Genomic DNA, 56682 nt, shown 5'->3' on the forward strand with positions numbered 1-56682 from the left:
GGGTGGCATTCGTACCCGCGACATGGTCGAGAGCTGGATCGAGAAAGGAGCCGGACGCGTCGTTCTGGGGACCATTGCGGCGCGTGATCCTGACATGGTGAAAGAGCTCGCCAATCGACATCCCGACCAGATCGTGTTGGCAGCAGATGTCTGGCAGGGCCAGTTGATGACCGATGGGTGGCGCAATCCCGTGGCCATCACGCCCGAGGATTTCCTGGCATCCTACGCGGATGTTCCGCTGGCCAGTGTCCTGATCACCGATATTGACAGCGACATTGAGCAGCCTGACGCTCAGCTTGGACTTTTGAGCAGGTTGGCTGGCGAAACCCGCCATCAGGTCATTGCGGCGGGCACCGTGCATGAACTGGATGACGTTGCCCGGCTGAAATACGTCCCCAATATCGCGGGCACTTTGATTGGGCGGGCTTTGTTCTCGAAAAACGTGGATCTGGGCGAGGCACTTGAGGTGGCGCAACCTGTGCCCGAGGTCAAAGCAGAGTTTATCTGACTTGAGTAACTTCAAGACGTTGGCCGGTGACACGCTGCGTTCGCATGAGTGTCGCCGGTCGGCATGTGAGTTTACCTGCCAAACACTTGCCATCGGCAGCTTTCGCCTGACAGGCCGAACGCCTCTTGCCCCTAATCCCTTCGTCGCGCTATCAAGCGTGGGATGAAAGACTTCCTGGGAAAGGGCAGCATAATGCGTCGAGTGGTCGTTACAGGTTTGGGCATGGTTTCTCCTCTGGCGAGCGGGGTTGAGGAAACTTGGAAGCGTATTCTGGACGGGCAATCGGGCGCAGGCCCGATCACCAAGTTCGATGCGTCGCGTGTTACGACGAAATACGCGTGTGAGGTGCCGCTGGGCGACGGGACCGACGGCACGTTCAACCCCGACGACTGGATGGAGCCGAAAGAGCGCCGTAAGGTTGATGACTTCATCCTTTACGGACTGGCGGCATCCGAAATGGCCGTGAAAGACGCGGGATGGATGCCCGAGGACGAAGAAAGCCTGTTGCGGACCGGTGTGATGATCGGGTCTGGCATTGGCGGCTTGGCGACCATCGCCGAAACCTCGATCATTCTGAACGAACGTGGCCCGCGTCGCGTGTCGCCGTTCTTTATTCCCGGTTCGCTGATCAACCTGATTTCCGGTCAGGTGTCGATCAAGTTTGGTTTTAAAGGTCCGAACCATTCTGTTGTCACGGCCTGTTCTACGGGCGCGCATGCGATTGGCGATGCGTCGCGGCTGATCCAAACCGGCGATGCAGATGTGATGATCGCAGGCGGGGCTGAAGCCGCGATTTGCGAGCTGGGCATCGCCGGGTTCAACGCCTGCAAAGCATTGTCGACCAAAGCGGAAGACAACCCTCAAGCGGCCAGCCGCCCCTATGATGTAGATCGCGATGGCTTCGTGATGGGGGAGGGCGCGGGTATCGTCGTTCTGGAAGAATATGAGCACGCCAAAGCGCGCGGCGCAAAGATTTACGCCGAGGTGCTGGGGTATGGTTTGTCTGGTGACGCCTACCACATCACCGCCCCATCCGAGGATGGTGACGGCGGGTTCCGCGCCATGAAAGCAGCCCTTGCCAAGGCGGGTTTGGAACCATCCGACATTGATTACATCAATGCGCATGGCACGTCGACAATGGCGGATACGATCGAATTGGGGGCGGTTGAGCGCCTGTTGGGCGATGCGGCTGACAAGGCCACGATGAGTTCGACGAAAAGTTCGATTGGGCACCTGCTGGGGGCCGCTGGCGCGGTCGAGGCGATCTTCTGCATTCTTGCGCTGCGTGACCAGATCGCGCCGCCGACCATCAATCTGGACAATCCCGCGATTGAGCCACGTCTGAGCCTTGCCGCGAACAAGGCCGAGAAGCGCGAAATCAATACGGTTTTGTCCAACAGCTTCGGCTTTGGCGGTACCAATGCCAGCTTGATTATGGGCAAGGTCACCGACTGATGTGGCGCAACATAGCCTCGAATGCGCTGAGCCTGTTCATTGTCATCATGATCGTCGCGGTCGGGATGATAGCGTGGGGCAAGAGCCAATACACCAGCCCTGGCCCGTTGGCCGAGGCGATTTGTTTGCGTGTTGAAAAGGGCTCGAATTTCTCTCGGGTGGCCAGCAAGCTGACCGAGCAAGGTGCGATCTCGAACGCGACCATCTTTCGGTTGGGCGTCGAGTATTCCGACAAGAAGTCTGCACTGAAGGCCGGATCGTTTCTGGTCGATGAAGGCGCGTCGATGGAAGAAATCGTTGATATAGTAACCCGGGGCGGCGCGTCGACCTGCGGCACCGAAGTTGTCTATCGCATTGGTGTGTTGGCAGCCGAAGTTCAGGTGCGAGAGCTGGACCCCGCGACGCAGGAATATGAAATCACGGCCGAGTTCAAACCGGCCGAGTTGGAAGGTGCTGCGCCTGAATCCTATACCAAGGTTCGCAATGAAAGCGACACCCGCTATCGTATCGCATTGGCCGAGGGGGTTACCAGCTGGCAGATCGTGGATAGCCTGAACCGTGCCGATTTCCTTGAGGGAGAGGTCGCCGAGGTGCCGGCTGAAGGCACGTTGGCCCCGGACAGCTATGAGGTGAAGGTGGGCGCAGACCGCGCCACGTTGCTTGCAGATATGCAGACGGCGCAGACCGCCATTCTGACCGAGGCGTGGGAGGCGCGCGCATCGGATCTGCCCTATGACAGTCCAGAAGAGGCGCTGATCATGGCGTCGATTGTCGAAAAAGAAACCGGCTTGGCCGAGGAGCGGCGTCAGGTGGCCAGCGTCTTCGTGAACCGGCTGAATCAAGGGATGCGGCTGCAAACGGACCCAACAGTGATTTATGGTGTCACCAAGGGGCAGGGCGCATTGGGTCGGGGCTTGCGGCAAAGCGAATTGCGGTCCGAGACTCCATACAACACCTATATCATTGACGGGTTGCCGCCCACGCCAATTGCCAACCCGGGCAAAGCCGCGATTGAGGCTGCGTTAAACCCCGACAGCACGGATTTCATCTTCTTCGTGGCCGATGGCACCGGCGGACATGCCTTTGCTGAGACGTTGGACGAACACAATCGCAATGTTGCGAAGTGGCGCGAGATTGAAGCGCAGCGCGCAAACGAGTGATTTCGTAAATAAATCATTATCTTGTCGCGCGCTGTTGCGGTGGGTTGGTTTGACAGAACGCACGGGCTCTCGTAGGTTCTGATATACGCTAGAAGACGTGAATGTAACGGTCTTGGGTTTTACCCGAGGCCGTTTTTTCATGTCGCTCGTTCGGAGACGAGCATGAGAGGCAACGACAATAATGACAATGATCACGCCCTTGGGGAAGGACGCGGCTTCGGACGACTACCTGAAGATCGCGGACACGTTTTTTCTGCGTGTTTTGAAAGAGCTGGACCGCCAGTTGAGCGCGGCGGAACTGGCCGATTGCGAGACCACACCGGGATTGGCGAAAGCCGTGACCGAGGTGCGCCGGGCCATGCAAACAGTATTCGAGGAAAGGAAACGTCTTGAACAAAGTGGTCACAACGCCTTTGGCGGGGCCGGAGCGGTCGCACTCGACCTTGCTCAGGCCCGAGATGAAATCGGGCGCAGACTGGCTTGCCTGCGCGACGCAAGAGGAGCGGGAGACGTTCCTGAACAGTCTGAGTGACGGCGCATTGGCGGCCTTGCCGTTCCTGTTTGAGTTCTGGGCATTGGATCACCAATTGCCGCCGGACGGGGATTGGCGCACCTGGGTAATCATGGGCGGGCGTGGCGCGGGGAAAACCCGCGCCGGGGCCGAATGGGTGCGTGCCGAGGTTGAGGGGGCGGGGCCTTATGATCCCGGTCGCTCGCAACGGGTCGCCTTGGTGGGCGAGACCATAGATCAGGTGCGCGAGGTCATGATTTTCGGGGACAGCGGTATTTTGGCCTGCTCGCCGGCGGATCGACGACCGGAATGGCAGGCGGGGCGTCGGCGTCTGGTCTGGCCGAACGGAGCGGTGGCACAGGTGTTTTCCGCCCATGAGCCGGAAAGTCTGCGCGGCCCGCAGTTTGATGCGGCTTGGGTAGACGAATTGGCCAAGTGGAAGAAGGCCGAGGACACGTGGGATATGTTGCAGTTCGGGCTGCGGTTGGGCAGCCATCCGAGGCAGTGCGTCACCACCACGCCGCGCAATGTTGGGGTGCTGAAGGCGATTTTGAAGAACCCCTCGACCGTGGTGACACAAGCGCCGACCGAGGCCAATCGCGCCTATCTGGCGAAGAGTTTTCTTGACGAGGTGCGATCGCGCTATGCCGATACGCGTCTGGGGCGGCAAGAACTGGACGGCATGTTGTTAGAGGACACTGAAGGGGCTTTGTGGACCATGGAGGCGCTGGACAAGGCGCGCAGCACCGATGATCTGCCCGAGTTTGACCGGGTTGTTGTGGCGGTTGACCCTCCGGTCACGGGGCACAAAGGGTCGGATGATTGCGGGATCGTTGTGGCGGGCGTCGTGGTGCAGGGTGCGCCGGGGAACTGGCGTGCGGTTGTGCTGGAAGATGCCAGCGTGTCAGCTGCCACGCCGTCCCAATGGGCAGGAGCCGCGATCGCGGCCCTGCAACGTCACGGTGCCGATCGTTTGGTGGCCGAGGTCAACCAGGGGGGTGACTTGGTGGAAAGCGTGATCCGGCAGATCGACCCAACCGTGCCGTTTCGCGCGGTGCGGGCCACGCGAGGGAAAAGTGCCCGTGCCGAACCCGTTGCTGCGCTTTATGAACAGGGGCGCGTGGCACATGCAGGCGGCATGCCGATGCTTGAGGATCAAATGTGCCGCATGACGGTACAGGGATTTGAGGGCAAGGGCAGCCCCGACCGCGTTGATGCGCTGGTCTGGGCCTTGCACGAATTGATCATCGAACCGGTTGCGAAATGGCGACGGCCACAGGTGCGTTCGCTGGGTTAAACAGTTTTTTAACCTTGGATGGCAGAGTGCAAAACATCGAAAGGCAGGGCATAGGCCACACGGTTCTTTGACCCTGACCTGATCAACACTGAGACGAAGGTTTCAACGACCGGTACTGCGATCTGCAGTTTGCCGGGCGGGAGAGATTTGCCGGGGACACCTCCCCAACAGGACAGAACGCGAGGAGCACCAGCATATGGTATTCGACTTTCTCAAGCGGGGCGACGCTGCGCATATGGCGGCACAACCGACCGAGACCAAAGCGTCCGCGACGGGTCCGGTCATCGCTTATGGTGGCGCGGGGCGTGTGGCCTGGAGCCCGCGTGACGTGGTCAGCCTGACCAAAACAGGCTTCGCGGCCAACCCGGTGGGTTTTCGCTCGGTCAAGCTGATTGCCGAAGCCGCTGCCGCGCTGCCCTTGGTGCTTCAGGACGACGCGCAACGGTTCGAGGCGCATCCAATTCTTGACCTGTTGGCGCGCCCCAATGCAGCGCAAGGGCGGGCGGAATTGTTCGAAGCCTTCTTTGGCCAGCTTCTGTTGACCGGCAACGGGTATTTCGAAGCGGTGCCGGGCGAAGGCGGGTCTGTGGAAGAACTGCATGTTCTGCGTTCGGACCGGATGAACCTTGTGCCGGGCGTCGATGGCTGGCCGGTGGCGTATGACTATACGGTCGGCGCGCGCAAGCACCGCTTTCATGTGGGTGAGGGCGTGTCCCCGATCTGCCACGTAAAAGCATTTCACCCACAGGATGACCATTATGGCCTGTCGCCCCTTCAGGCTGCGGCCACGGCAATTGACGTTCATAACGCCGCCAGTCGCTGGTCGAAAGCTTTGCTGGACAATGCTGCACGTCCCTCGGGCGCCATTGTTTACAACGGAGCTGACGGGCAGGCGCAACTGAGTGCGGACCAGTATGACCGTCTGTTGTCCGAGATGGAAAGCCATCACGTGGGGGCACGCAATGCCGGACGACCGATGCTGCTGGAGGGCGGGTTGGATTGGAAACCGATGGGGTTCAGCCCCTCGGACATGGAGTTCCAGAAAACCAAGGAAGCCGCCGCGCGCGAGATCGCGCAGGCCTTTGGGGTGCCGCCGATGCTGATCGGCATTCCGGGTGATGCGACTTATGCAAACTATCAGGAAGCCAGCCGGGCGTTCTATCGCCTGACCGTGGTGCCTTTGGTGTCGCGTGTCGCGGCCAGTGTCGGCCATTGGCTGGCCGGGTTCACAGGCGAAAGCGTCGTGCTGAAACCCGATCTTGATCAAGTGCCGGCGCTGTCTGCCGAGCGCGACCAACAATGGCGTCGCGTGGCCGAGGCAAGTTTTCTGTCGGATGCCGAGAAACGCAGCCTTCTGGGTCTGCCGCCGCTGGCATCTGACGACGTGTAACCAACGAGGAAAAGCACATGAGCGATTTCCGGCCCGATCTTGGGCTTGAGCATAAATTCGTCAAGCTGGGCGATACGTCCGAGGTCGATGAGGGCATCCTGATTGAGGGTTACGCCAGCTTCTTCGATCAGTGCGACACAGGGGGCGACATCGTGGCCCCAGGCGCCTATGGCAAATCTCTGCGGGCGCTGAAAAAGGCGGATCGCGGCGTGAAGATGCTGTGGCAACACGACCCGGCCCAGCCCATCGGTGTCTGGGACGAGGTGCGCGAGGATGCGCGCGGGCTTTACGTCAAGGGTCGCATTCTGACGGATGTTGCCAAGGGGCGGGAGGCCGCCGCGCTGATCGAGGCGGGCGCGATTGACGGTTTGTCGATCGGCTATCGCACCAAGCGGGCCACCAAGAACGACAAGGGCCAACGGCTTTTGACCGAGTTGGAGCTGTGGGAGGTGTCGCTTGTCACCTTCCCGATGCTTCCGACGGCGCGGGTGGGGGCGAAGGGCGATGCGCCCGGTGCCGATGAGACCACGTTGCGTGAACTGGCAGCTTCGATCACGGAAGCCCGCCATATGCTGGCCCGTCACCGCTGAGCCAGCGATCTGAACCCCTGAAAAGGACCCATAGATGAGCAAGAACGAGACCAAAGCTCAGGGCCAGTCGGCCGCGACTGGCGTGACACCGGCTGCCGAGGTGAAGACCGCATTGGCTGGCTTCATGAGTGATATCAATGCCTTTCACAACGATATTTCGACCAAACTTCAACAACAGGAAGAGCGACTGACCATGCTGGATCGCAAATCACACATCACATCCAAGTCCACAGCGGCGCGTCCGCACCTTGCTGCCGCTGCCGATCTGGAAGCACCGCATCAGAAAGCGTTTGAAGCGTATCTGCGCTCCGGCGACGACGATGGTTTGCGCGGTCTGGAGCTGGAAAGCAAGGCCATGTCGACCGCGGTTGCCGGGGACGGTGGTTATCTGGTTGATCCGCAAACTGCAGATACCATCCAGAGCGTTCTGAAATCCACCGCGTCGTTGCGTGCTGTTGCGAATGTGGTGAATGTCGAAGCGACGTCCTATGATGTTCTGATCGACCATTCCGATGTTGGTTCGGGTTGGGCGACGGAAACTGACCCGTCGGTTGAAACCGGCACGCCATCGATTGAGCGTATCACCATCCCCCTTCACGAGTTGTCCGCGCTGCCAAAGGCATCGCAACGCCTGCTGGATGACAGCGCGTTCGAGATCGAGACCTGGTTGGCCGGTCGCATTGCCGACAAGTTTGCCCGCGCCGAAGCCGGTGCCTTCATTTCAGGCGATGGTATCGACAAACCCAAGGGCATTCTGGCGCACCCCTCGGTGGACAATGATATCTGGACCTGGGGCAATCTGGGCTATGTCGTGACTGGCACCTCGGGTGATTTCGATGCGTCGAACCCGGCAGATGCGATCATCGATCTGGTCTATGCGTTGGATGCCGAATACCGCGCGGGCGCGAAATTCGTCATGAACTCGAAAACCGCGGGGGCGGTGCGTAAGATGAAGGATATGGATGGCCGCTTCCTGTGGTCGGACGGCTTGGCCGCTGGTGAACCGGCGCGCCTGCTGGGCTATCCCGTGCTGATCGCCGAGGATATGCCGGATATCGGCGCAGACACGACCCCGATTGCCTTTGGCGATTTCGGATCGGGCTATACGATTGCCGAACGTCCCGATACCCGCATCCTGCGCGACCCGTTTTCGGCCAAGCCGCATGTGCTGTTCTATGCGACCAAGCGCGTGGGCGGCGATGTCAGCGACTTCGCAGCAATCAAGCTTTTGAAGTTCTCGGTCTCGTAAGAGCCTGAACCCGAGCCCCGTACCCTGCCTTAACCCGGCAGGTGCGGGACCGGGCGCGCGCCGGCCTCACCCCGTGTTGTCTAGCTGCTCCCCCTCCGTCCGAGCAACGCGGACGGTGCGCGCCCACCTTGTTTCAAGTGACGTGAGGGACCCGAATTTCGGAGATAATCCATGATGTTAGTCGAGCAGACCACAGTGCCGGGCGCGGTCCTTCCGGTCGCCCAATTCAAGGACCACTTGCGGCTGGGCACCGGGTTTGCCGATGACGGGGTGCAGGATGCCGTGCTGGAAACATATCTGAGGGCTGCAGTTGCCGCCATCGAAGCGCGCACCGGCAAGATCCTTCTGTCCCGCAGCTTTACCTGGACGCTGACCGCATGGCGCGACCTGGCCACACAGGCGTTGCCGGTGGCCCCTGTCAGCCAAATCACCAGTCTGAAGATCATTGACCGCCTTGGGGGCGAAGAAGTGATCAACTCAGCGCGCTATGTGTTGGAACCCGATATGCACCGACCGCGGTTGGTGTCGACCGGCCTGTGTTTGCCAGCCATCCCGGTGGGCGGGCAGGTGGTGATCGGGTTCGAAGCCGGGTTTAGCGCCGATTGGGCGGGTATGCCCGCCGATCTGGCGCAAGCCGTGATGCTTCTGGCCGCGTCCTATTATGAAAACCGGGCAGATGCAGGCGATGCGGCGATGGGACAAAGTCGGTGGCCATCAGCAGTTGCCGCGTTGATCCAACGCTATCGCACCGTGCGCCTGTTTGGCGGTGGGGGTGCCCGATGAAGCCGCCTGTCCTGAACCGCAAGCTGACGCTGGAAGCGCCAGTGCGCATGCCGGACGGCGCGGGGGGGTTCACCCAAAGCTGGCAGGCGTTGGGCGAGATGTGGGCCGAGATCAAGCCGCGCACCGGGCGTGAACGCGCCGCTGGGTTCGCCACCGTTTCGACCATTGCGTTTCGCATCACGGTGCGCGCGGCACCGGATGGCGCCCCGTCGCGCCCGGAGCCGGACCAGAGGTTTCGCGCCGGTTCACGCCTGTTTCGCATCCTTGCCGTGACCGAGGCCGATGCAGGCGCGCATTACCTGACCTGTTTTGCACAAGAGGAGGTGTCGGCATGAGCTATGGTGTTTCGGCGGCCTTACAACAGGCGGTGTACCAACAACTTGCGACGGACACGACCCTGTCGGCGTTGGTGGCCGGTGCGATCTATGACGCGGTGCCCGCCGGGATCATCACCGGCACCTATGTCAGCCTTGGGCCTGAAGATGTGCGCGAACGGTCGGACATGACCGGGCATGGCGCCCTGCACGAAATCACCGTCAGCGTGGTGACGGACGAGGCGGGCTTTCAAACCGCCAAAGAGGTGGCTGCCGCCGTCAGCGATGCGTTGGTGGATGCTGCGCTGACCTTGGCCCGAGGCCAGCTTGTTTACCTGAATTTCCATCGCGCGCGGGCGCGGCGGGTCGAAGATGCCGATGTGCGTCGGATCGACCTGTTTTTCCGCGCGCGTGTTCAAGACGACTAACCCTAACTACGGAGTGATCCCATGGCTGCCCAAAACGGCAAGGACCTTTTGATCAAGCTCGACATGACCGGAAGTGGCGTGTTCGAGACCATTGCGGGCCTTCGGGCCACGCGCCTGAGCTTCAATGCGGAAAGCGTTGATGTGACCAGTCTGGAAAGCACAGGTGGCTGGCGCGAGTTGCTGGGTGGGGCAGGTGTGAAATCCGCCTCGATCTCGGGCTCGGGTGTGTTCAAGGATGCGACCACGGATGAACGGGCGCGGCAGGTCTTTTTTGACAATGAAGTGCCGGATTTCCAGGTGATCGTGCCTGACTTCGGCGTCGTTGAAGGGCCGTTCATGATCACCTCGGTTGAATATGCAGGATCGCATAACGGCGAGGCGACATATGAGCTGTCGATGGCTTCGGCGGGCGAACTTAGCTTCACGGCGCTGTGACCATGGCAAACCCCTGGACAGGCGAGGTCACGTTGGAGATCGACGGCACCCCCCATGTCATGAAGCTGACACTTGGGGTGCTGGCCGAATTGGAAACCCAGTTGGGTGAGGACACGATCATCGGGTTGGTCGAACGGTTCGAAAGCGGTGCGTTTTCAAGCCGGGATGTTCTGGCCCTGATCGTCGCTGGCTTGCGGGGCGGTGGCTGGCAAGGGCGGGCGCAGGACTTGCTTGCGGCCGAGATTGCCGGTGGCCCGGTCCGCGCTGCGCAAGCGGCTGGGCAGTTGCTAAGCCGTGCCTTCGCCACGCCCGCCCCGGAAGAGGCGCAAACATGAGTTCTGGTCTTGCCTTCGATTGGCCCGGTCTGATGCGGCTGGGTCTGGGTCGGCTTGGATTGCACCCAGATCAATTCTGGGCGCTGACACCTGTCGAGCTGATCGTGATGGCCGGGCTGGATAACCAACCTGCTCCGTGCCTTCGGGCGCGGTTGGAAGAACTGGCTCTGGCGTTTCCTGATGCGCGGGTCAGCCCAATGGAAGGACATGACGAATGAATGGATTGGATAGCTTTGACGAACAGATCGACGCGCTGGAAACGGCCCTGGGGGGCGCACAGGCGATGACCGCCGGGTTTGTGTTCGAACTCAGGGGTATGCATTCGACGGTCTCGGACCTGAGCGCGGATGTGAACACGTTGTCGTCTGGCATTTCGTCGGGATTGCGCAAGGCGTTTGATGGTCTGGTCTTTGATGGCATGAAGCTGTCGGACGCTTTGAAAGTCGTGGCGCAATCCATGTCGCAGGCGGCCTATAATGCTGCAATCAAGCCCGTTACCGGACATTTCGGCGACATTCTGGGGCAGGCGGTGGGGGCTGTGACCAACGCCTTCCTTCCGTTTGAAAAGGGCGGCGCTTTTGCGCAAGGGCGCGTGGTGCCGTTTGCCAAGGGCGGGGTTGTGTCAAGCGCCACGGCTTTCCCGATGCGCGGGGCAACGGGTTTGATGGGCGAGGCTGGACCAGAGGCGATTATGCCGCTGGCCCGTGGCGCGGATGGCCGATTGGGCGTGCAAGCTGGGGGCGGGGGCCGCCCTGTCAATATCACAATGAATATCTCGACCCCCGACGTTGAGGGGTTCAGGCGGTCGCAAAGCCAGATCGCTGCGCAGATGTCGCGCGCGCTGTCACGTGGTCAGCGCCACCGCTAGTTCGCAGTCATTTCGAAGCTAGGAGGGTTTCCCCATGTCTTTTCACGAGGTCCGGTTTCCGGCAAATCTGAGCTTTGGGTCCGTTGGCGGCCCGGAACGGCGCACCGAGGTTGTGACGCTGGCCAACGGGTTCGAAGAACGTAACACCCCTTGGCAGCATTCCCGCCGTCGCTATGACGCGGGCATCGGCATGCGTTCGCTTGATGATGTGGAAACGCTGATTGCGTTTTTCGAGGCGCGGCGCGGGCAGCTTGTCGGGTTTCGCTGGAAGGATTGGTCCGACTATAAAAGCAGCCTGCCGTCGAAGCCCCCCGAATACACGGATCAGATTATCGCCTGGGGTGATGGTGGAACGACCGAGTTTCCGTTGATCAAGATCTATCGCTCGGGCGAAGAAACCTATGCCCGCCCCATTCAGAAGCCGGTTGAGGGCACGGTCAAACTGGGCCTGAAGGGCGATCCGCTAAGCGAAGGCACACATTTCACGGTGGATTACACCACGGGGAAAGTGACATTCATGACCGCGCCGGAGACCGGGGCAGAAGTCACGGCAGGCTATGAGTTTGACGTGCCCGTTCGGTTTGACACGGATCGTATTCACACATCGGTCGCTTCGTTCCAAGCGGGTGATGCGCCAAATGTTCCAGTGGTGGAGGTGCGGGTCTGATGGCGCTGTCTGCAGAGCTGGAGGCCCATCTGGGGCAAGGTGTCACCACAATTGCGCGGTGTTGGAAAGTCATACGGCGGGACGGTGTTGTGCACGGCTTTACCGATCACGATCTGGATTTGACGATTGACGGCGTTACCTTTCGTGCGGACACGGGGATGACGGCCCATGCACTGAGCCAAACCACCGGTCTGTCCGTTGACAACACCGAGGCATTGGGCGTTCTGAACGATGCCTCGATCACAGAAGAAGATATTCGTGCCGGTCGGTATGACGGGGCCGAGGTGGAAGCCTGGCTGGTCAACTGGAAAGACACAAACCAACGGTATCTGCGCTTTCGTGGATCAGTGGGTGAGCTTGCGCGTGAAGCGGGTGGGTTTCGAGCAGAATTGAACGGATTGTCCGAGAAACTGAACCAGCCCCAGGGTCGCGTCTATCAGATGCCCTGTTCCGCTGTGTTGGGCGACGGCGCGTGTCGGTTCAACCTGAACCAGTCCGGGTACCGGCTGGAGATTGCCGTGGGTGAAAACACCGACGAAACCCTGTTTCAGTTCACTGGCATGGCGCTTTATCCAAACCGCTGGTTTGAACGCGGCAGGTTCACTGTGCTGACCGGCGATGCCAAGGATCTGACCGGTCTGATCAAGAACGACCGCAAGGGCGTGGATGGCGAACGGACAATCGAGTTGTGGGAATCCATACGCGCGCAAATGAAGCCGGGCGACATGGTTCGTCTGGAAGCAGGCTGTGACAAGTTGCCAACAACGTGTCGGGTCAAGTTCAACAACTTCCGCAACTTTCGTGGTTTTCCAGATATCCCTGGCGAAGATTGGTTGATGTCCTATCCGGTTGGGCATGGAAAGAACGATGGGGGCGACGCGCGCGAAACAAACGAACTGCCGGACTGGTCGGTTCTGGGCGAGGACGCCACAAATCCATTCCTTCCCGACGCGGGTGATTGATATGACCGGCTTTCGACAAGAGTTCGTGTCCGAGGCTCGGCGCTGGCTGGGTACGCCTTATGTGCATCAAGCCTCGTGCAGGGGGGCTGGGTGCGACTGCCTGGGGCTGATCCGTGGTGTCTGGCGTGCGGTTCTGGGGGGCGAGCCTGCTTTGGTGCCCGCCTATACCGCCGACTGGTCAGAAGCTGCGCGGGCCGAAGTTCTGTGGGACGCCGCCCGCGAACATCTTGTGGAGCGCCCGATCACGGCAGCCCGCCCGGGTGACGTTCTTCTGTTTCGGATGCAAGGCGGCGCAGTTGCCAAGCACCTGGGCATTCTGACACGCGCTGACCCTTCGCCGACCTTCATCCACGCCTATTCGGGCCATGGCGTGATTGAGAACTCATTATCTGACCCGTGGGCCCGTCGCATCGTGGCGTGTTTTGCATTTCCTGAAAGGATCAACTGATGGCAACGATCTTACTATCCGCAGTCGGTGCAGCCGCCGGGGCCTCGATCGGTGGCGGCGTTTTGGGTCTTTCGTCGGTGGTGATCGGCAAAGCAATCGGGGCCACCGTCGGGCAGGTCATCGACAATCGTATTCTGGGCGAAGGGTCCGAGCCGGTCGAAACCGGCAAGGTGGATCGGATGCGTCTGACCGGGGCTTCCGAAGGTGCTGCGATCCCCATGGTCTTTGGCCGCGCCCGACTGGGTGGGCAGGTGATCTGGGCCACGCGTTTCAAGGAATCGGTTACGACGACCGGGGGCGGGGGTGGCAAGGGGACGCCATCACCACCCGAACCCGAGGTGACGACCTATAGCTATTCGATCAGCCTTGCGATTGCCCTGTGCGAGGGTGAGATCACGCGTGTCGGCCGGATTTGGGCGGATGGAAACGAAGTGTCGCGCAACGATTTGAAGATGCGCATCTATCGTGGCACGGAAACCCAGTTGCCGGATCCAAAAATCGAGGCCGTTCAGGGTACGGGTAAGGCGCCGGCCTATCGCGGTGTCGCCTATGTTGTGATCGAGGATCTGCCCTTGGGCCAGTTTGGCAATCGGGTGCCGCAGTTCAGTTTCGAAGTTTTCCGACCAGAGCAACGTGACCAACCCAAGGAAGTGGCACGCGGCACCCGTGCCGTGGCGCTGATCCCCGGCACCGGCGAATACTCTCTGGCCTCGACGCCGGTCTTTTACAAAAGCGCGCCCGGTGCGGTTGAAGGGTCTAACATGAACACGCCATCCGGCTGGACAGACTTCAAGACCTCTTATCGCATGTTGCAGCAGGAAATGCCGAACTGCCGCAACACGGCGCTTGTTGTCTCGTGGTTCGGTGATGATCTTCGCTGCGGCAGTTGCCGTATCCGCCCCCGTGTTGAACAACACGAGGTCGATGGCGACAGTATGCCCTGGAGTGTATCTGGCCTGACCCGAGGGCAGGCAGGTCTTGTGCCGAAAGACGACAAGGGGCGTCCCATCTATGGCGGCACGCCGTCCGACAAAGCGGTGATGGAGGCGATTGCGCTGGCGTCTGATGGCCGACGCAAGGCGACATTCTATCCGTTCATCCTGATGGAACAGATGAAGGGGAATATGCTGCCCGATCCGTGGAGCGGCAATCTGGGGCAAGCCGTGCTGCCCTGGCGTGGTCGGATCACCACCTCTTATGCGCCGGGGCATGCTGCGTCGCCGGACGGCACCGCGGGCGCGGTGGCACAGGTGAACGCGTTCTTCGGCAACGCCCAGCCGGGGGACTTCACGGTTACAGAAAGCGGTATCAGTTATTCTGGCCCTGCCGGATTTTCTTATCGCCGGTTCATCCTGCATTATGCCCATCTATGTGCGGCCGCGGGGGGTGTTGATGCTTTCCTGATCGGGTCCGAGCTGCGGGCGTTGACGCAAATTCGCGGCCCCGGCAACAGCTTTCCGGTGGTCGATCAACTGATAACGCTGGCGCAGGATGTGCGCTCGATCCTTGGGGCTGGCACCAAGATCTCGTATGCTGCCGATTGGTCCGAGTATTTCGGTTATCACCCGCAGGATGGGTCGGGCGATGTGTTTTACCACCTTGACCCGCTTTGGAGCCACCCTCAGATCGACTTCATCGGTATCGACAACTATATGCCGCTGTCCGATTGGCGCGACGGATTTGACCATGCCGACGCGCATCATGGGTCGATCTATGACCTCGCCTATCTTCAGTCCAACATCCAAGGCGGCGAGGGGTATGATTGGTATTACAAGACGCCCGACGCCCGATCCTTGCAAATACGGACACCGATCACCGATGGCGCATATGGTGAACCTTGGGTCTATCGCTACAAGGATTTGCGCAACTGGTGGGAGCGGTCGCATCACAACCGCGTCGCCGGAGTGCGCGATAGCGACCCGACCGCCTGGTTGCCGGGATCAAAACCGTTCTGGTTCACCGAGTTTGGCTGTGCGGCAATTGACAAGGGCACAAACCAGCCCAACAAATTCCTGGATCCCAAAAGCTCGGAAAGTTCAAAGCCGCGCTACTCGAACGGACGGCGGGACGACCTGATACAGGCGCAGTACCTGCGGGCGATCTATGATTACTGGGCGAAACCCGAGAATAACCCGACCCACAATGCGACAGGCGTTCAAATGCTGGACATGTCACGCGCGCATGTCTGGGCATGGGATGCGCGCCCCTTTCCACAATTCCCCAACCGCAAAGGGTTGTGGAGTGACGGGGCGAACTATGATCGCGGCCATTGGTTGAACGGGCGGGTGTCGGCGCGGTCGCTGGCGTCTGTCGTGGCCGAGATATGCGAAAGATCAGGCGTGACGCAGTATGATGTCTCGAAGCTCTATGGTCTTGTGCGCGGCTACGTCCTTGATCAGATCGGCGGGGCGCGGGCCGCGTTGCAACCCCTGATGCTGGCCTATGGGTTCGAGGTGACAGAACGCGAAGGGGTGTTGATTTTCAAAACACGCACAGGGCGATCCGATCACATCCTTGATCCGGATAAGATGGCACTGTCGCCGGATCGTGATACATCGCTAGAGCGTGTGCGAGACCCGGAAGCCGAGATCGCAGGTCGGGTCCGTCTGACCTATGTCGAAGGGGCAGGCGACTATGACGTTCGGTCGGTCGAGGCAACCTTCCCGGATGAAACAAGCCGTTCGGTCGCTGTTTCCGAAATCCCGCTGATCCTGACACGCGTCGAGGCACGGGCAATCGTCGAACGCTGGCTGTCCGAGGCCCGCGTGGCACGCGACAAGGCAACATTTTCGCTGCCGCCCTCTGAGTTGTCGAAGGGTGCGGGGGATGTGATTGAGCTGACGACCGATGCAGGTACCGAGCAATATCGGATCGATCACATAGATCACACCGGGGTGCAAACCCTGCGGGCTGTGCGGGTCGAACCGGGATTGTTCCAACCTTCGGACAGCGTTGAGCCTGCGCCTGCGGTAAAGCCTTATATTCCCCCAGCCCCCGTGTTCCCTCTGTTCATGGATTTGCCGCTTCTGACCGGGGATGAGGTGCTGCATCAACCGCGTATCGCGGTGGCGGCCCGCCCTTGGCCGGGGCGCGTGGCGCTTTACAGTTCAGTCACCGATAACGGCTATGCTGTGAACCGAATGATCACCGACCCGTCTATTGTCGGCGTGACGCAATCGGTGCTGGAACAGGCGCAATCTGGCGTGATCGACCGTGGCCCGGCCTTGCGCGTCGCGCTGACCGATGGAGCGTTGTCAGCTTGTTCGGTGGACGACATGCTGAACGGCGCCAATGTCGCGGTTATCGGCGATGGCAGCCCGGACAATTGGGAAGTGTTCCAATTTGCCGGGGCAGAGCTGGTAGGCGAACGCACCTATGACCTGAGTTTGCGCCTGCGCGGGCAGGCGGGCACCGATGCGACTGTTCCGCAGACATGGCCGGTGGGCAGTTACGTCGTGTTGTTGGGCGGGCATCAGGCACAGGTCCGATTGGCATCCTCGGCACGTGGATTAAACCGTCACTATCGGATTGGGCCTGCGCGTAAGCCGCTGTCCGACCCGTCATTCCTTCATCAGGTTCATGCGTTCAAAGGAATTGGTTTGCGGCCATATGCGCCCGTCCACCTTGTAGCGCGTGACGCCGCCGGCGCCCATATGATCCGCTGGATCAGGCGCAGCCGGATTGATGGCGACACATGGGGCGAGGGCGATGTTCCCTTGGGGGAATCGTCCGAACGCTATCGTCTGCGGATCATCGACGGCGGGTCCGTCAAGCGCGAGGTTGAGGTGACGACACCGGAATGGAGCTATGACGCCATGATGCGCAGCGCGGACCTTGTCAGCGGACCATACGTTGTCGAAGTGGCGCAAATCTCGGATCGGTTTGGCCCCGGACCCTATGCGCGACTGGATGTGGCGCTGTAACCCATGCGTCCCGTTTTGCCCGGAGATGTGATGGCCGCCGGATGCGCGCTCCTTGTGCTTCCGGCCCATAAACGGCCAGGTGCCATGCTGGAAATGTTGCACCGCGCCGAAGCGGCAGACAGATACCGGCTGGCGCTGGGCCGGGCGCACCCTGACTGGGGCAATGGAAGTCTTGCTTCGGTCGCGATGTCTTTGCCACGCGCGGCTGAGCCGTTTCTGAACGACCCAGACTATGTTGACTGTATGTTGACCGTGTTTGCAGCCCTGAAGGCACGCAACGATCGGCGCGCGGCCGTTATGCGCTTGCGCAGCTGACGCATTTGGTGACGCAGGGATCAAGATCCAGCCGTCCGGTGGGGATTTCCTCGCCGCAATCTTCGCAGTAGCCGAACTCTTCCGCGTCCATTCGGTCGAACGCGGCGTGGATGCGCGCGCGCTGGGCGGCTCGGCGCGCGCCCGTTGCCTTGGCCATCGCCTGGTTTTGCAATGCATCCATCCGGCTCAGCCGCCCTACGGCTTGCTGGTCCAGTTCCACTGTCCTTTGTCCCGACGCCCCCCGTGCATCGCCGCGATCAAGCGCCTCCAGAGCCTGAGTCAATTTAGCGCGATAGGCGGCAATTTGGGTTTCATTCATGTCAGTTATCCGTGATACCACGGGTTAGAATTTTGAACTCTGACCCTATCTGGTGTAGGGAATGGCTTCAACACAAGGAAAGACCATGGCCGAGAAGCGCGCATTTGTTACCGAAATCGACCCTGTTTGGGACCGGATCACCCAAGAAGCCCGGCAGGCTGTCACGGACGAACCGTTGATGGGCGGGCTGATCCATGCGTGCGTGCTGCATCACCGTACTTTGGAAAAGGCGTTGTCTTACCGGTTCGCTGCAAAACTCAGCTCGAACGAGATGAGCATGGTGCTCTTGCGCGAGATCGCGGATGAGGCCTATGGGGAGTGCCCCGAATTGGCCGACGCGGCACGGGCCGACATCACCGCCGTTCTGGACCGTGATCCGGCCACCCACCGTATGCTGCAACCTGTGCTATATTTCAAAGGGTTCCAGGCCATGCAGGCCTATCGTCTTGGCCATTACCTGTGGTCGCAGGGGCGCAAGGAGCTGTCTTATTTCATCCAGATGCGTTGCTCTGAGGTTTACGGCATCGACATCCATCCCGGTGCGCGGATCGGGCGGGGCATTATGATTGACCATGCTCATTCTATCGTGATCGGCGAAACCGCCGTCGTGGGTGACAATGTGTCGATGCTGCATTCCGTGACGCTGGGCGGCACGGGAAAAGAAGACGAAGACCGCCATCCAAAGATCGCCGATGGCGTGCTGATCGGTGCAGGGGCCAAGGTGCTGGGCAATATCAAGGTTGGCACGTGCTCGCGGATCGCAGCAGGGTCTGTTGTGTTGGAAGATGTGCCTTGCAACAAGACGGTCGCCGGCGTTCCGGCGCGGATCGTTGGCGAGGCAGGGTGCGATTGTCCGTCGATCAACATGGATCAGCGCCTGATCCAGTAGCAATCGGCGGAAATCCGCAAATTTGCGATAAATCAATGTTTTGATCTATCGACTTCATCTATACGAAGCCGTGGACAATGATCGGAGCTCCGAGATGAAGAAGATTTGGTTTGCGACGGTGGTTGGGTTTTCGACCCTCTTTCTTGTCGCCGTTGCCGGGTAATCGACACGCGAATACTGGGTGTACACCCGAAAATGACGAAGGGCGACGCGTTTGCGCCGCCCTTTTGCTTTTCTCAACTGTCCGTTACTGTGACAGCTGGTCAAACGCCTCCAACGCCCGCGCGCCATACATATAGCCCGGACCACCGCCCATCATGATCGCGACAGACACGGTTTCAACCACTTCCTCACGTGAAGCGCCCGCCTTGATGGCCGCGCGAACGTGAAAACCGATACAGTCGTTACACTGCTTGGCAATGCCGATGGCGATGCACTGTAACTCTTTATCTTTGGTGGACAGTGCCCCGTTTCCCATCGCTGCACGATGCATCCCGGTAAACCCCTTGGCTGCCTCTGGATGGGCTGCACGAAAGCTGTCCGTGTTGGCCGATGTGTTGTTGAGTAAGGATTGGAAATCCATCTGCGTCTCCTCGTTTTTCCAAATCGTTGGATACGCAAATGGCTCAAGGCGGTTGCATCCGCCTTGAGCCATGTCAATAGATTGCAGGTTTCGAATGTGATGCTACGCCAGCATCGTCATCGGGTTTTCAAGGTTCTCGACAATCGCTTTCAGCAGGTTGGCCCCCACAGCCCCGTCAATGACGCGGTGATCAACGGACATCGTCACGCTCATCACCGTGGCGACGGTCAGTTCGCCATCATCGCCAACCACAGGCTTCTTGACGCCACTGCCGACGGCCAGAATGCCCGCGTGGGGCGGGTTCACGATGGCGTCGAAATTGTCGATGCCAAACATGCCCAGGTTCGAGATGGCAAAACTACCGCCCTGATATTCATGCGGGGCGAGCTTGCGGTCACGTGCGCGGGCGGCAAGGTCTTTCATCTGGGTCGACAAACTTGACAGCGACTTCTGCTCGGCGTCCTGCAGCACAGGCGTGAACAACCCACCTTCGATGGCGACGGCCACGGCGACATCCGATGCCTCCATTTGCAACACGCGGTCGCCCGCCCAGACGGCGTTGGCTTCTGGCACTTGCTGCAGTGCAATCGCGACGGCCTTGATGATGAAGTCATTCACCGACAGCTTCACACCCCGTGCTTCCAGTTGCTTGTTCAACTGGCTGCGGAAAGCCAACAAAGCATCCAGCTTGATGTCGCGACGCAGATAGAAATGCGGGATGGTCTGTTTGGCCTCGGACAAGCGGGCTGCGATGGTTTTGCGCATCCCGTCCAGCTTGACCTCTTCGAACTCGCGACCTTCATACATCGCCGCAACGGCGTCTGCCGACACAGATGGGGCCGGGGCTGCCGCAGCGGGAGCACTGGCAGCGGCGGGGGCCGCTTTCGGTGCAGCCGTTGCGCCCTCCACATCCGCCTTGATGATCCGACCCTTGGGGCCCGAGCCTTTGATCTGGGTTAAGTCCAGCCCTTTGTCGGCTGCGATGCGGCGCGCCAAGGGCGAGGCGAAAATACGTGTTCCGTCAGCGGTTTGTGGGGCAGGGGCGGCAGGTTTTTCAGCGGCGGGTGTCGATGCCTCTTTGGCCTCTGGGGCAGCATCCGCCTCGGCTGCGGCGGGGGTTGAAGGGGCGCTTTCAGCGACATCTCCAACGTCTTCACCCTCTTCGACAAGGATCGCGATGGCGGTGTTCACTTTCACGCCCTCGGTCCCCTCAGCCACAAGGATCTTGCCGATGATGCCTTCGTCAACGGCTTCAAACTCCATCGTCGCCTTGTCGGTTTCGATCTCGGCCAGAAGGTCGCCCGATGCGACCTCGTCGCCCTCCTTGACCAGCCATTTGGCCAGCGTGCCTTCCTCCATCGTGGGGGACAGGGCGGGCATCAGAATTTCGGTTGCCATATCGGTGTCTCCTTAGCGATAGGTTACGGCTTTGGCGGCGTCTATGACCTCTTTCGTGGTCACAAGCGCCAGTTTCTCAAGGTTGGCGGCATAGGGCATGGGCACGTCCTTGCCGGTCAGGTTGATCACCGGCGCATCGAGGTAATCGAAGGCGCGTTCCATGATGGTCGCCGATAGATGGTTGCCGATGGAGGCGACCGGCCAGCCTTCTTCCACGGTAATGCAGCGGTTGGTTTTCATGACCGAGTTGATCACCGTGTTATAATCCAACGGGCGCAGCGTGCGCAGGTCGATCACCTCGGCGGAAATACCGTCTTCGGCCAGCGCGTCGGCGGCTTCCAGCGCGTATTTCATGCCGATGCCGAAGCTGACGATGGTCACGTCATTGCCTTCGCGCCAGATGCGGGCCTTGCCGAAGGGCACGGTGTAGTTATCCAGCACGGGGACTTCGAAGCTCTGGCCATAAAGCAGTTCGTTTTCCAGGAACACGACGGGATTTTCGTCGCGAATGGCCGATTTCAAAAGCCCTTTGGCGTCCGCCGCCGAATAGGGCATCGCCACATGCAGGCCGGGAATTTGCGCATACCACGCGGCGTAATCCTGGCTGTGCTGCGCGGCCACGCGGGCCGCTGCCCCGTTGGCACCGCGGAACACGATGGGGCAGGACATTTGACCGCCCGACATGTACCGCGTTTTCGCCGCCGTGTTGATGATATGGTCAATCGCCTGCATGGCGAAGTTAAAGGTCATGAACTCGACAATCGGTTTCAGACCGCCCATGGCGGCACCGGTGGCAAGGCCTGTAAAACCATGCTCGGTGATCGGGGTGTCAATCACGCGCTTGGCGCCGAACTCGTCCAGCAGGCCCTGGCTGATCTTATAGGCGCCCTGATACTCGGCAACTTCCTCGCCCATCAGGAACACGGCATCGTCCGCGCGCATTTCTTCGGCCATCGCGTCACGCAAGGCTTCGCGCACGGTGGTCGAGCGCATTTCGGTGCCTTCGGGAATGTCGGCCTCGGCGGGGATCACCGGGGTGATCGGTTGTGCGGCGGCTTTTGCTTCGACCGGCGCGTCGGTGGTATCGGGAGCTGCCGCGTCAGCTTGCGCTGCGGCAGGGGCGGCGATGTCATCGGCGCTTTCGCCCTCTTCGATCAGGACGGCGATTGGCGTGTTCACTTTCACGCCCTCGGTGCCTTCTTCGACAAGGATCTTGCCGATGATGCCCTCGTCCACGGCCTCGAATTCCATCGTGGCCTTGTCGGTTTCAATCTCGGCGATGATGTCGCCCGATGCGACCTCGTCCCCTTCTTTCACAAGCCATTTTGCTAGCGTTCCCTCTTCCATCGTGGGGGACAGGGCGGGCATCAGTACTTCGGTTGCCATGGATTAATGCTCCGTATTCAAGGATTTGATAAGGCCGACGACATTTCCCTGTCCGTCCTCGACATAGGCACAGCGTCCGACGCCGGGATAATCCTGCGGCGGCAGCGCCTCGGCACCGCCATGCGCAAGTGCCCAGGCATAGCGGTCGTCACAATCGTCGACGTCAAAGGTCACGGTGCAGCCCCGGATCGGTGCGCCGTTCTCGGGGCTGTCGCCCATGCGGCGCATCAGCCCGCCGGTCACGGCTTTGCCCATGCCGATATCCTGCCCTTCGATCAGGTGATAGGCGATCTCTTCGCCGCCCTCCATCGGGTGAAACGTCCAGCCAAACAGCCCGCCATAGAACGCCTTGGCGGTGTCGACATCATGTGCGTGTATCTCGATATGGGGCATCAGGCATGGACCCCCAACCGCGTGTCATCTGCATAGATGTCGGTCCACAGCTCTTCCAGAGCGGGTTCCGGGCTGTTTTTCGAGAATTCGGCGGCATCGTTCACGATGCCCTTGATCTCTTTGTCGATGGCTTTCAATTCGTCCTCGGACGCGTGTTTACCCTGCAGGATCAATTCGCGCACATGTTCGATTGCATCGCGTTCCTCGCGGATTTTCTGCACCTCTTCGCGGGTGCGATACTTGGCCGGGTCCGACATCGAATGGCCGCGATAGCGATAGGTTTTCATCTCAAGGATATAAGGACCGTTGCCCGACCGGCAGTGTTCCGTGGCGCGCAGCCCGGCCTCTTTCACCGCCAGCACGTCCATCCCGTCCACCGCCTCACCGGGGATGCCGAAGGCCTCGCCACGGGTATAGATGTCGGGGGTGGAACTGGAGCGTTGCAACGATGTGCCCATCGCATATTGGTTGTTTTCAACCACATAGATCACCGGCAATTGCCACAGCGATGCCATGTTGAAACTTTCATAAACCTGACCCTGGTTGGCCGCACCGTCCCCGAAATAGGTGAAGGTCACGCCGCCGTTTTCCAGATATTTGTCGGCAAAGGCCAGCCCGGTGCCGATCGGCACCTGCGCGCCCACGATGCCGTGCCCGCCATAGAAATGCTTTTCGGTCGAAAACATGTGCATCGACCCGCCCTTGCCCTTGGAATATCCGCCTTCGCGGCCCGTCAGCTCGGCCATCACGCCCTTGGGGTCCATCCCGCAAGCCAGCATATGGCCGTGATCGCGATAGGATGTCAGACGCTTGTCACCCTCTTTCGCGGCCGCTTCCAGTCCGACAACGACGGCTTCCTGACCGATATACAGGTGACAGAACCCGCCGATCAGCCCCATGCCATACAGCTGTCCGGCCTTTTCCTCGAATCGACGGATCAGCAACATCTCGCGATAGTGATTCAGAAGCTCTTCTTTGGATGTGTTTGATTTTACGGGCTTTTTAGGCGCGCTTTTCCGGGCTGCCATGTGGCGTCCTCCTCCTGGCGTCAACAAGTGCTTAGGCGGTAGTTTAGTATTAAACTATCTTATATAGAAGTTGCGCTTTCAGGTCGATAAAAACTTGACGTTGGGACAGGATGGCAGCCTTGCGCCACGTGCATAACAGATCAGATCAGGTTGCAAGCTGGGGGTAAGGTTTTGGGTTCGTCGCTCGTCTGGCCGAATAGGATCAGCGCAACACAACCTCGTCAGCGCGCACCATGCCCAGAACCGAACGCGCCTGTTCGTCCAGCAAATCCAGATCCAGATAATCATCGGACAGGCGCTGGGTCTTGTTGGACAGGGCGGCAATCTCGGCCGAGAGCGCACCGCGCTCGTTCAAAAGCGACTGCGTCTCAGCCTCGATTTGCACGCGACGGAAAAGTCCAAAGTCGCCCTGCACACTGGCAAAGGTGAAGTATAGGCCGAGACCCACGATCACCACGAAGTAGATCGCCCCACCAAAACCAGCTTGTGTACGAGGTGCGCCCATAGGCTTCCTGTCTGTATGTACTGCCTCTTGCCCATCTCTTTTCGGACGGTGCAAGGGCACTATGACACAGGTGATTCGCCGTGTGAATCCCAAAAACGAATCGGTTGGAAACTTTTTCGCGGGCAAAAGAAGAACGGCCCGCAGACCTGCGAGCCGTTTCAAAATGCAATCAAAGCAGCGGTTTAACCGGCGATGGATGCCTGATAGATGCTGTCGATCGTATCCGCGATGGTTGCGTTGAATGCGTCGTCGGATTGCTGCGCCGACAGACCTTCGGTCAGGGCGCGCGAGAAGCTGGCGATCATACCGGCGTTCTGGCTGAGACGGTCGTTGGCTTCGGCCCGGCTGTACCCCCCCGACAAAGCGACGACCGACGCGATCCGCGGGTGGTCCACCAGTGATTTATACTGGTTCGGCGTCTCGGGCAGGGTCAGTTTCAGCATCACGGTCTGATCATCCGACAGGGCATCGAGCTGCGCTGTAAGCTCTGCCAGCAGCAGGTCTTCTGCGGCGGCCTTGTCCGGGATCGAGATGTTGATCTCGGGCTCGATGATCGGCACCAGCCCGTGCGCCATGATCTGCTTGGCAACCTCGAATTGCTGCGCCACGTTGGCCTTGATGCCGTCCGCGTTGGCGGCGTTGATGACCGACCGCATCTTGGTGCCGAACACGCCTGCCTTCACCGCACGGTCGCACAGGGCGTCCAGTTCCGGCATCGGCTTCATGAGTTGCACACCGTTTTCTTCGTCAGCCAGCCCCTTATCGACCTTCAGGAAGGGCACAACGCCACGGTCGTCCCACATGTAAGTCGCGGTGGGTTTCCCGGCGATCTCGCGGTCCATCGTCATTTCGAACAGGATCGCGCCGATCACCTTGTCGCCGGTAAAGGCCGGGGCTTGCGCGATACGCGACCGCATGGCGTGGATCAGGTCGAACATCTCGGCGTCGCCTGAATAGGCATCTTCCTCGATCCCATAGAGGCGCAGCGCCTTTGGGGTCGAGCCGCCGGATTGGTCTAAGGCTGCAATGAAGCCCTGTCCGGCCTTGATTTTTTCCATCTGTGCTTGGTTTGGCATGTCGGTCCTGTCTCAATCTGGTGAGTTTCCCCTGTTCTAGGGGAGTGGTCCGAACCATGCAATTGTGCTGGCGCTAACGAAAGCAAGAAGAACGCAGATTGCAGATAACAGATCAGTTTGGGGGCAAGGTTGGATGAAACGGTCGTGGGCCTTGCCCCCAAAGCTTTGGCGCGTGGGGAATCAGTCGGGCGGGATCGCTGCCAGACACGCGCCGCGGCATTGGTTATTTCGTCAAGATCAGCTTGCCAGCCCGCGTGATCGTCAGCGTATAAACCATATCGTTTAGCACGATCTGCGCCTTCTTCCCGTATCCGGTCAGGTCCATCGCGTCGTGTTTGGGCGGTGTTGTCTGACTTACTGTATCAAAAGCCGAGCTGGGCAGGGGGGCGGTCATCTGTGGTCTCCTTCAAGGCAGGCCTCGATCCAGGTGGCCAGCGAACGCAGGCCGGGCAAGATGGGCAGCGGGGATGGGATGTCGGTTTGGGCCAGTTGGGGGCCTTCGAATAGGGTGGTCATTGTCGCGCTCCTGTCGGGTGAGTATTCACGGCTCGCAGATCTCCGGCTGGTTGCGACGGCAACTGGCTGACATTAATAACTTACTAAAAGACTAAGGAAATAGTCAAGCCAAGAAATCATACAAAAGAAAACCCCGCAGCCGGCATCGGTGCGGGGTATCTAAATGATTTGTAATCAATGGGTTATTCTGAAAGGGCCGCAACGCCCGGAAGGGTTTTCCCTTCCATCCATTCCAGAAATGCGCCACCTGCGGTCGAGATGTAGGTGAAATCCTTGGCCGCACCCGCCTTGTTCAACGCGGCAACCGTATCTCCGCCCCCGGCGACCGATACCAGCTGCCCGGCTGCTGAAAGCTCGGCCGCCTTCTTTGCAGCAGCATTGGTCGCGGCATCGAACGGCTCGATTTCAAACGCGCCAAGCGGGCCGTTCCAGATCAGCGTTTGCGCCGCTTCGAACACCTCGCTTATGCGGGCCACCGTCTCAGGCCCTGCATCCAGGATCATTGCATCTGCAGGGCAGGCATCAGCCGCCACCGTTTCATTTTTCGCCCCCGCCGCAAACTCACGGGCCACCACAACATCCGAGGGCAGAATGATGCTGCAGCCTTCGTCTTCTGCCTTGGCGAGAATATCGCGCGCGGTGTCGGCCATATCGTGTTCGGCCAGCGATTTGCCCACATCGATTCCCTGCGCGGCAAGGAATGTGTTGGCCATGCCGCCGCCGATGATCAACTGGTTGACCTTGCCCACCAGATTGCCCAGCAGGTCGAGCTTGGTTGACACTTTGGCGCCACCCACCACCGCCACCAATGGGCGTTCGGGATCTCCCAACGCGGCCTCAAGCGCCGACAGCTCTGCCTGCATCAATCGACCGGCGCAGGACGGCAACAGATATGCCAATGCCTCGGTTGAAGCATGCGCCCGGTGTGCCGCCGAGAAGGCATCGTTGCAATAAATGTTCCCAAGCGCCGCCAGCGATGCCGCGAAAAGACCGTCATTCTTGGTTTCGCCTTCGTGGAACCGGGTGTTCTCAAGCAAGAGGGCTTCGCCGCTTTTCAACGCTGCAACCGCCTTCTTTGCAGGCCCGCCGATGCAGTCCTCGGCGAACTTCACGGGGCTGCCCAAGGCGGCTTCCAGCGCGGGTTGGACCACCGAAAGCGACATGTCCGGTACGCGCTGCCCCTTGGGGCGTCCGAAATGAGCCAAGAGAACCGGCTTGCCACCTGCGGCCAGAATATCGCGAACCGTGGGCAGGATGCGCTGAATACGGGTGTCGTCCGTGACCTTCCCGTTCTCGATCGGCACGTTGATGTCCACGCGCGTCAGCACGACCTTGCCGTCAAGTTCCATATCGTCGAGTGTTTTCCAGGCCATCTGTCTCTCCATCAGCTTGTGGCAGTTGCACATCAAAAGCACGGCGGGGTCAACGGGTATGGTGATGAAAATGCGCCTGTCGCCCCTTTCATCTTGCCCCGCAGGCGCATAGGTTGGCCCGCGAACAGAGACCCAACAAACGAACCGGAAGGAGGCCCAGATGGCCGATTATAAAGATCCCGAAAATACCATCGTGATGGAGCTGAAAGGCGGCACCGTGGTGATCGAACTTCTGCCCGACGTGGCCCCCAAGCACAGCGAACGGATGAAGGAACTGGCCCGCGCCGGGGAATATGACGGCGTTGTGTTCCACCGCGTGATCGACGGCTTCATGGCGCAGACTGGCGACGTGGCCAATGGCAAAGATCCGATGACACTGCGCCGTGCGGGCACAGGCGGTTCGTCGCTTCCCGATCTGCCAGCCGAGTTTTCGAAACTGCCGCATGACCGTGGCACACTGGGTGCGGCACGCTCGCAGAACCCCAACTCGGCCAACAGCCAGTTCTTTATCAACTTCAAAGACAATCATTTCCTGAACGGTCAGTACACCGTCTATGGCCGCGTCACGTCGGGTATGGAACATGTTGATGCCATCACGCGAGGCGAGCCGCCGGCAGAGCCTGACGTGATGATCTCGGTCAAGGTCGCGGCAGATGTCTGAAGACTACGGCAAACGCGACAAGGCAACCTTCTGGGTTGCCTTCCTGGCAGGGGTCGTGATGATCGTCGGCTACGCGATCTACACCCTCTGGCCGCGCGAACCGGTCGAAGTGGATCTGTCGGCACTTGGCGACGCGCCGAAGCTGGAACTGTCCATTGCGGGGCAGGGCCAAGGCAAGGTGGTCATCACGTTGCGCCCCGATCTGGCCCCGAAACATGTTGAACGTATCGCTCAATTGGCCAGCGAAGGCGCCTATGATGACGTTGTGTTTCACCGCGTGATCGACGGTTTCATGGCACAGACGGGTGACGTGGAATTTGGTCGTGTTGATACAAGCGATGCCAGCCGCGCCGGTATGGGGGGATCAAGCTATCCTGATCTGCCCGCCGAATTCTCGGACGAACCCTTTGTCGAAGGCACTGTCGGCATGGCACGGGCGCAAAGCCCGAACTCTGCCAACAGCCAGTTCTTCATCATGTTCGCCCCCGGTCCTTTCCTTGACGGGAAATACACCGTGGTCGGGCATGTGACCGACGGTATGGAATTGGTCCATGCCATCAAACGCGGCGAGGGGCAGAACGGCGCTGTCACCAGCCAACCCGATGTGATCACAAATGCGCGCATGGTTGACTGACCCTCGCGCACGATCGCTCAAACCCCTGTGAAGGGGGCTATGGGGCCTCATCTTTCTCTGTCAGGATAAATCCAGACATATCAGAAAGAGGGGCCCCATGCGTATCATCATGACGATGCTCGCCATCTGTCTCGGGTTTTGGGCGCATGAACTGCGTGCGGAACCGAATAACTGGGCTTCTGAGTTTCCAAAAACGGATTTCACCCGGACAAATGTCGATGGCTGGTCCGAAATCCTGTCCGGCGGCCCCGGACGTGACGGTATTCCGGCGTTGAGCGATCCGAAATTCGTAAACGTCGCAAACGAAACCCGTTTGGGCGCGCGCGAACCTGTCATCACGGTGGAACTGAAGGGGGCCAAACCCCGCGCTTATCCGCTGCGCTATCTGACATGGCACGAGATCGTGAATGATCGCATCGGCAGTTTGCCGGTGGCCGTGACGTTCTGCCCGCTTTGCAATTCGGGCATGGTCTTTGATCGCCGCGTCGCGGGGCAGACCCTAAGCTTTGGCGTGACCGGCAAGCTCAGAAACTCGGACATGGTTATGTATGACCACCAGACCGAAAGCTGGTGGCAACAGGCGATCGGTCAGGGGATCGTGGGAAAGCATGCTGGAACGCAGCTCAAGCAACTTCCGGCCTGGATGGAAAGCTGGGCTGAATTTGCCGAACGCAACCCGGACGGGCTGGTGATGAAGCAACCCTCGGCAAGCCGCCCCTATGGGCAAAATCCCTATGCGGGTTATGATAGTCGCAACCGCCCTTACCCCTTCTTTACAGGCGACAATCCACCTCACGGAGTGCCTGCGCTGGCCCGCGTCGTTCGTGTTGGTGAACGCGCGTGGCCAGTGACGCGCCTGTCCAAGGCGGGCCGGATCAACGAGGCCGGGCTGACCATCAGCTGGACTTCGGGTCAGGCCTCAGCTTTGGACACGGCGCGCATTGCCAAAGGGCGTGATGTCGGCACCATCCGGGTACGTGACGCTCAGGGTCGCGACGTGCCCCATGACGTGCTGTTCGCCTTTGCCTTCCACGCGTTCTGGCCCGATGGCTCGTGGATGCTGGGCAACTAAGCCTGCGGTTTCTTCTGGCCCGAAATATCCTGGGGTGAGGCCGCAAGGCCGAGGGGCAACGCCCCTTTACCCGTTTCCGCCCCGCGTGAACATTGCCGCATCTTCCGCGGCTCGCCGGATGGCTTTGGATTTATTCACTGTTTCTACGTATTCCGCTTCTGGATCGCTGTCATAAACAACGCCACCGCCAGCCTGAATATACAGCTTCTCGTCCTTCACCACGGCGGTGCGTAGCGCGATGCACATGTCCATGTCGCCACCGGCGCTGAAATATCCCACGCCGCCGCCATAGACGCCGCGTTTTTCCGGCTCCAGCTCGTCAATGATCTCCATCGCGCGCACTTTCGGGGCACCCGATACGGTGCCTGCGGGCATTCCGGCGAAAAAGGCCGACAGCGCGTCCTGATCCTCGTGCAATTCGCCCACCACATTGGACACGATATGCATCACGTGGCTATAGCGTTCGATGATGAATTCCTCGGTCGGGCGCACCGTGCCGATCTTGGCCACGCGCCCCACATCGTTGCGTCCCAGATCCAGAAGCATCAGGTGCTCGGCCAGTTCTTTCTGGTCCGCCATCAGATCCGCTTCATAGGCCTTGTCCTCTTCGGGCGTGGCGCCGCGCGGACGGGTGCCAGCGATCGGGCGGATCGTGACTTCGCGGTCAAACACCCGCACCAGAATCTCGGGCGACGCGCCCACCACCTGGAAACCGCCGAAGTTGAAGTAGAACATGAAAGGCGACGGGTTTGTTCGCCGCAGGCTGCGATACAGCGCAAAGGGGGGCAGGGGGAAGTTCTGCGTCCAGCGTTGGCTGGGCACCACCTGAAAGATATCGCCTGCGCGGATGTATTCCTTCGCGGTCTCGACCGCCGCCAGATACTCGGGTTTCGTGAAGTTGGACACAAGCGGTCCCAGCTCGCGTGCCTCACCCAGATTGCGCGTTTCGGCAGGGGCGGCGCGCTCCAGATCGCGCAGCGCATCCATCACCCGCTCTGCGGCCTGCGCATAGGCCGCCTTGGCCGTCAGCCCGCTGTCCACAAAGGCAGGCGACACCAGCGTCACGTCGCCCTTCACGCCGTCCAGAACCGCCACAACCGACGGGCGCATCATCATCGCATCCGGCAGGCCCAACGGGTCCGGGTTCACATCGGGCAGGTGCTCGACCAGCCGGATCATGTCATAACCCAGATAGCCGAACAGGCCGGCCGAGGCCGCAGGCAGGTCGGCAGGCAGGTCGATCCGGCTTTCCGCCAGTACCGCGCGAAAGGCGTCCAGCGGGTTGCCCGGCATATCCTCGAACGCCTCGGCATCGAACCGCGCTTGTCGGTTGATCCGCGCGTGATCCCCCCGGCATTCCCACACCAGATCGGGTTTCATCCCCACGATGGAATAGCGCCCACGCACTTCGCCCCCCGTGACACTTTCCAACATGAAACTGTCACGCCGCGCCTCGGTCAGTTTCAGCATCAGGCTGACCGGCGTGTCCAGATCGGCGGCCAGACGGGTATAGACCACCTGATTCCGTCCGGCATTCCAACCGGCTTCGAAATCCTCGAACGAGGGTGTCAGAGCCATCAGATGTCCTTTCTGGTCGCTGGGCTATGGGTCACTGGAACTGCGCGTTCACCGCGTTGATCACCGCGCGGTTCAGCTCGATCCCGGCGCGGGCCTGAACGGCGCGGGCAAAGGCGTTTTCGACGTCCAGCGCGATTTCCTGCGCAACGCCAGCCGCGAAGTTTGCTTTCAGCGCCTTCGCCTCATCGCTGTCCTGATCGGCGGCATGAACCGCATCCAGCCGCACCAGGACCACGCTATCTGCGGCGTCCATCACGCGCCAGTTGCCCGGTTCCATGTCGAACACATCGGCCATGAACCCCGGTGGCGTGCCTTCGACGAAGGCCTCACGCGTCAGTCCCCCTTCCACAACCTCGGTTAGCCCAAGCGAGGACAGGGTTTCCCCGCCTTCCAGTTGTGGGACTAGCCCACGGGCTTGTTCGGACAGAAGTTCCAACCGTTTTTCAGCTTCCCAGCCCGCCTGAACGGCCTCTCCCACTTCGGATTGCTCTTGCAAACGAGGGGCTTGCAGCTCGTCCAGTCGCAGAGCGAACACACCGCCATCTTCCAGCAGCGTGATCTCGGGGAAATCATCTGTGGTGACGACTTCAGCGACTTCGCGGAAGGCATCATAAGCGGCAATGCCGTCGCTGTCCCCCGTCGTCCAATTCAATGTGCCAAGACGCATATTGTGGCTTTTCGCAATTTCCTCGATCGTTGCGCCACCGGCCATCTGGTCATCAAGCTCCGTCACCATATCGCCGATCAACCGGCGCGCGGCATCTGCGGCCAATTCGCCATGCAATTCTTCGCGGGCGTCTTCGAAACTTGTTTCGCGCGCTTCCAGAATGGCATTCATGCGATAAAGCGCCGGGCCAAGGTCGCTGTCATGCGGTCCGCTCACCGCACCTGGTTCGGTCAATGCAAAGACGGCATCCCCGGCAGACCCCAACTCGTCCTTCGACACATCGCCCAGATCAATGTCAGCAAGCTGCAGATTGCGCCCGGTCACCAAGCCCTCGAACGTCTGATTGCCGGTGGAAAGGGCATCCATCGCGGCCGTGGCCTCGTCCTTGGTGTTGAACACCAGCCGTTCGACCATCCGACGTTCCGGGACAAGGAATTCCGAGGCACGTTCGTCGTAAACAGCACGGATTTGCGCCTCGTCCACGGTGATCGTCGAGATGACATCTTCCGGGTTCATCCACGCATAGGTGATCACCTTGGTCTCAGGCAGGGTGAAGTCCTGTGGATGCGCTTCATAATAGGCGGTCAGTTCCGCTTCGGTCGGGGCGGGCACCTCGGTTGTTAACTGAGCCACCGGAAGTGTTGCCCAGGTGAAATCGCGTGTCTCGCGCGCATAGCCATACAGCGTGTCCACATAGACCGGTTGCGTCGCCACGCCGTTGACCACGGCCGCTTGCAAAATCTGTCGGCTGACCTCGTCGCGCAGGCTTTGTTCGAACTCTGTCGCTGTCAGGCCGGATTGCTCCAACGCGAAGGTGTATCCCTCGCGGTCGAATTTCCCGTCGACGCCTTTGAATGCGGGGATATCGACGATCCGATCCCGCAATTCTTCGTCGCCAACCGAAATGCCCAGCCGCGCGGTTTCGTCTTCCAACGCCGCCGTTGCGATGACACGTGCCAACACCTGTTGATCCAGACCAAAGCCCGTTGCCATTTCCATGGTCAGCCGCTGCCCAGTCTCGGCCTGAAACGCGTTCATTTCCGACTGCAATTCGCGCAGGTACCGGTTGGCGTCCACTTCCGTGTCCCCCACCGTCGCGATCGACCGGACCGAGCCACCGAAATTGGTCGAGCCAAAGCCCACGAGCCCCACCATCACCAGACCCATCAGGATCCAGCCGAATGTGCGGGATGTCTTGCCGGTTGCCATACGCGTGTTCCTTTTACCACCTGTTTGCATGGGTTTTAGGTGAGCCAGCCGGGAATGCCAATATCTGTTGATGCACGGCGGTCAGGGGTGGAAGCTGGTCAGTCGTTTCTGAACCTCGGCGATGCCGGTTTCATCAATGTTTGCGAAAGCCACGCGCAATTGCCGTTCACCTTCGGCGGCGCCATTCGGCGCAAACATTGTCCCGGGCAAGGCCAGGATGGCACATTGGTCCACCAAAGCCCGCGCCAGATCGTCTGACGGCAGGTCAAAAGGGTGGTGCAGATAGGCAAAATACGCCCCACACCCCAGAAGCTGCCAACCCTGTCTGGCCAGCAGTGCGAACCCGTCCCGCATCGCGGCGGCGCGCGCCAGTATCTTTTGGCGCTCTGCCCCCAGCCAATTGTCCAGATTGCGCAACCCCCAAAGGGCAGCATACTGGCCGATTTGCGCCGGGCAGATAGTGACCGTGTCCAGAAATTTCTCGACCTCCGCCAACCGCGCGGGCGCGGTGACAAGCGCCCCGACCCGATGCCCGGTCAGCCGATAAGATTTCGAGAAGCTGTAAAGATGGATCACGGTATCGTGCCAATCCGGGTCGGCGAAAAGATCATGCGGCGGGCCGGGTTGGGAATGAAAATCACGATAGGTCTCGTCGATGATCAACGCGATCCCACGTCTGCGGGCAAGATCCCGGAAGGAAGCGATCACCGACGGCGCATATTCAACCCCGGTGGGGTTGTTGGGGGTTACCAGAACAATGGCGCGGGTGCGTGTGGTGATCAAAGCATCAGCGGCTTCCGGGTCTGGCACCAAATCGCCGCCCGTGGCCAGCGGAACCGCTTTGATCCCACTCATATCCAGCCACATCTTGTGATTGAAATACCAAGGCGTTGGCAGAATGACCTCGTCGCCGGGGCCCGCCAGCGTGGCGATGGCCGCACAAAACGCCTGATTGCAGCCCGAGGTGATGGCGATGTGTTCTGCCTGAACAGACCCGCCATAACGGCGCGAGATGTTGCGCGCCAGCTCAGACCGCAAGGCCGGCAAACCCAGCACCGGCCCATAAAGATGCGCGTCGGACCTGTGCAACGCAACATCCGCAATCGCCTGTCGCATCTCGTCGGGGGGCGGCTCGGTTGGCGCGGCCTGACTGACGTTGATCAACGGCCGGTCTGCATCAAATACCTTGCCCTCAATCCACCGCCGCGCTTCCATCACCGGGGGTGGGAAGGTGGCGGCAAGGTTGGGGTTAAAGGGCGTCATCACACATGCATCCTGTCTTTTTGCGATAACGTAGACGCCCATCCGCAAAACAGCAATTCATTGCGATGACACCGGGTTTCTTCTGGCGCCAAATATCCCGGGGTCGGCCCAGATCGTAGATATGGGGCGTAGGGGCAGCGCCCCTCAGGCTCACACCGTGAGCCACCGGGTGCCGGTCAAGCGCCCAGAACCACCAACGCGTGCCGCTTCTTGCCCGCCGACAGCTTCATCGGCTGCCCCAGATCATTGGCCGACACCATCCGCCCCGCATCGGTCAAGGCTTCGTCGTTTACCTTCGCCCCGTTTTCCAGGATCAGACGTTTCGCGTCCTTGCCCGACTTTGCCAAGCCGGACCTGACAAACAGCTGCACGATCGACATCCCGTCGCCCAGATCACCAGGGCTCAGTGTCAGGGTCGGCAGATCATCCCCCGCACCGCCCTTTTCAAACACTTCGCGCGCAGTGGCTTCGGCCGCCGTGGCCGCCTTGGCACCGTGCAAAAGGGTCGTGACCTCGTTGGCCAGAATGATCTTGGCCTCGTTGATCTCGGCCCCTTCCAGCGCGCCCAGACGGTTGCATTCCTCGACCGGCAATTCCGTGAAGATTTTCAGAAACTTACCTGTGTCCGCATCCGTGGTGTTGCGCCAGAACTGCCAGAACTCGTAAGGCGACAGCATTTCGGCGTTCAGCCAGATCGCGCCGCCCTGGCTCTTGCCCATCTTGCGCCCGTCCGACGTGGTCAGAAGCGGGGTGGTCAGGCCGAAAATCTCGTTGTCCAGCACCCGGCGAGTCAGGTCGATCCCGTTGACGATATTGCCCCACTGATCCGACCCGCCCATCTGCAACAGACAGCCATAGCGGCGGTTTAGTTCAAGGAAGTCATAGGCTTGCAGGATCATGTAGTTGAATTCCAGAAAGCTCAGACTTTGTTCGCGATCCAGCCGCGACTTCACACTTTCAAAGGACAACATCCGGTTGACCGAGAAATGCCGCCCGATATCGCGCAGGAAATCGAGGTAGTTCAACCCGTCCAGCCATTCGGCATTGTTCAGCATGATCGCGTCGGTTTCGCCGTCGCCGTAACGCAAGAACTTGGCAAAGACCTGCTGCATCCCGGCGATGTTGGCTTCGATCTGTTCCGGTCCCAGCAGGGGCCGCTCGTCCGACCGGAAGGACGGATCGCCCACCTTGGTCGTGCCCCCACCCATCAAGGTGATCGGCTTGTGGCCGCATTTCTGCAACCACCGCAACACCATGATGTTCATCAGGTGACCCACATGCAACGACTGCGCCGTTGCGTCATAACCGATATAGGCCGGAACCACCCCGGCAATCAGCGCATCATCCAGCGCCTGATAATCGGTGCAATCGGCAAGAAAGCCGCGCTCGATCATCACGCGCATGAAGTCGGATTTTGGGTGGTAGGTCATGTTTTTTTGGTCCATCCTGATCGTTGAACCCCTCATATAGACGGGGGGCGGGAAAAGGAAAAGACCGTGTTGAAATCCGTCGACAAGACCATGGACAAGAGCGCCCTGCGCGCGCGGTTGGGGCAGGGGCCTGTCTGGGCGATGGGCTGTATGTCCGGCACGTCGCTTGATGGGGTGGACGCCGCTCTGATCAAAACCGATGGCGATGTGATCACCGGGTTCGGACCGTCGGTTTTTCATGCCTATACCGACGCACAGCGCCAGACCCTGCGCCGCGCCTTGGGCAAATGGCAGGAGGCGCCCGAAATTCCCGCCGCTGCCGAAATCGTCGAAAAGGTGCATCAATCTGCCATCTCCAACCTGCTGCAGAATGATCCCGCGCCTTCGCTTGTGGGTTTCCATGGTCAGACCTTCGCCCATGACCCGCAGGGGCGTGGCACCCATCAGGCCGGTGACGGGCAGGCGCTGGCGCAGTCGCTTGGGCTGCCCGTGGTATGGGATTTCCGCAGTGCCGACGTGAAGCTGGGGGGTGAAGGCGCACCGCTTGCACCGTTTTTCCATCATGCCTGCGCGCGGTTCATCAAGGCAGATGCGCCCGTGGTCTTTCTGAACCTGGGGGGTGTTGGCAACGTCACCTGGGTTGACCCATCGCGTTTTGCACCGGATGACGCCGGGGCCTGCCTTGCCTTTGACACCGGCCCTGCCAATGCACCACTGGACGATCTGATGCAGGATCGGCGTGGAAAGCCGCGTGACGAAGGTGGGCAACTGGCCTTGTCCGGTCGATCAGACAAGGCGATTGTCGACCAGTTTCTAAACCATGCATATTTTCACAGAATGCCCCCCAAGTCACTGGATAGGAATGACTTTCCCGACCTGCCAAAGATGGTGGAAGGGTTGTCTGATGTGGATGCCTTGCGCACCCTGACCGCCTGTGCGGCTGCTGCGGTGGCGCGCGGGTTGGAACATTGCCCGGTTCCCCCGGCGCGGGTGCTGGTCACTGGCGGCGGGCGTCACAATGCCGCTTTGATGGCCGAGCTTCGTGCACAACTCTCCGTCCCGGTCGAGGATATCGACACCACCGGCTTGAACGGTGACATGTTGGAAGCTCAGGCCTTTGCTTACCTTGCGGTGCGGGTGGCGCGTGGCCTGACCACGTCTTCACCCAGCACAACAGGGGTCGCTGCCGCCGTCGGCGGGGGCAGTATCTCGATCCCTTTGGAGGGTTAAGCCTGCGGCAAGCTGCCTTCTACGATCAGACGATCACGTGCGGGCGACGGTCGCTTTCCCGGCATAGAAGGCCAAATGGTCCTTCAATTCGGCCAACCCCTCGATCGGCGCATCATACATATATCCCGCATCCTCGATCACTGTCGATTTTGTCTGGATTGAATAATGACGCGCCTCGCCGCGATATGGGCAGGTCGTGACCGTGTCGGTCTTGTCCAAGAAGGCCATCGCCACGTCAGCCTTGGGGAAATAGATCACCGGGGCGCGATCACCCTCGATCACCTCAAGCGCGGATTTGCTTTCGCCCAACACCGCACCACCTGCGCGAATGGTCCATTTACCCTCGGCGGGGCGGATCTTGATTTGGTCAGCCATGGTCATCCTCGTTTTGCAGGTTCCTCGCGCGGAACAATATCAGAATTTATGTGAAGGTCGCGTGTCAAATAGGCGCACAGGCCGATCTGAGCCAATGCAACGCTGCGTCACCCAGCCACGGCGACAGTTTTTCGACACAGGTGGCGTGATAGTCATTCAGCCATGCGCGTTCTTCCCCAGACAGCATCTGCGGGATCACAAGATCGCGGTCGAGTGGAACGAATGTCAGGGTTTCAAACGACAACATCTCACGTTCGACATCACCGCCGGGGGGGCAGGTCGCCTTTTCCACCACAATCAGGTTTTCCAGCCGAATGCCATACGCCCCTTCGCGGTAATAGCCCGGTTCGTTTGACAAGATCATGCCCGGCATCAACTCGATGTCCGAGATTGAGTTGAATCGTTGCGGCCCCTCATGCACCGACAGATAGGCGCCGACGCCGTGCCCGGTGCCGTGGTTGAAATCCTGGTGCGCAGCAAACAGGGGATAGCGTGCGATCGGATCCAGATCACGGCCCGTGCGCCCCTTGGGGAAATAGACGCGCGATAACGCGATCATGCCTTGTAAGACACGGGTGTAACAGCGTTTTTCTTCGTTACCTACATCGCCGACACGAAGGGTTCGCGTGATGTCAGTGGTGCCATCGCGATACTGACCGCCACTGTCCAGCACCACCAGATCACCGGGGGCAAGGGGGCGGTTTGTGTCGTTGGTCACGCGGTAATGCATGATCGCCCCGTTTGGACCGGCCCCGGCAATTGTTTCGAATGAAATGTCCAACAACGCGTTTGATGCGCGGCGTTTTTCTTCCAGTGTTTTGACCAGGTCAATCTCGGTCAAAGTGGCTTTGTCTTCTGCTTCGTACCAGGTCAGAAACTCGACCACGGCTGCGGCATCACGAAGGTGCGCCTCGCGCGCGCATTTCAACTCGGTCGGGTTCTTTTGCGCCTTGGGCAGGATCGCCGGATCGTCACCCCAATCGACGGCAATGCCCGCTTTGTCGAGAATTTGTGACACGGCCAGAGGCGCGGTCGCCTTGTCGACGCGGACAGGGCCTTCCAGCGTTTTCAGGTGGTCGGCGAAATCCTTGACCGGGTGCAGCGATACATCTTTGTCCAGCTGCGCCTCGACCGCACGCCCTTCCGAGGTGAAGAACCCGACCGAGCTGTCGTCGCCCAAAATCGCGAAGCCTTGCACAACGGGAATACAGGGCAGGTCATCGCCGCGGATGTTCAGCATCCAGGCAATGCTGTCCGACAGGGTCATGACGCATGATTTCTGACCCGCTGACAGCAACCCGTCAGCCAGCTCTGATCGCTTGTCCGCGCTGCTCATACCTGCAAATTCAATAGGTTGCTCGACGATCTTGCCATTGGGGGCAGGGGGGCGATCGTCCCAGATTCCGTCGACCAGATTGTCGGTCGGCAGAAGCGAGATTTTGGTGCCCTCAAGCGCCTTCTCGATGGTCTCGATCTCGCCTTTCGTGTGCAGCCAGGGATCGAACCCGATCTTGGCCGCCTGTCCAGCAAGCGTATCCTTCAACCACGGGCCGGGCAGCGTTTCGGGCCAATGGACTGGCGTGAAAGTCTCCATATCCGCCTGCGCGCGCACCTGGGTGCGATAGCGACCATCCACGAAAATCCCGGCGCGTTCCTTCAGCGCAATGCAGAACCCTGCCGACCCGGTGAACCCGGTCAACCACGCCAAACGTGCATCACACGGGGCGACATATTCGCCCTGATGGGCATCTGCACGGGGCACGATGAACCCATCCAACCCTTTCATTGCCATCGCCCGGCGCAACCGCGCCAGCCTGACGGGGCCATGCGAGGGGTCGGCGGTCGTGTCAAAGGATTGGAACATGGTGTTCTCCGCTGTCTGAATGGGTCGGTAATGCCGCGCGCCTCAGGCGGGCGGGCGGTGGGCGCAACATGCCGTGAAATGCCGCTGGTGGAAAGGGGGTCAGCTGACCTTCTTAATGCCCAGCAGGCGCGCCCGCGCCCTTGGGTCGCTGTCAAACAGTGACGCCAGTTGTTCTGTCATCGCGCCTGCCAATTGCTCGACATCCGTGATGGTGACAGCGCGGTCGTAATACCGCGTCACGTCATGGCCGATGCCGATGGCCAACAGCTCGACCTGCTTGCGTTTCTCGACCATCTCGATGACGTCGCGCAGGTGTTTTTCCAGATAGTTCGCGGGGTTAACAGACAAAGTTGAATCGTCCACCGGCGCCCCGTCAGAGATCACCATCAGAATCTTGCGCTGTTCGGGCCGCGCCACCAACCGACGATGCGCCCATTCCAGCGCCTCGCCGTCGATGTTTTCCTTAAGCAGCCCCTCTTTCATCATCAGGCCCAGATTGTCGCGCGTGCGTCGCATGGGCGCGTCGGCCTTCTTATAGATGATGTGGCGCAGATCGTTCAGACGGCCCGGCTGTTGCGGACGTCCATCGGCCAGCCATTTTTCGCGCGCCATTCCGCCCTTCCAGGCCCGTGTGGTGAAGCCCAGAACCTCGACCTTGACCTGACAACGCTCCAGCGTGCGCGCCAAAACGTCGGCACAGATCGCCGCGATCGAGATCGGCCGCCCCCGCATCGACCCGGAATTGTCCAGAAGCAACGTGACCACCGTGTCGCGGAACTCGGTGTCCTTTTCCATCTTGAACGACAAGGGGGTCGTGGGGTTGGCCACCACGCGCGCCAATCGGCCCGCGTCCAGAATGCCCTCTTCCAGATCGAACAGCCACGACCGGTTCTGCTGTGCCTGAAGCCGCCGCTGCAACTTGTTGGCCAGACGGCTGACCGCGCCCTTCAAAGGCTCCAACTGCTGATCAAGATAGGCGCGCAGACGTTCCAGTTCCGCCGGTTCGGCCAGTTCTTCGGCCAGAATTTCCTCGTCATGCTCGTTGTTATAGACCAGATAATCCGGGTCGGCTTCCGAGGCGGGCGGCGGCGAGGGCGGTTCAAGCGGCGCGTCCGCCTCGGGCATCTCTGCCTCGTCGCTCATCTCGTCCTCGGCCATGTCATCCAGCGAAACCTGCGCTTCGGACTGGTCCATCTGTTCGTCTTGCGACCGTTCAGGGTCGGCCTCGGCGTCTTCTTCGTCCTGCGATTGCTCGTTCTGCTGGTCGTCCTCGGTCTGATCCTCGTCCGGTTCGGCCTCGTCCTCGGACTGGTCATCCTCGTTATCCGGGTCGTCGCCCAACTGATCGCCATAGCCCAGATCTTCGATGATCTGGCGGGCAAACCGGGCAAACTCCTGCTGGTCGCCCAGCTTTTTGCCCAGATCGTCCAGATGGTCGCCGGCCTGACCTTCGATGAAGTCGCGCCACAGGTTCATCACGTTTGCCGCAGCGGGGGGCATATCGCGCCCCGTGGCCAGATGGCGCATCAGGTATCCGGCCGCCGTGGCCAGCGGCGCGTCGGCGGCGGCGGTGATCTGGTCAAAGCCCGCGCGCATCGCGTCGCTTTCGATCTTGGCGTCGATATTGCCCGCCGTACCGGGCATGTCGCGCGCGCCCATCGCCTCGCACCGGGCGGTTTCCATCGCTTCGTAAATCTCGCGCGCCATCCCGCTGGCGGGGGCGTATTTCGCGTGTGTCGCTTCGTTGTGATAGCGCAGCTTCATCGCATAGGCATCCGCCGTGCCACGCGCCAACAACACCTCGTCCCGCGTCATCCGCCGCGTGACCTGCGGCAGCCGCATCGCGTCCTTCGTCACCCCCGACGGGTCCACCGTGAAGCTGACCGACAGTTCCGGTTCATCGGCGAGAGTCTTCGTCGCCTCGGCCAGCGCTTTCTTGAACGGATCAGCAGGGTTATCGGTGGGTTTTTTCATTGTTAAAGACCCAGTTCCTGTGTGAGCGGGTATCTTTCCGCCAATTTCCGGCATCCGTTTACAAATCTTACGAACCGAACAGAGCCGGAGTTTTTCTCTTTAGTGAAACTTTCCATCACTGAACTATGGATTGGTTTTGACATCTCCGCTTCTACAATCTCGGCAGCGTCCGGACGCATTCTCACATACAGTGCTTGAAACGCTTTAGAGTAGTCCAAAGCTTGAGCGAATTGAAGCCGTTGGTTCTTTTCGTATTCACTCCAGATTTTGAAGAAGCGGGAACATCGAATGGCTGCAGTTTTATCTCCCCCTTCGTTTCTAGGGTAAAATTCCTCATTGTTTTCCGCGTCGGTATAGGGGTCAGGTTCGCAGCCATATGCAGCAAAAGCCACAACAAGAGCTATACAAACCAGCTTAACCAAGGCTCATGCTCACCGCGCTCTCCGGCAGTTCCTCGTCGAAGCACCGCTGATAGAATTCAGCCACGATCTGGCGCTCCAGCTCGTCACATTTGTTCAGGAAGGACAGGCGGAAGGCATAACCGACCGAGCGGAAGATATGCGCGTTCTGGGCCCAGTTGATCACCGTGCGCGGGCTCATCACCGTTGACAGGTCACCATTCATGAACGCGGTGCGGGTCAGGTCGGCAACGGTCACCATCTGGCCCACGGTCTTGCGGCCCTTTTCCGTGTTCAGGATCGGGTTCTTGGCCAGAACGATATTGGTTTCTGCATCATGCGATAGATAGTTCAGCGTGGCGACCAGCGACCAGCGGTCCATCTGCGCCTGGTTGATCTGTTGCACACCGTGGTAAAGCCCCGTCGTGTCGCCCAGACCGACGGTGTTGGCGGTGGCAAACAGGCGGAAGGACGGGTGGGGGGTGATGACCTCGTTCTGGTCCAGAAGGGTCAGCTTGCCGTCATGTTCCAGCACCCGTTGGATCACGAACATCACGTCCGCACGGCCCGCATCGTATTCATCGAACACAATCGCAGTCGGGTTGCGCAAGGCCCAGGGCAGGATGCCTTCCTGAAACTCGGTGACCTGCATGCCGTCTTTCAGCTTGATCGCGTCCTTGCCGATCAGGTCGATCCGGCTGATATGGCTGTCAAGGTTCACCCGCACAGCGGGCCAGTTCAGACGGGCCGCAACCTGTTCGATATGGGTTGACTTGCCCGTGCCGTGATACCCTTGAATCATCACGCGGCGGTTGTGCGAAAAGCCTGCAAGGATCGCCAATGTCGTGTCGGGATCGAACTTGTAGGTCGTGTCAATTTCCGGCACGCGGCTGGTGCGGTCGGCGAACGCCTTGACATGCATGTCGCTGTCGATCCCAAAAACCTCACGAACCGAGATTTCTTCGGTGGGTTTTGCGTTCATATCCTGTGTGCCGTCAGCCATCTGCGTAGTTCCTTCTGCCTCGCGCGTCGCAACCCGAGTGTGATGCCCGATCAACGGCACGGGTTCAAGGGGAAGAGGGCGAGAATTATGACGCCACAACAGGCTGGTCATAGAAACATCCAGAACTGGCCCGACGGCCTTTCACTGTTTCTTCTGGCGACAAATATCCTGGGGTGAATGCGCTATGCGCAGAGGGGCAAGGCCCCTTTCCCCCCTCCAGCAACCCGATCCGGTGGAGCCTTACTTGAAACTGCGGCTTTCCTTGATCTGATCCCAGGCCCAGCGAACCTCTTGCAGCTGTTCTTCCTGAGACCGGTCGCCACCGTTCATATCCGGGTGCAGTACCTTGATCAGCTTTTTGTATGATTTGCGGATCTCGGCCTTGGTCCAGTGATCTTTGGCCTCAAGAATATCAATGGCCCGACGTTCCGTTGGGGGCAGTTTGCGGGTGCCGGTGATCGACTTGCCGGGGTTGCGGGTGGCGTTTTCGCCCAGAACCTGATGGGGGTCATCCACGCCCAGACGCGCCCAGGCCCGTTGTTCGTCTTTCGAGCCGAAGGGCTTGGTTTCACGCTCCCACACGCGATCTTTTTCGAACTGTTCATGGACTTCGTTCTCGGACGCCCCGTCAAAGAAGTTCCATTTCAGGTTATACTCTCGCACGTGGTCTTTGCAGAACCATTTGAACTCGTCCAAATGGTCGGGCGAGCGTGGCGCACGATACTGGCCCTGCTCCTCGCAGCCCGGATGCTCGCACACCCGTTTCGAGGTTTCGAACGCCCCCGACATCCCACGCTTGCCGCGCGGGTTCTTTTTCTTGGCGGCTGAGACCGACATATCAAAACCAAAAGGATCGTTGTTGGGCATGGGAATACTCTTTTCGACTCGGACCCGAGAGTTTACTGCATTTTCAAACTGATTGAAGAGGGAAAGGGCAGGAAATGAACAGGGCAGACCAGATTTCTAATGCTTTGGAGGCGGCATTTTCGCCGCAACATCTTGAAGTTATTGATGAAAGTGAAAGCCACCGGGGGCATGCAGGTTATCAGGAAGGCGGGCAAAGCCACTTTCGTGTTGTGATCCGCGCCCCGATTTTCGGCGAGATGTCGCGCGTGGCCCGCCACAGGGCGATTCACGCCGCATTGGGGGCGGACCTGGTCGGGCAAATACACGCGCTGGCATTGGATGTCGCCGGCTAGGTCATCGCGTCAGATTACGGTTCCTCGCGCGAGATCGCAGGCGCACGGTCGCTGACCGTGTTTGCCTCTTCCGCCGACGGCAGGGACGGCGCCCGCGAGCTGACGGCAGCATCGACCGGGGCCGCGATGGTTGGTGCGCTGTGGATCGGTTCCTCCTGCGTTTCGTCAACCACGGTCTCCACGGCCTCATCGACCACCAGCGCGCGTCGAAACACCAAGATGTTCTGGTAAACCGTTGTGCGCCCGGTGAAGCCCGAGCGTTCTTCGCACGGCAATGTGTCGGCGCGCAGGTATTCCCAGCCTTCGGCGGCCATGTCGTTCAAAAGCTCGGTCATCGCATGGGCGAACCGATCTTCATTGGTCTTGATCCCGCGGGCTTTCTTGCCCTTGCGCGGGGCGGGGATCGCTTCGTATTCGAACTGCGTCATGGCATGTTTCCTTAATTTCGCTGGCGCACCCTAGACGATCGGCGCCCGGCCCACCAAAGCGGATTGAACGGCTTGCGGAATTCCGCCGGAGCGCAGGCCAGAAGAGCTTGGCTGTGCCTGATTTATAACCCCAGTTTCGCGGTCACGATTTCGTTCACCGCCTTCGGGTTGGCTTTGCCGCCCGTGGCTTTCATCACCTGACCGACGAAGAACCCAACCAGTTTCGGGTTCTGTTTGGCTTTCTCGACCTGTGCGGGGTTGGCGGCGATCACCTCGTCCACCGCGGCTTCGATGGCGCCGGTGTCGGTGACCTGTTTCATGCCGCGGGTTTCCACGATCTCGGCGGGGTTGCCACCTTCGGTATAGACGATCTCGAACAAATCCTTGGCGATCTTGCCCGATATGTCGCCTTTGGTGATCAGTTCGATGATCCCGCCAAGTTGCGCGGGTGAAACGGGGCTTTCGGTGATGGTATGGTCTTCTTTCTTCAGGCGGCCGAACAGTTCGTTGACCACCCAGTTCGCCGCCAGCTTGCCATCACGCCCTTCGGCGACGGCTTCGAAGAAGGCCGCACTTTCCGCATCGGCGGTCAGAACGCCCGCGTCATATTCGGACAGGCCGAAATCGTTGACGAACCGCGCCTTCTTCTCGTCCGGCAGTTCGGGCAGGGTCTGGGCGATGCCATCCACCCAGTCCTGTTCGATTTCCAGCGGCAGCAGGTCGGGGCAGGGGAAATAGCGGTAATCATGCGCTTCTTCCTTCGAGCGCATCGAGCGGGTTTCGTTCTTGTCGGGATCATACAGGCGGGTTTCCTGCGTGATTTCGCCGCCGTCTTCCAGAATGGCGATCTGGCGGCGGGCTTCGTAATCAATCGCCGCCTGAATGAACCGCATCGAGTTCATGTTCTTGATTTCGCAGCGGGTGCCCAGATGACCGAAATCCTGCGTTTCCTGATATTTCTCGTACTGACCCGGACGACAGACCGAGACATTCACGTCCGCGCGCAGGTTGCCGTTTTGCATGTTGCCGTCACAGGTGCCCAGATAGCGCAGGATCTGGCGCAGCTTGGTGACATAGGCGGCGGCTTCTTCCGGGCCGCGAATATCGGGGCGCGACACGATCTCCATCAGCGCGACGCCCGTGCGGTTCAGGTCCACAAACGACATGTTCGGGTCCATGTCATGCACGGACTTACCGGCGTCCTGCTCAAGGTGGATACGTTCGATACGGACTTTGCGGGCAATGCCCGGTCCCATATCCACAATCACTTCGCCTTCGCCAACGATCGGGTGATACAGCTGCGAAATCTGATAGCCCTGCGGCAGGTCCGGATAGAAATAGTTCTTGCGGTCAAAGGCCGAGAACAGGTTGATCTCGGCCTTCAGGCCCAGCCCGGTGCGCACCGCCTGTTCGACGCAGAACTCGTTGATCACCGGCAGCATGCCCGGCATTGCGGCGTCAACGAAGGCCACGTTGGCATTGGGTTCGGCCCCGAACTTGGTCGACGCGCCCGAAAACAGCTTCGCGTTCGAGCTGACCTGAGCGTGGATTTCCATCCCGATGACCAGTTCCCAATCGTCCTTCGCCCCGGCAATCGTCTTAACGGCAGGGGCTTCATAGGCCAGATGATCCAGCATGTGCTCTTTTCCCGTGTTTCGTGAACTCCTGGCCTTCTAGGGCAGGTGTCGGCGCGGGGCAAGAGGTTGCGGGCGGTCAGACCCCGGGCAACGCTTTTCCCGCCGCCGCGCGCCCGAATTCGCCCGAAAATTGTGCTGCGGTGCGGCATTCGGGTGGTTTTCTGGCGATGGTAGAAAATTCCAAGCGCATACCAGCCCTGCAAATAAGGCATATCAGCAAGACTCTGCCCATTGCTGCGGTGCTGCATCCGTGCAGGTTGCTTAATGCAACTGCCCCCCTTACGAGGCCGGGATGATTTGAGTGGGTACGAAACCGGACCTGAGCGAGGGACGATGAAACGCTATATATTGGGCCTGTTGGCGGCAATGATGATTGCCCCAGCTGCACAGGCCAACGACATTTTTGGTTCGCGTGGGGTGCGTGCGCCGGTGTTGACGATGAAATGGGATGACAAGCCGCAAGCGCCGGCGTGGACGGATGCCACCATGGAGGCGCTGGAATCCCACGGGGCGATCCTGTCGGAAACCGTGCCGGACGACATCGAAGCGTGGTGCCCGGGCTATGAAAAGCAAGACACCGTCGGACGCAACGCTTTCTGGACGGGCCTTTTGTCCACCCTGTCATTCTATGAAAGCACGTGGCGCCAGACGGCCGTCGGCGGCGGTGGCAAGTGGTACGGGCTTGTTCAAATCCTTCCGGCCACCGCGCGCGGCTATGGCTGCGAGGCGCAGACCGGGTCCGCGCTGAAACAAGGCGAGTTGAACCTGAGCTGCGCGATCCGCATCATGTCGGTGACCGTGCCGCGCGACAATGTGGTGTCGCAGGGGATGCGCGGCGTGGCGGCGGATTGGGGACCGTTCCACTCCAAGCGCAAACGCGAAGCCATGCGGGCGTGGATCAAGGATCAGAGCTACTGCGCGATCAGCTGAGCCAATATACCTGATGAAGCAAAAAGGGCGGGCCATTCGGACCCGCCCTTTGTAATTGCAACGTCAGCTACCCAACATCCGTCCAACCATTTCCTGACTGTCACGACTCAGCCCGTCCGTTGCCGCAATGCGCCGCAGGGCGGTGGTCATCATGTCCTGACGATCCGCATCATAGCGGCGCCATGTCTCGAACGCGGTTGTCATCCGGGCCGTAATCTGCGGATTTACCGGGTCAAGTTTGATCAGCCAATCCGCGCTCAAAGCATATGCTTTGCCCGAGATATAATGGAAACCTGCGGTGTTCATCGCCAACGCGCCGAAAAGCGCGCGGAACCGGTTGGGGTTCTTCCAGTTGAATGCGGGGTCGTTGGTTAAGTTGTCCGTAATGTCAGCCGCTTTTTCGGGGGCTGCATGGGCGACCTGCATCGCAAACCATTTGTCCATCACAAGGGCGTCGTCTTCGAACCGGGTGCGGAAATCGGCAAGCGCCGCCGCCCCTTTTTCCACGTCCAGCAAGCAGCCAAGTGCCCCAAGGCGATGGGTCATGTTGTCTGCCGTGTCATAAAGAGCCTGCGCCGCAGCCCCGCCGTCCAGACGGTTGGTCAGCTTCAAAAGCTCCAGCCCCAGCGCCCGTTTGCCCGCCTGTTCCGCGTCGGGTTTGAAGGGGGCGTTGACCTCCATCTCGGCTGACAAACGCGGAAGAAGATCTTGCAGATGCTCTGCTGTTGCCTGTTTCAGCGTTTCACAGGCGCGATAGATTTTCTGCGGGTCTGGGGTGATCCCAGCGTCAAACAGTGTTTGCGCCAGATCGTCCTGCCCCGGCAGCCCCATCGCCAACGCCCGGAAGGCCGGGTCAAGGCTGTCGTCGCGCAGCATCACCGGCAGGGCGTCCAGATATGCGGACATCGGGGCATCCTCGTCCGTCACCAATGCGATCAACACGTCCTTGGCCAGCGCGCGCCCGGCTTCCCATTTGTTGAACGGGTCGGTGTCATGGGCCAGAAGGAAGGCGCGTTCGGCAGGCGAGCTGTCACGCTGGACGATCACCGGGGCCGAAAAATGGCGCAGGATCGAGGGGGTTGGCTTGGCACCCAGACCGTCGAAGGTGAAGCTTTGCCGGGCTTCCGTCAGCTCCAGAACCCGCGTTGATACGACTTCGTCTCCATTTGGGCCGATCAGGCCGACAGCAACGGGAATGTGCTGCGGCAACTTCTCATCCTGCCCAGGTGTGGGTGGCGTTTCCTGTTCAAGATGAAGGGTATAGGTGCCATCCTTAAAGTCATCTGTCACCTTCAGGCGCGGTGTGCCGGCCTGTTTGTACCAGCGCCGGAATTGCGTCAGGTCGCGGCCCGTGCTGTCTTCGAACACGCGCACCCAGTCTTCGATGGTCGCGGCTTCACCGTCATGACGATCAAAATACAGGTCCAGGGCTTTGTAGTATTCTTTTTCGCCAACCAGCGTTTTCATCATGCCGATCAGCTCGGCCCCTTTTTCATAGATGGTCGCGGTATAGAAATTGTTGATCTCGACAAAGCTGTCGGGCTGCACCTGATGCGCCAACGGGCCGTTATCTTCGCGGAACTGGCGACCGCGCAGGGCAATCACATCGTTGATCCGGCACACCGCCTTGGATCGCATATCGCCGGAAAACTGCTGATCGCGGAAGACTGTCAGCCCTTCCTTCAGCGACAGTTGAAACCAGTCGCGACAGGTGATCCGGTTGCCGGTCCAGTTGTGGAAATATTCATGTGCGATGATCGCTTCGATGCGTTCGAAGTTCGCATCAGTGGACGTGTCGGGCGACGCAAGCACGGCAGAAGTGTTGAAGATGTTCAACCCCTTGTTTTCCATGGCGCCCATGTTGAAATCGCTGACCGCAACGATCTGGAAAATGTCCAGATCATATTCGCGCCCGTACACCTCTTCGTCCCATTTCATGGACGCTTTCAACGCTTCCATGCCGAAGGCGGTCTTATCTTCGTCACCGGGGCGCACCCACAGTTTCAGGTCGACCTTTTTGCCGGACATGGTGGTGAAGCTGTCCTCGCGGGCGATCAGCTCACCCGCCACAAGCGCGAACAGATAGGCCGGTTTGGGCCAGGGGTCGTGCCATTCTGCCCAGCCGTCGCCCGACCCGGTCGGGTTGCCGTTGGACAAAAGCACCGGCATGTCACCTTCGATCCGCACGCGGAACGGGGCCATCACGTCGGGCCGGTCGGGATAGTAAGTGATGCGGCGAAAGCCTTCGGCCTCGCATTGGGTGCAATACATGCCGTTCGACATGTAAAGCCCTTCCAGCGCGGTGTTGGTTTCGGGGCTGATCTCGACCTCGGCTTCCCATGTGAAGGCTGACTCGGGCACGTCTGCTGTCAGTCCGCCATCGCATAGGTTTGGCGTGATTTGCTCGCCGTTGATGGCCGCGTGGATCAGCTTAACATGTTCGCCATGCAGGAAAAATTCGCGGGATGTCGCCGCCGGGTTCGGCGCGAACTGGATGGTCGACCGCACGCGTGTCGCCGTCGGATCCAGCACAAAGGTCAGCGATACCTCTTCGACCAACCAGTTGGGCGGGGTATAGTCGGCAAGGTAAATGGGTTGAGGTGTGGTGTCGGTCATCAGAAGTCCTTTCGGCTCGCGTGCAGGTCGGCACGTTAGACCCGGCAATCGGGGGCTGCAAGGCAAGAGCGACGCTTGGCTGACGATTAAGTTTTCCTTATCTGTCCGGGCAAGAAATCCCGCTTGCGATTCCGCTCTGTATGCGAGAGTCTACCGCGAATTCGACACTGTTGGGCAAAGGGGCCGGGGATGAGCGACTATATCGACCGCAAAGGATTATCAGTGCATCGCGAGCTGGGGCGATTTCTTGAAACGCGCGCGCTTGCCAAGACCGGACTGAAATACGACGATTTCTGGCGCGGCTTTGCCGATATCATTCACGAGCTTGGCCCGAAGAACCGAGACCTTCTTCAAAAACGCGAAACGATCCAACAGCAGGTCGACGACTGGCACAAGGTCCGTGCAGGCAAGCCGCATGATGCCGATGCCTATCGCGCGTTTCTGACGGATATCGGATACCTTGTCCCCGAAGGTCCCGATTTCGACATTGAAACCGCCAATGTGGACCCCGAGATTGCAGATATCCCCGGCCCGCAACTGGTGGTGCCGATCATGAATGCGCGGTTTGCCTTGAACGCAGCGAACGCACGCTGGGGCAGCCTTTACGATGCACTTTATGGCACCGATGCCCTGCGGGCCACACCGAAACCCGGCGGCTATGACCCGGAACACGGTGCCCGTGTGATTGCCTGGGGGCGTGATTTTCTGGATCAGGCGGTGCCGCTGGCCGATGGAAGCTGGGCGGATGTTGATGCCCTGACTGTCAAAGATGGTGCTCTGACCCCTGCGCTGGCTGACCCTGCCCAATTCGCGGGTTATGCCGAGGGGCGGATTTATCTAAAAAACAATGGCTTGATGATCGAACTTCGTCTTGATTCCAAGACCCCCGTGGGCCAGCAGGACCGCGCAGGTATCTCGGACATCCGGTTGGAAAGCGCGATGTCGGCGATCATGGATTGCGAGGACAGCGTGGCCGCCGTGGATGCCGAGGACAAGGTGCTGGCCTATTCCAACTGGCTGGGCCTGATGGACCGTTCGTTGACCGAAGAGGTTGCGAAAGGCGGCAAGAGCTTCACCCGCAAGCTGGCCGATGACATCCACTACACCGCGCCCGACGGTACGCCCGTAATCCATAAAGGTCGGGTGCTGATGTTGGTGCGCAATGTGGGCCACCTGATGACCAACCCGGCCATTCTGGACAAGGACGGACACGAAGTGCCCGAAGGCATCATGGATGCCGTCGTCACCACGCTGTGCGCCATGCACGACCTGATGCGCGAGGATGGCAATTCGGTCAAAGGGTCGATCTACGTGGTGAAACCCAAGATGCACGGGCCGGAGGAAGTTGCCTTTGCAGATGAGATTTTCACCCGCGTCGAGGCGATGCTTGGCCTGCCGCAATACACGGTCAAGCTGGGCATTATGGATGAGGAACGGCGTACAAGTGCCAACCTGAAAGAGTGTATCCGCGCGGCGAAACATCGGGTGGCGTTCATCAACACGGGTTTCCTTGATCGCACGGGGGACGAGATCCATACCTCGATGGAGGCAGGCCCGATGGTGCGCAAGGGGGATATGAAAGACGCCGCCTGGATCAGCGCCTATGAGGATCGCAACGTTGATTACGGGCTGGCCTGCGGGCTGCGCGGGCGTGCGCAGATCGGCAAAGGCATGTGGGCGATGCCCGACCGGATGGCGGACATGCTGGAGCAGAAAATCGGCCACCCGCAATCGGGTGCCAATTGTGCGTGGGTGCCAAGTCCAACCGCCGCGACCTTGCACGCCACCCACTATCACACGGTCGATGTTCTGGCCCGTCAGGATGAGATCGCCGCTCAGGGACCGCGTGGCACGCTGGACGACTTGCTGACCATACCGGTGGCGCAGGGTGTGAACTGGTCCGACGCTGAAATCCGGGACGAGATCGAGAACAACGCACAGGGCATTCTGGGGTATGTGGTGCGCTGGGTGGACGCCGGTGTCGGTTGTTCAAAGGTGCCGGACATTCACGACATTGGGCTGATGGAGGATCGCGCGACCTGTCGGATTTCCAGTCAGGCACTGGCCAATTGGCTGCATCACGGGGTGGTTTCCGACGCCGAGGTAATGGATGCGATGCGCGCCATGGCCGTGAAGGTGGACGCACAGAACGCCGATGATCCAACCTATGAACCGATGGCCCCGGATTTCGGGGGCGAAGCGTTCAAAGCGGCCTGCGATCTTGTTTTCAAGGGACGCGAGCAACCTTCGGGCTATACTGAACCCATGCTTCACGCCCATCGTTTGGCCAAAAAGGCGCAAATGGCGGGGTAAGCCACCCTTGGAAGGAGGATGAGATGGACAAGATCACTCTGGACGCCGCGCGTGTGATCGTTCGCGAAACGCTAAATCACGGTGCGAAGACCAATATGAAGCCCCTGTCGGTTGCCGTGGTCGATGCGGGCGGGCATCTGATTGCCTTTGAGCGGTCCGACGGCGCGCCGGTGGGCCGCTTCGAACTGGCACTTGGCAAGGCGCATGGTTCGGTCATGTTGGGCATCGGCGGCACCGCGCAGCGCGACCGTGCAGAAGCACAGGCCTATTTCATCGCGGCCGCCAATACGGCCTATGGTGGCAAGCTGGTGCCAGTGCCGGGGGGCTTCGTGGTTCGAAACGCGGCGGGCGATGTTGTCGGCGGTGTTGGTGTCACGGGCGACACGTCGGAAAACGACATGGCCGCAGGGGAGGCAGGGATCACCGCAGCAGGGCTGGTGGCCGAAGGCTGAACTGCGTCACGACCCGTTGTGCAGCCGACCCGGTTTCAGTATCCTATTGCAACCAAACCCATTTCCCGGAGCACCTATGACACGGCCCATCATCGGTATCATTGGCAACGCCTATCTGATCAATGACCAGTATCCGACCCACGCGGGCGGAACGATGAATTCCGAGGCGATTTCGCAGGTCTCGGGCTGTTTGCCCCTGATCGTGCCCTCGGACCCGCGGTTCGTGACGGTGGACGAGTTGCTGGACACCTGCGACGGTTTTCTGTTCACCGGGGGCCGCCCAAATGTCCACCCGGCAGAATATGGCGAGGATGAAACCGAAGCGCATGGCGAGTTTGACCGCTGTCGTGACGCCATCACCTTGCCCCTGATCCGCGCTTGCGTTGATCGTGGCCAGCCGTTTTTTGGCATCTGCCGCGGGTTTCAGGAAGTGAACGTTGCCATGGGTGGCACGCTCTATCCCGAAATTCGTGACCTACCGGGGCGGATGAACCACCGGATGCCACCTGATGGCACGCTGGAGGAAAAGTTTGCGATCCGGCATGATGTCCATTTGCAGGAAGGCGGCGTTTTCCACAAACTGCTAGGGGCCACCTGCGTGCGCACAAACACGTTGCACGGTCAGGGGATCAAAACCGCCGGGTCGCGAATTGTGATCGAAGGTCACGCCGATGATGGCACACCCGAAGCGATTGTGATCCAGGATGCCCCCGGCTTCACCCTGTCCGTGCAATGGCATCCCGAATACAACGCCACGCAGGATCCCGTTTCTCAGATACTGTTCCGCGCCTTTGGTGATGCCGCGCGCGATTGGTCCGCCCGTTCGGATGCGCGCCGAACGATGCACTCCTCTGTCGCCTGATCCACGTCCTTCTGTATTGACCTTCCTGCTGCTGGAACGCCCATCGTGGCGGCCAGAAGAGGAGACGGTATGATTCGATTCAATAGAACGGTGGTTTATGCAGGCATTGCATTGATCGTTATTTCACTGGCGGGTCTTAGCCTGTGGCGTCTTGCTCCGTCGCAAAATAGAGAGGCGACGGGCGCGGATGACGGCACCACGCCCGCAGATACCGCATCAAGCGATCAGATCGTTCCGGTCAGGATGCCCGTGTTGGAAGCATCCCAGCAGATTGGCCAAAGGGTGTTTACTGCGAAATGCGCTGCCTGCCATGGGCCCACCGCCGGGGGTGTGGATGGGGTAGGACCGCCCCTGATCCACAAAATCTATGAACCGTCGCACCACGCCGACATCGCGTTTTTCCGCGCGGCAGAGCAAGGTGTGCGGGCGCATCATTGGAAATTCGGCAACATGGAACCCGTCGAGGGGATTACCCGTGCCGAGGTGGCGCGCGTTGTCGATTTCATTCGCGTGGTGCAGAGAGAAAACGGGATCAACTGAAACCTGTATGGGCGCCGGTCAGGCGCCCATTTTTCGTTCGATACGCTCAGGTCTAGGCCACGCGGGGCAGGGCGCGTGCCTCGTAGCTGCGCAGAACCATGCGGGCTGTGTCACCATAGTGGCGCGGGTCTGCGCGCAGCTCCGGAAATAGTCCAAACAGCTCTTCGCGTGCTTTGGCGTCAATGGCACCCAAGCCTTCATGCCCCGGATGGAAGCTTTCTGTTGCGGCTTTGTTGGCAAACACAACCTCGTGCCGGTCGAACATCATGTGGAAGTAAGTCACCTGATCCGTTGGCTTGACCACGACGTCCTTGCCATCCAGCAGGTGCTTTGCGGGCACCATGACCTCGCGTTGGGCAAACAGCAACGCCGCCTCATGCCCGCTATAGACCATCCGGTGTTGTGGCGAGACCAGAAGCGGTTTGTCATTGCCAAACAGGCCTTGCGCAATCTGGATCGGGGCCAACTTGCCCATGCCCGAAACCGTTTTCTGACCCATCCAGCGGATCGGCTGCAGCCCATTGTCGCGGGTTACGACCATATCTCCGGGTCGCAGGTCTTGAATCGGGCGTTCCCCCCGATCCGTCAGGATCATCGTGTCCGTGGTGAAGCAGATGATCACGCTTTCGATATTCGTGAAGGTCAACACGGTGCCGTCAGACAGCGTCGCCGTGCCGTTCTCTGAATTGCCCGGATCAAAGACCACGTCATTCCAGTCATCGACCAGGTGGTTCAGATAGAGGGTATCTGTGTCGCTGTCATCGGCATCTTCACCGCCATCAATCGTGATCGTCGGGCCAGAACCATCAAGAGCCGTGTCGAAATCCAGGTTGAACGTGTCAGAGCCGAAGCCGCCTGATGCTGTGTCACCAGCCGCAACATTCAGTGTGTCGGTGCCGTCGCCGCCATCCAGCGTATCGACACCAAGCCCACCGGTCAGCGTATCATCACCGCCCTGGCCATAGATTGTGTCGTCGCCTTCACCGCCATCGAGTATGTCGTTTCCGCCAACGGTTTCATCAGGGACAAGATAATCTGCGTCTAACCGGTCGCTCGCGAGATTGGTGTTGTCAATGTTGACCCCGGTCAGTTCGATTGATTGGATCAATCCGCTGGTCAGGAAACTGTTGTCGGCATTTGTCGACAACTCTGGTGCCAGGTAGGTCTCGCCGGTTGTGGTTTGGAAAACCACGGCAGTAATAGCCTGTGTCGAACCATCGGAAAGGGTGACAATCGCATCGTAAACTGTGGCCGAATCCACGAAGTAGGTGCTGCCGTCGATTGTTACAGCCTCGGGTGTACCGCCGTTGTCATTGTCATTCGTACTCGTGTCGGAATTTGGATCCGTCGAGACCATTGTCTCGAAATTGTTATATAATTCGTTCCCAATACCGCCATATGTACCGAACAGGTCGCTTGCATTCTCTGTTATTCCATTGGATTCGTTGGGGTCCACATCTGCGAAGGTACCCAGATTAATAACAGTGTATGTATCGCCCAGCGTATTTGATCCGCCGATGCTGGTAGACGAATGGCCATCGCCATAGATGACATCGTTGCCAGTGCCACCGTCTACGGTGTCATCGCCATTTCCTGCAATGACCGTATCATTTCCGGCGCCAGCTATGATTACGTCGTCATGCGAACCATCGGCTGCGTCGTTGTTGTCGACGAAATCACCGTCTGGATCATTTGCATAGGCTGAGTTGATGACATCGTCGCCGCCGGTACCCTCGACCACGAAGTTGTTGCCGGTGTCGTCGCGGAAATCGTAGTCCCCGGTTGTCGCGGCGTCGCCATCGGTATCGGATAGGGTAAGATTGTCAGAGCCATCCACATCCGCGTCATTGACATCCCAGCCTGCCACATCATCGACAGCGTCCGCGATGCCGTCGCCGTCCGCGTCACCAGACGCGTCAATGGTGCCCTGATCAACGCCGTGACCGGCTTCGGCAACATCGTCGATACCGTCATTGTCGCTGTCTGTGTCAATGAAGTCGGCGGTTCCGTCGCCGTCCGTGTCAACCGGTGTCAGACCACCGGTTTCATAGGCATCGTCCAGACCGTCGCCGTCGCTGTCGACGCCTGTCGGTGCGACGTATCCGCCCGATGTCTGTGCCTCGACGTTGTCTGTAATGCCGTCATTGTCGCTGTCCAGATCGAGGTGATCAAAGATGCCATCGCCATCGGTGTCGCGGGGTGTGATCGTTTCATCAACATTGAATGTGTGGTCTTCCTGCGTTCCGAAATTCGGGTTCGCACCGGAATCGACCACTGTCACACCATCAATGGCGACCTCGTACTTGCCGAACGACCCGCCGGAAATCCCGTCGCCAAAGGTATCATAGACGGTGAACGTGTAGTCTCCGAGATCAGTGACCGCGACGTTCGTTACGGTTACGACATTGTTGGCCGGGTTGCCGGTCGCGATGACCGTGCCGCTGGCGTCTTTCAACTCCCAAGTGTTTTCAGCGCCCGACCAGTCATCCCCATCAAATGTAATGGTAATGGTGGATGGCGTGCTGGTTTGGTATTCGTCCGTATCAAGAATGCCGTCGCCATCGTCATCAAGATCGACGTTGTCGAACACCCCATCACCGTCAGTATCGACTGGAGGGGCCGCCGGAACGTCAAACGTCAGATCGCTGATGCCAGATCCGCCGGATTGGGTTCCGTTCGGTCCGGCTTCCAGCTCGACCTGTAACTCCGAAACGGGACCTGCGAGGTTGATCGACACATCGTTGGCAGTGGTGCCTGCGGCTTCAATGGATACCGAGCCATCCGGGTTCACGATAACGTTTTCGTCCACCAATCCAGTGATGCCTGCGATCACCGTGGCGCTGTCAATCAGGCTTCCACTGTCGTCGTAAGCGTAGATGGTCCAGTAATCGTCATAGGTCGATCCGCCATCATCATTCAGGTGTTGAATGTCAAAGGAAAGGTTTTCGACAGGGTTCGAGAAGTCGTAATTCGCGGTGATTGGCGACGTAACCCCGAACGCGCCGAAATCCGAGACATTATTGCCCCCCTGTGATGCATCCCAGCTGCCGGTAAACGTACCCGTTACCGTCGTATCATTGGCACCATCGCTTACAACCGTGCTGCCATTGACTGCGGTCCCACCTGCACCGGTCAGCCAATTGGTTTGGTCAAGAATAGCCATCTTTTCACCCCTTACGTAGAGGTCGAGAACACACATGGCCGATCCGCGAAGCCCCAAGAACCTCGCGCGCTGCAAGCTGC

56 protein-coding genes (1 of these 56 only partly in view) are annotated in these 56682 nt (G+C 59.7%); 31 read left to right on the forward strand and 25 right to left on the reverse strand.

Features of this window, described 5'->3' with window-relative positions; all coding sequences use genetic code 11:
• The 20 genes from J3R80_RS09530 to J3R80_RS09625 all read left to right on the forward strand — a co-directional run.
• Positions 1-508, forward strand: partial view of a 1-(5-phosphoribosyl)-5-[(5-phosphoribosylamino)methylideneamino] imidazole-4-carboxamide isomerase gene (locus J3R80_RS09530; protein ID WP_275393534.1) — the 3' portion only. The gene continues 236 nt to the left of window position 1, outside the view; only the last 508 of its 744 coding nucleotides appear in the window; the start codon falls outside the window, past its left edge; its stop codon occupies positions 506-508.
• Positions 509-700: 192 nt separating this feature from the next.
• On the forward strand, positions 701-1963 hold the full coding sequence (fabF, locus tag J3R80_RS09535) for a beta-ketoacyl-ACP synthase II (protein ID WP_275393535.1): 1263 nt from the start codon (positions 701-703) through the stop codon (positions 1961-1963).
• Positions 1963-3123 carry an endolytic transglycosylase MltG gene (gene mltG, locus J3R80_RS09540; RefSeq protein ID WP_275393536.1) on the forward strand — a complete coding sequence of 387 codons (1161 nt, stop codon included), beginning with the start codon at positions 1963-1965 and terminating at the stop codon, positions 3121-3123. The genes fabF and mltG overlap by 1 nt, the downstream gene beginning before the upstream one ends.
• Before the next feature lie 181 nt (positions 3124-3304).
• Complete coding sequence (locus J3R80_RS09545; RefSeq protein ID WP_275393537.1) at positions 3305-3655, forward strand: permease; 351 nt, start codon at positions 3305-3307, stop codon at positions 3653-3655.
• Positions 3582-4931, forward strand: coding sequence for a terminase family protein (locus tag J3R80_RS09550; protein WP_275393538.1), 1350 nt, complete (start codon positions 3582-3584; stop codon positions 4929-4931). Before J3R80_RS09545 ends, J3R80_RS09550 begins: the two co-directional genes overlap by 74 nt.
• 196 nt (positions 4932-5127) lie before the next feature.
• Entirely contained in the window at positions 5128-6321 is a 1194-nt protein-coding gene (locus tag J3R80_RS09555; protein WP_275393539.1) for a phage portal protein, read from the forward strand.
• A 17-nt stretch (positions 6322-6338) separates the two neighbouring features.
• A complete protein-coding gene (locus J3R80_RS09560) occupies positions 6339-6911 on the forward strand; it encodes an HK97 family phage prohead protease (protein WP_275393540.1) in 573 nt (190 codons plus the stop codon).
• Between the two features lie 34 nt (positions 6912-6945).
• Entirely contained in the window at positions 6946-8160 is a 1215-nt protein-coding gene (locus J3R80_RS09565; RefSeq protein ID WP_275393541.1) for a phage major capsid protein, read from the forward strand.
• A 171-nt stretch (positions 8161-8331) separates the two neighbouring features.
• Complete coding sequence (locus J3R80_RS09570; protein ID WP_275393542.1) at positions 8332-8943, forward strand: hypothetical protein; 612 nt, start codon at positions 8332-8334, stop codon at positions 8941-8943.
• The gene (locus J3R80_RS09575; protein ID WP_275393543.1) at positions 8940-9278 is read left to right on the forward strand and encodes a phage head closure protein; all 339 of its coding nucleotides are present in this window, start codon (positions 8940-8942) and stop codon (positions 9276-9278) included. Before J3R80_RS09570 ends, J3R80_RS09575 begins: the two co-directional genes overlap by 4 nt.
• Positions 9275-9685 carry a DUF3168 domain-containing protein gene (locus J3R80_RS09580; protein WP_275393544.1) on the forward strand — a complete coding sequence of 137 codons (411 nt, stop codon included), beginning with the start codon at positions 9275-9277 and terminating at the stop codon, positions 9683-9685. Before J3R80_RS09575 ends, J3R80_RS09580 begins: the two co-directional genes overlap by 4 nt.
• A gap of 21 nt (positions 9686-9706) precedes the next feature.
• Positions 9707-10120: a phage major tail protein, TP901-1 family gene (locus tag J3R80_RS09585; RefSeq protein WP_275393545.1), complete on the forward strand. Its 414-nt coding sequence runs from the start codon at positions 9707-9709 to the stop codon at positions 10118-10120.
• A 2-nt stretch (positions 10121-10122) separates the two neighbouring features.
• The gene (locus tag J3R80_RS09590; RefSeq protein ID WP_275393546.1) at positions 10123-10455 is read left to right on the forward strand and encodes a gene transfer agent family protein; all 333 of its coding nucleotides are present in this window, start codon (positions 10123-10125) and stop codon (positions 10453-10455) included.
• Complete coding sequence (locus J3R80_RS09595; RefSeq protein WP_275393547.1) at positions 10452-10673, forward strand: rcc01693 family protein; 222 nt, start codon at positions 10452-10454, stop codon at positions 10671-10673. Before J3R80_RS09590 ends, J3R80_RS09595 begins: the two co-directional genes overlap by 4 nt.
• A complete protein-coding gene (locus J3R80_RS09600; protein WP_275393548.1) occupies positions 10670-11323 on the forward strand; it encodes a phage tail tape measure protein in 654 nt (217 codons plus the stop codon). Before J3R80_RS09595 ends, J3R80_RS09600 begins: the two co-directional genes overlap by 4 nt.
• 34 nt (positions 11324-11357) lie before the next feature.
• On the forward strand, positions 11358-11990 hold the full coding sequence (locus tag J3R80_RS09605; protein ID WP_275393549.1) for a DUF2460 domain-containing protein: 633 nt from the start codon (positions 11358-11360) through the stop codon (positions 11988-11990).
• A complete protein-coding gene (locus J3R80_RS09610) occupies positions 11990-12952 on the forward strand; it encodes a DUF2163 domain-containing protein (protein ID WP_275393550.1) in 963 nt (320 codons plus the stop codon). The genes J3R80_RS09605 and J3R80_RS09610 overlap by 1 nt, the downstream gene beginning before the upstream one ends.
• A 1-nt stretch (position 12953) precedes the next feature.
• Entirely contained in the window at positions 12954-13400 is a 447-nt protein-coding gene (locus tag J3R80_RS09615; RefSeq protein WP_275393551.1) for an NlpC/P60 family protein, read from the forward strand.
• The gene (locus J3R80_RS09620; RefSeq protein ID WP_275393552.1) at positions 13400-17323 is read left to right on the forward strand and encodes a glycoside hydrolase/phage tail family protein; all 3924 of its coding nucleotides are present in this window, start codon (positions 13400-13402) and stop codon (positions 17321-17323) included. The genes J3R80_RS09615 and J3R80_RS09620 overlap by 1 nt, the downstream gene beginning before the upstream one ends.
• Before the next feature lie 30 nt (positions 17324-17353).
• Positions 17354-17638 carry a hypothetical protein gene (locus tag J3R80_RS09625; protein WP_275393553.1) on the forward strand — a complete coding sequence of 95 codons (285 nt, stop codon included), beginning with the start codon at positions 17354-17356 and terminating at the stop codon, positions 17636-17638.
• Here the strand turns inward: J3R80_RS09625 and J3R80_RS09630 are convergent.
• Positions 17619-17957: a TraR/DksA C4-type zinc finger protein gene (locus J3R80_RS09630; RefSeq protein WP_275393554.1), complete on the reverse strand. Its 339-nt coding sequence runs from the start codon at positions 17955-17957 to the stop codon at positions 17619-17621. The two genes, J3R80_RS09625 and J3R80_RS09630, sit on opposite strands and share 20 nt — an antisense overlap.
• An 85-nt stretch (positions 17958-18042) precedes the next feature.
• Here J3R80_RS09630 and cysE point away from each other — a divergent pair, with 85 nt between their 5' ends.
• Positions 18043-18846 carry a serine O-acetyltransferase gene (gene cysE, locus J3R80_RS09635; protein ID WP_275393555.1) on the forward strand — a complete coding sequence of 268 codons (804 nt, stop codon included), beginning with the start codon at positions 18043-18045 and terminating at the stop codon, positions 18844-18846.
• A gap of 247 nt (positions 18847-19093) precedes the next feature.
• On the opposite strand, the gene J3R80_RS09640 is transcribed toward cysE, so the two are convergent.
• From J3R80_RS09640 to J3R80_RS09685, 10 genes are all read right to left on the reverse strand, one after another.
• Positions 19094-19429, reverse strand: a complete 336-nt coding sequence (locus tag J3R80_RS09640; protein WP_275393556.1) for a carboxymuconolactone decarboxylase family protein — start codon at positions 19427-19429, stop codon at positions 19094-19096.
• 102 nt (positions 19430-19531) lie between these two features.
• Positions 19532-20827, reverse strand: a complete 1296-nt coding sequence (locus J3R80_RS09645; RefSeq protein WP_275393557.1) for a pyruvate dehydrogenase complex dihydrolipoamide acetyltransferase — start codon at positions 20825-20827, stop codon at positions 19532-19534.
• A gap of 12 nt (positions 20828-20839) precedes the next feature.
• On the reverse strand, positions 20840-22213 hold the full coding sequence (locus J3R80_RS09650) for a pyruvate dehydrogenase complex E1 component subunit beta (protein ID WP_275393558.1): 1374 nt from the start codon (positions 22211-22213) through the stop codon (positions 20840-20842).
• A 3-nt stretch (positions 22214-22216) separates the two neighbouring features.
• On the reverse strand, positions 22217-22606 hold the full coding sequence (locus J3R80_RS09655; protein WP_275393559.1) for a VOC family protein: 390 nt from the start codon (positions 22604-22606) through the stop codon (positions 22217-22219).
• Complete coding sequence (gene pdhA / locus J3R80_RS09660) at positions 22606-23634, reverse strand: pyruvate dehydrogenase (acetyl-transferring) E1 component subunit alpha (RefSeq protein ID WP_275393560.1); 1029 nt, start codon at positions 23632-23634, stop codon at positions 22606-22608. Before pdhA ends, J3R80_RS09655 begins: the two co-directional genes overlap by 1 nt.
• Before the next feature lie 202 nt (positions 23635-23836).
• Positions 23837-24139 (reverse strand): septum formation initiator family protein, encoded by a 303-nt coding sequence (locus J3R80_RS09665; protein WP_275393561.1) that lies wholly within the window; start codon positions 24137-24139, stop codon positions 23837-23839.
• A gap of 182 nt (positions 24140-24321) precedes the next feature.
• The gene (locus J3R80_RS09670) at positions 24322-25197 is read right to left on the reverse strand and encodes a fructose bisphosphate aldolase (protein WP_275393562.1); all 876 of its coding nucleotides are present in this window, start codon (positions 25195-25197) and stop codon (positions 24322-24324) included.
• A gap of 241 nt (positions 25198-25438) precedes the next feature.
• Positions 25439-25609 carry a hemin uptake protein HemP gene (locus tag J3R80_RS09675; RefSeq protein WP_275393563.1) on the reverse strand — a complete coding sequence of 57 codons (171 nt, stop codon included), beginning with the start codon at positions 25607-25609 and terminating at the stop codon, positions 25439-25441.
• Positions 25606-25731, reverse strand: a complete 126-nt coding sequence (locus J3R80_RS09680) for a hypothetical protein (RefSeq protein WP_275393564.1) — start codon at positions 25729-25731, stop codon at positions 25606-25608. The genes J3R80_RS09675 and J3R80_RS09680 overlap by 4 nt, the downstream gene beginning before the upstream one ends.
• 182 nt (positions 25732-25913) lie before the next feature.
• Positions 25914-27104 carry a phosphoglycerate kinase gene (locus tag J3R80_RS09685; RefSeq protein ID WP_275393565.1) on the reverse strand — a complete coding sequence of 397 codons (1191 nt, stop codon included), beginning with the start codon at positions 27102-27104 and terminating at the stop codon, positions 25914-25916.
• Between the two features lie 160 nt (positions 27105-27264).
• On the opposite strand from J3R80_RS09685, the gene J3R80_RS09690 reads away from it, so the two are divergent.
• From J3R80_RS09690 to J3R80_RS09700, 3 genes are all read left to right on the forward strand, one after another.
• Complete coding sequence (locus tag J3R80_RS09690) at positions 27265-27765, forward strand: peptidylprolyl isomerase (RefSeq protein WP_275393566.1); 501 nt, start codon at positions 27265-27267, stop codon at positions 27763-27765.
• Entirely contained in the window at positions 27758-28399 is a 642-nt protein-coding gene (locus J3R80_RS09695) for a peptidylprolyl isomerase (protein WP_275393567.1), read from the forward strand. The genes J3R80_RS09690 and J3R80_RS09695 overlap by 8 nt, the downstream gene beginning before the upstream one ends.
• Before the next feature lie 97 nt (positions 28400-28496).
• Entirely contained in the window at positions 28497-29471 is a 975-nt protein-coding gene (locus J3R80_RS09700) for a DUF3179 domain-containing protein (protein ID WP_275393568.1), read from the forward strand.
• Between the two features lie 66 nt (positions 29472-29537).
• On the opposite strand, the gene trpE is transcribed toward J3R80_RS09700, so the two are convergent.
• The 4 genes from trpE to tyrS all read right to left on the reverse strand — a co-directional run bounded on the left by trpE (position 29538) and on the right by tyrS (position 35618).
• Positions 29538-31049, reverse strand: coding sequence for an anthranilate synthase component I (gene trpE / locus J3R80_RS09705; protein ID WP_275393569.1), 1512 nt, complete (start codon positions 31047-31049; stop codon positions 29538-29540).
• A 31-nt stretch (positions 31050-31080) separates the two neighbouring features.
• Complete coding sequence (locus tag J3R80_RS09710) at positions 31081-32925, reverse strand: SurA N-terminal domain-containing protein (RefSeq protein ID WP_275393570.1); 1845 nt, start codon at positions 32923-32925, stop codon at positions 31081-31083.
• An 81-nt stretch (positions 32926-33006) separates the two neighbouring features.
• Positions 33007-34191 (reverse strand): aminotransferase, encoded by a 1185-nt coding sequence (locus J3R80_RS09715; RefSeq protein WP_275393571.1) that lies wholly within the window; start codon positions 34189-34191, stop codon positions 33007-33009.
• A 173-nt stretch (positions 34192-34364) separates the two neighbouring features.
• Positions 34365-35618 (reverse strand): tyrosine--tRNA ligase, encoded by a 1254-nt coding sequence (gene tyrS, locus J3R80_RS09720; protein ID WP_275393572.1) that lies wholly within the window; start codon positions 35616-35618, stop codon positions 34365-34367.
• A 90-nt stretch (positions 35619-35708) separates the two neighbouring features.
• On the opposite strand from tyrS, the gene J3R80_RS09725 reads away from it, so the two are divergent.
• Positions 35709-36848 (forward strand): anhydro-N-acetylmuramic acid kinase, encoded by a 1140-nt coding sequence (locus J3R80_RS09725; protein WP_275393651.1) that lies wholly within the window; start codon positions 35709-35711, stop codon positions 36846-36848.
• 33 nt (positions 36849-36881) lie between these two features.
• Here the strand turns inward: J3R80_RS09725 and J3R80_RS09730 are convergent, their stop codons facing one another.
• From J3R80_RS09730 to J3R80_RS09755, 6 genes are all read right to left on the reverse strand, one after another.
• Complete coding sequence (locus tag J3R80_RS09730; protein ID WP_275393573.1) at positions 36882-37223, reverse strand: DUF427 domain-containing protein; 342 nt, start codon at positions 37221-37223, stop codon at positions 36882-36884.
• A gap of 64 nt (positions 37224-37287) precedes the next feature.
• Positions 37288-39087 carry an aminopeptidase P family protein gene (locus J3R80_RS09735; RefSeq protein ID WP_275393574.1) on the reverse strand — a complete coding sequence of 600 codons (1800 nt, stop codon included), beginning with the start codon at positions 39085-39087 and terminating at the stop codon, positions 37288-37290.
• A gap of 99 nt (positions 39088-39186) precedes the next feature.
• Positions 39187-41061 (reverse strand): cobaltochelatase subunit CobT, encoded by a 1875-nt coding sequence (cobT, locus tag J3R80_RS09740; RefSeq protein ID WP_275393575.1) that lies wholly within the window; start codon positions 41059-41061, stop codon positions 39187-39189.
• A gap of 2 nt (positions 41062-41063) precedes the next feature.
• Entirely contained in the window at positions 41064-41483 is a 420-nt protein-coding gene (locus tag J3R80_RS09745) for a hypothetical protein (RefSeq protein WP_275393576.1), read from the reverse strand.
• A complete protein-coding gene (cobS, locus tag J3R80_RS09750; protein ID WP_275393577.1) occupies positions 41476-42462 on the reverse strand; it encodes a cobaltochelatase subunit CobS in 987 nt (328 codons plus the stop codon). The genes J3R80_RS09745 and cobS overlap by 8 nt, the downstream gene beginning before the upstream one ends.
• Positions 42463-42702: 240 nt before the next feature.
• Positions 42703-43329, reverse strand: coding sequence for a DnaJ domain-containing protein (locus tag J3R80_RS09755; RefSeq protein ID WP_275393578.1), 627 nt, complete (start codon positions 43327-43329; stop codon positions 42703-42705).
• Between the two features lie 74 nt (positions 43330-43403).
• Between J3R80_RS09755 and J3R80_RS09760 the strand changes: the two genes are divergently transcribed.
• Entirely contained in the window at positions 43404-43661 is a 258-nt protein-coding gene (locus J3R80_RS09760; protein WP_275393579.1) for a BolA family protein, read from the forward strand.
• 14 nt (positions 43662-43675) lie between these two features.
• Here J3R80_RS09760 and J3R80_RS09765 read toward each other — a convergent pair whose 3' ends face one another.
• Positions 43676-44089 carry a DUF4177 domain-containing protein gene (locus J3R80_RS09765; protein WP_275393580.1) on the reverse strand — a complete coding sequence of 138 codons (414 nt, stop codon included), beginning with the start codon at positions 44087-44089 and terminating at the stop codon, positions 43676-43678.
• Between the two features lie 122 nt (positions 44090-44211).
• Positions 44212-45726, reverse strand: a complete 1515-nt coding sequence (gene gatB / locus J3R80_RS09770; protein ID WP_275393581.1) for an Asp-tRNA(Asn)/Glu-tRNA(Gln) amidotransferase subunit GatB — start codon at positions 45724-45726, stop codon at positions 44212-44214.
• Between the two features lie 333 nt (positions 45727-46059).
• Between gatB and J3R80_RS09775 the strand changes: the two genes are divergently transcribed.
• Complete coding sequence (locus J3R80_RS09775) at positions 46060-46656, forward strand: transglycosylase SLT domain-containing protein (protein ID WP_275393582.1); 597 nt, start codon at positions 46060-46062, stop codon at positions 46654-46656.
• Between the two features lie 63 nt (positions 46657-46719).
• On the opposite strand, the gene pepN is transcribed toward J3R80_RS09775, so the two are convergent.
• Entirely contained in the window at positions 46720-49272 is a 2553-nt protein-coding gene (gene pepN, locus J3R80_RS09780; protein WP_275393583.1) for an aminopeptidase N, read from the reverse strand.
• Between the two features lie 189 nt (positions 49273-49461).
• On the opposite strand from pepN, the gene J3R80_RS09785 reads away from it, so the two are divergent.
• From J3R80_RS09785 to J3R80_RS09800, 4 genes are all read left to right on the forward strand, one after another.
• A complete protein-coding gene (locus J3R80_RS09785; protein WP_275393584.1) occupies positions 49462-51585 on the forward strand; it encodes a malate synthase G in 2124 nt (707 codons plus the stop codon).
• Between the two features lie 23 nt (positions 51586-51608).
• Positions 51609-52037, forward strand: a complete 429-nt coding sequence (locus J3R80_RS09790) for a heme-binding protein (protein ID WP_275393585.1) — start codon at positions 51609-51611, stop codon at positions 52035-52037.
• Between the two features lie 76 nt (positions 52038-52113).
• Positions 52114-52899, forward strand: coding sequence for a gamma-glutamyl-gamma-aminobutyrate hydrolase family protein (locus J3R80_RS09795; RefSeq protein ID WP_275393586.1), 786 nt, complete (start codon positions 52114-52116; stop codon positions 52897-52899).
• Between the two features lie 69 nt (positions 52900-52968).
• A complete protein-coding gene (locus J3R80_RS09800) occupies positions 52969-53439 on the forward strand; it encodes a cytochrome c (RefSeq protein WP_275393587.1) in 471 nt (156 codons plus the stop codon).
• A gap of 52 nt (positions 53440-53491) precedes the next feature.
• On the opposite strand, the gene J3R80_RS09805 is transcribed toward J3R80_RS09800, so the two are convergent.
• A complete protein-coding gene (locus J3R80_RS09805) occupies positions 53492-56602 on the reverse strand; it encodes a Hint domain-containing protein (protein ID WP_275393588.1) in 3111 nt (1036 codons plus the stop codon).
• Positions 56603-56682 lie beyond the last annotated feature (80 nt).

This window comes from Aliiroseovarius sp. Z3 (genome assembly GCF_029105185.1).
GTDB lineage: Bacteria > Pseudomonadota > Alphaproteobacteria > Rhodobacterales > Rhodobacteraceae > Aliiroseovarius.

Excerpts from the sequence above, each read along its gene's own strand:
- J3R80_RS09775 (WP_275393582.1), top strand. The coding sequence starts at position 46,060 with ATGAAACGCTATATATTGGGCCTGTTGGCGGCAATGATGATTGCCCCA.
- J3R80_RS09665 (WP_275393561.1), bottom strand. The coding sequence starts at position 24,139 with ATGGGCGCACCTCGTACACAAGCTGGTTTTGGTGGGGCGATCTACTTC.
- J3R80_RS09550 (WP_275393538.1), top strand. The coding sequence starts at position 3,582 with ATGAAATCGGGCGCAGACTGGCTTGCCTGCGCGACGCAAGAGGAGCGG.
- cysE (WP_275393555.1), top strand. The coding sequence starts at position 18,043 with ATGGCCGAGAAGCGCGCATTTGTTACCGAAATCGACCCTGTTTGGGAC.
- J3R80_RS09670 (WP_275393562.1), bottom strand. The coding sequence starts at position 25,197 with ATGGAAAAAATCAAGGCCGGACAGGGCTTCATTGCAGCCTTAGACCAA.
- J3R80_RS09650 (WP_275393558.1), bottom strand. The coding sequence starts at position 22,213 with ATGGCAACCGAAGTACTGATGCCCGCCCTGTCCCCCACGATGGAAGAG.
- J3R80_RS09790 (WP_275393585.1), top strand. The coding sequence starts at position 51,609 with ATGGACAAGATCACTCTGGACGCCGCGCGTGTGATCGTTCGCGAAACG.
- J3R80_RS09640 (WP_275393556.1), bottom strand. The coding sequence starts at position 19,429 with ATGGATTTCCAATCCTTACTCAACAACACATCGGCCAACACGGACAGC.
- J3R80_RS09795 (WP_275393586.1), top strand. The coding sequence starts at position 52,114 with ATGACACGGCCCATCATCGGTATCATTGGCAACGCCTATCTGATCAAT.
- J3R80_RS09615 (WP_275393551.1), top strand. The coding sequence starts at position 12,954 with ATGACCGGCTTTCGACAAGAGTTCGTGTCCGAGGCTCGGCGCTGGCTG.
- J3R80_RS09760 (WP_275393579.1), top strand. The coding sequence starts at position 43,404 with ATGAACAGGGCAGACCAGATTTCTAATGCTTTGGAGGCGGCATTTTCG.
- J3R80_RS09605 (WP_275393549.1), top strand. The coding sequence starts at position 11,358 with ATGTCTTTTCACGAGGTCCGGTTTCCGGCAAATCTGAGCTTTGGGTCC.
- J3R80_RS09575 (WP_275393543.1), top strand. The coding sequence starts at position 8,940 with ATGAAGCCGCCTGTCCTGAACCGCAAGCTGACGCTGGAAGCGCCAGTG.
- J3R80_RS09600 (WP_275393548.1), top strand. The coding sequence starts at position 10,670 with ATGAATGGATTGGATAGCTTTGACGAACAGATCGACGCGCTGGAAACG.
- cobT (WP_275393575.1), bottom strand. The coding sequence starts at position 41,061 with ATGAAAAAACCCACCGATAACCCTGCTGATCCGTTCAAGAAAGCGCTG.
- tyrS (WP_275393572.1), bottom strand. The coding sequence starts at position 35,618 with ATGACCTACCACCCAAAATCCGACTTCATGCGCGTGATGATCGAGCGC.
- J3R80_RS09560 (WP_275393540.1), top strand. The coding sequence starts at position 6,339 with ATGAGCGATTTCCGGCCCGATCTTGGGCTTGAGCATAAATTCGTCAAG.
- J3R80_RS09725 (WP_275393651.1), top strand. The coding sequence starts at position 35,709 with ATGGACAAGAGCGCCCTGCGCGCGCGGTTGGGGCAGGGGCCTGTCTGG.
- pepN (WP_275393583.1), bottom strand. The coding sequence starts at position 49,272 with ATGACCGACACCACACCTCAACCCATTTACCTTGCCGACTATACCCCG.
- J3R80_RS09765 (WP_275393580.1), bottom strand. The coding sequence starts at position 44,089 with ATGACGCAGTTCGAATACGAAGCGATCCCCGCCCCGCGCAAGGGCAAG.
- J3R80_RS09580 (WP_275393544.1), top strand. The coding sequence starts at position 9,275 with ATGAGCTATGGTGTTTCGGCGGCCTTACAACAGGCGGTGTACCAACAA.
- J3R80_RS09700 (WP_275393568.1), top strand. The coding sequence starts at position 28,497 with ATGCGTATCATCATGACGATGCTCGCCATCTGTCTCGGGTTTTGGGCG.
- J3R80_RS09730 (WP_275393573.1), bottom strand. The coding sequence starts at position 37,223 with ATGGCTGACCAAATCAAGATCCGCCCCGCCGAGGGTAAATGGACCATT.
- J3R80_RS09805 (WP_275393588.1), bottom strand. The coding sequence starts at position 56,602 with ATGGCTATTCTTGACCAAACCAATTGGCTGACCGGTGCAGGTGGGACC.
- J3R80_RS09785 (WP_275393584.1), top strand. The coding sequence starts at position 49,462 with ATGAGCGACTATATCGACCGCAAAGGATTATCAGTGCATCGCGAGCTG.
- cobS (WP_275393577.1), bottom strand. The coding sequence starts at position 42,462 with ATGGCTGACGGCACACAGGATATGAACGCAAAACCCACCGAAGAAATC.
- J3R80_RS09570 (WP_275393542.1), top strand. The coding sequence starts at position 8,332 with ATGATGTTAGTCGAGCAGACCACAGTGCCGGGCGCGGTCCTTCCGGTC.
- J3R80_RS09595 (WP_275393547.1), top strand. The coding sequence starts at position 10,452 with ATGAGTTCTGGTCTTGCCTTCGATTGGCCCGGTCTGATGCGGCTGGGT.
- J3R80_RS09710 (WP_275393570.1), bottom strand. The coding sequence starts at position 32,925 with ATGGCAACCGGCAAGACATCCCGCACATTCGGCTGGATCCTGATGGGT.
- J3R80_RS09630 (WP_275393554.1), bottom strand. The coding sequence starts at position 17,957 with ATGAATGAAACCCAAATTGCCGCCTATCGCGCTAAATTGACTCAGGCT.
- J3R80_RS09555 (WP_275393539.1), top strand. The coding sequence starts at position 5,128 with ATGGTATTCGACTTTCTCAAGCGGGGCGACGCTGCGCATATGGCGGCA.
- J3R80_RS09545 (WP_275393537.1), top strand. The coding sequence starts at position 3,305 with ATGACAATGATCACGCCCTTGGGGAAGGACGCGGCTTCGGACGACTAC.
- J3R80_RS09625 (WP_275393553.1), top strand. The coding sequence starts at position 17,354 with ATGGCCGCCGGATGCGCGCTCCTTGTGCTTCCGGCCCATAAACGGCCA.
- J3R80_RS09685 (WP_275393565.1), bottom strand. The coding sequence starts at position 27,104 with ATGGCCTGGAAAACACTCGACGATATGGAACTTGACGGCAAGGTCGTG.
- mltG (WP_275393536.1), top strand. The coding sequence starts at position 1,963 with ATGTGGCGCAACATAGCCTCGAATGCGCTGAGCCTGTTCATTGTCATC.
- J3R80_RS09610 (WP_275393550.1), top strand. The coding sequence starts at position 11,990 with ATGGCGCTGTCTGCAGAGCTGGAGGCCCATCTGGGGCAAGGTGTCACC.
- J3R80_RS09620 (WP_275393552.1), top strand. The coding sequence starts at position 13,400 with ATGGCAACGATCTTACTATCCGCAGTCGGTGCAGCCGCCGGGGCCTCG.
- J3R80_RS09645 (WP_275393557.1), bottom strand. The coding sequence starts at position 20,827 with ATGGCAACCGAAATTCTGATGCCCGCCCTGTCCCCCACGATGGAGGAA.
- J3R80_RS09690 (WP_275393566.1), top strand. The coding sequence starts at position 27,265 with ATGGCCGATTATAAAGATCCCGAAAATACCATCGTGATGGAGCTGAAA.
- J3R80_RS09675 (WP_275393563.1), bottom strand. The coding sequence starts at position 25,609 with ATGACCGCCCCCCTGCCCAGCTCGGCTTTTGATACAGTAAGTCAGACA.
- J3R80_RS09585 (WP_275393545.1), top strand. The coding sequence starts at position 9,707 with ATGGCTGCCCAAAACGGCAAGGACCTTTTGATCAAGCTCGACATGACC.
- gatB (WP_275393581.1), bottom strand. The coding sequence starts at position 45,726 with ATGCTGGATCATCTGGCCTATGAAGCCCCTGCCGTTAAGACGATTGCC.
- J3R80_RS09565 (WP_275393541.1), top strand. The coding sequence starts at position 6,946 with ATGAGCAAGAACGAGACCAAAGCTCAGGGCCAGTCGGCCGCGACTGGC.
- pdhA (WP_275393560.1), bottom strand. The coding sequence starts at position 23,634 with ATGGCAGCCCGGAAAAGCGCGCCTAAAAAGCCCGTAAAATCAAACACA.
- J3R80_RS09655 (WP_275393559.1), bottom strand. The coding sequence starts at position 22,606 with ATGCCCCATATCGAGATACACGCACATGATGTCGACACCGCCAAGGCG.
- J3R80_RS09755 (WP_275393578.1), bottom strand. The coding sequence starts at position 43,329 with ATGCCCAACAACGATCCTTTTGGTTTTGATATGTCGGTCTCAGCCGCC.
- J3R80_RS09800 (WP_275393587.1), top strand. The coding sequence starts at position 52,969 with ATGATTCGATTCAATAGAACGGTGGTTTATGCAGGCATTGCATTGATC.
- J3R80_RS09735 (WP_275393574.1), bottom strand. The coding sequence starts at position 39,087 with ATGTTCCAATCCTTTGACACGACCGCCGACCCCTCGCATGGCCCCGTC.
- fabF (WP_275393535.1), top strand. The coding sequence starts at position 701 with ATGCGTCGAGTGGTCGTTACAGGTTTGGGCATGGTTTCTCCTCTGGCG.
- trpE (WP_275393569.1), bottom strand. The coding sequence starts at position 31,049 with ATGGCTCTGACACCCTCGTTCGAGGATTTCGAAGCCGGTTGGAATGCC.
- J3R80_RS09695 (WP_275393567.1), top strand. The coding sequence starts at position 27,758 with ATGTCTGAAGACTACGGCAAACGCGACAAGGCAACCTTCTGGGTTGCC.
- J3R80_RS09680 (WP_275393564.1), bottom strand. The coding sequence starts at position 25,731 with ATGACCACCCTATTCGAAGGCCCCCAACTGGCCCAAACCGACATCCCA.
- J3R80_RS09590 (WP_275393546.1), top strand. The coding sequence starts at position 10,123 with ATGGCAAACCCCTGGACAGGCGAGGTCACGTTGGAGATCGACGGCACC.